The sequence below is a fragment of the Leucobacter insecticola genome, from assembly GCF_011382965.1.
Taxonomy (GTDB): Bacteria; Actinomycetota; Actinomycetes; order Actinomycetales; family Microbacteriaceae; genus Leucobacter; species Leucobacter insecticola.
In genome coordinates this window covers 230685-288355 of sequence record NZ_CP049934.1, presented here as the reverse complement: position 1 = coordinate 288355, position 57671 = coordinate 230685, and the positions used below count along the sequence as shown (strand labels likewise).

Sequence of the window (57671 nt, the reverse complement as noted above, 5' to 3'; positions counted from 1 at the left end):
CCCAGCACGAAGGCGCTGCCACCCGGTTTCTGCTGTTTCAGGAAAGCCGCGGTGGCGAGCGCGCTCGTCCAGATCCGATCCTCTGGCACCTCGATACCCGAAGCTCCGAGACGCGCACTCAGATCCCGGGCCGTGAAGATCGAGTTGTTCGTGAGTACGAGATAGGGCGTCTCCTGTTCGCGCCAGTGTTGGAGTAGTTCAGCGGCACCCGGGATCGCCCGATTCTCGTGGACGAGCACGCCATCCATGTCGGTGAGCCAGCACTCGATTTCAGCGCGGCGTTCCTTCGCTTCCTTCGTTTCCATGCTCCCAGCGTATCCCCGCAGAATGAACGGAAGGTTGCGGACGGCTCACACTTGTCAGTGGTCCCTGGCAGACTGGATGTATGCACCAAAGAGCCGCTCAGCCCGCCCGCGAGGCGGACCTCATTGATATCGACGCGCTGCTTGCGGCCTACACAGACGTAGTTCCGGATCCCGCGGTCCCCGCGCAGCGGGTTGTCTTTGGCACCTCCGGGCACAGGGGGAGTGCCCTGAACGCCTCGTTCAATGAGGCGCACATTGCGGCGATCAGCATTGCGATCGCTGAGTATCGTGCAACGCAGGGGATCGCGGGTCCGCTGTTCATCGGTTCCGACACGCACGCACTTTCGGCTCCGGCAGAGCGCACTGCCCGTGAGGTTCTGCGGGCCCATGGCGTGAATGTGCTCGCGCCCGCCGGCACCGGAGACGAGGCCTTCGTCCCCACACCAGCCCTGAGCCACGCGATCCTCAGCCATAACCGGAATCGGTCCTCGGACGATCCGCATCGCGCTGACGGCATCATTGTGACCCCGAGCCATAATCCGCCAAGCGACGGTGGTTTCAAGTACAACCCCCGCACGGTGGTCCTGCCGATTCTGATGCGACGAACTGGATCGCCGCGCGCGCGAATGCGATCCTCGAAAGCGGCGCGGATGTGCTCGCGGTCCCCGTGGGGGTGAGTCCCGGAGAAGAAGGCCGGTATGACTTCCTGGGCGGCTACGTCGAAGGGCTCGAAAGCGTCATCAATATGCGGGCGATCCGCGACGCCGGAGTCCGCTTTGCGGCGCATCCGCTGGGCGGGGCGAGCGTCGCATACTGGGCGGCGATTCGGGATCGCTATGACCTCGACCTCACCGTGCTTGGCGCGGGCGTCGACCCGCAGTGGGGGTTCATGCACCTCGATTGGGACGGCAAGATCCGCATGGATCCGTCGTCTGCGCATGTAATGGGCACGCTCGATTCTTATCGCGACAGCTATGGGCTCATCACTGGGAACGACGCTGACGCTGATCGTCACGGCATCGTGACCGCGGACGGCCTCATGAATCCGAACCACTACCTCGCAGTAGCGATCGATTACCTGCTCTCTCACCGGCCTGATTGGCCACTCCACGCGAGCATCGGAAAGACGCTCGTGTCTTCGGCGATCATCGACCGTGTGGTGTCGGCGCACGGGCGTGAGCTGCTTGAGGTGCCTGTCGGTTTCAAATGGTTCGTGCCTGGGCTGTCGGACGGCAGCGTCGTGTTTGGCGGGGAAGAGAGCGCGGGCGCCTCTTTTCAGCGCTTTGACGGTTCTGCGTGGAGCACCGATAAAGACGGGATCCTGCTCGCACTGCTCGCTGCCGAGATCCAGGCCGTCACCGGGAAGTCTCCCTCGGAACGTTACCGAGAGCTCGCCGCGGAGCACGGTGAGCCGCACTATGCGCGGATCGATGCGGCAGCCACCCCTGAGCAGAAGGCAAGGCTCGGGGCGCTGCGTCCGGAAGATGTGACCGATACGGAGCTCGCAGGAGATCCGGTGATCGCGATTTTCACCCGGGCATCGGGAAACGACGCCCCCGTCGGCGGTCTCAAAGTGCAAACCGAACACGCGTGGTTCGCGGCGAGACCGTCGGGAACCGAAGACGTCATGAAGATCTATGCCGAGTCGTTCAAGGGCGCGGCCCATCTCGCCGAGGTGCAGGCCGCGGCCGAGAAACTGGTGCAGCGTGTGCTCGCCTCGTCTGTGAGTTGAGCGAAGCGGTAGCCTTAATCCATGCCTGAATCGCGCACCACGACCCGCCGCTACTCGTACCTTGGGCCGGCGGGCACGTTTACCGAGGCTGCGCTGAAGCAGGTCCCGGAGGCCGTGGGACAGGAATGGAACCCGGTCGCAAACCTTGGCGAGGCATTGAGCGATGTGATCTCTGGGTTTAGTGATGCTGCGATGATCGCCATTGAGAATTCGATCGACGGGGGGTCACGGTCGCTCAAGACGCGCTCGCCACGATCCCGGGCCTGCAGATCGTCGGCGAATATTTGGTTCCGGTGAGTTTTGTACTTGTCGCGCGGCCAGGAACCAGGCTTGAAGACATCGCTGTGGTTTCGGGACACCCGGTCGCCTACGGTCAGTGCCGGGCCTGGCTCGACGATCAGGTTCCCCGGCATCGTCACCTGCCTGCAACCTCAAACGTGCAGGCCGCCGCCGATCTCTTCGACGCGGAGAAGGGGATCGACGCAGCGATTGCTCCTCCCGGTATCGAAGCCCACTACGACCTTGAGGTGCTGGCCGAGGGGATCGCGGACAACCCTGACGCGGTCACCCGCTTTGTGCTCGTGAGCCGCAAGGTGCCGGTGGGGGAGCCGACGGGCGCCGACAAGACCTCTCTTGTTGTTGAGCTTCCAGAAGATCGCCCTGGTGCACTGCTTGAACTGCTTGAGCAATTCGCAACCCGCGGCGTCAACCTGACGCTGCTGGCTTCGCGCCCTATCGGGGACCGCCTGGGTCGCTACCGCTTCGTGATCGACGCTGAGGGACATATCACCGAGGAACGCGTGGCCGACGCCTTGCTCGGCGTAAAGCGGTTCAGTCCAGGGGTGGTATTTCTCGGCTCCTACCCGCGCGCAGATCGGGTCGCGGCGACTACCAAGGCCGTGCACGACGACGACACGTTCAGAGACGCACGCGACTGGCTGCGCGGAGTCATCGCGGGCGTTCCCGACTCCCACGCCTAACGCTCAACCCGCGGGCGAGTGCAAAAGATCGGGGTGTCATTCAGTGGTTGAATGACACCCCGATCGGTGTGTTTCCGGCGTAGTGCCGGCGATCGGCTAGCCGCGTGTCTGAGCCGTATAGGCGAGGGACCTGGCTCAGACACGCGCTAGCCGACTGCTAGGCGACCTCCTCTGCGTGCTTGCGTCGACGTGCGGCACCAAGAATGATGCCAGCGCCAAGCAGGAGGATTCCAACAGAGATGGGCAGGACAAGGTCTGCGCCGGTTACCGCGAGGCCCGGTGCCGGAACCGTCTCTGCAGCGACGGCGATGACCTCAAACTCGGCCTTCACCGATCCGCTGGTCGCCCCGGTCAGGGTGACAGAGTGCATACCGATTTCCATGTCGGCGGGAATCGCGAAGCTGAACACGACGTTGCCGTCTGCGTCAGCGATCTGATCCCCGAGCGACACGGGAGTCGAGCGGAGCACCCCGCTCACCTTCTCGCCCGGCAGGAAGCCGTAGCCGTAAGCAACCTGCTTCGAGCCTGCTTCGAGCTGGGCAGATTCGAGCACGATGGCAAGCTCGCCAATGGTTCGTTCAGCCTTGTCTGAGACGTTTCCTGCGCCGTCGGTTGCGTCTACCGTGATCGAGGATCCCGGCTTCTGCGGCGTTTCGAACTCGATGGTGTAGCGGCAGTCGTCTCCAACAACCGCGCTGCCGATGATCTTGCCATCGCCATCACGGACCACCACGGTTGAACCTGCTTCCGCGCAACCCGTCACCTTGTTGCCGTCGACCGTGTCGATCTTCGGCGCATCAGGTGCATGGGTCTTCACCTTCACAGGTGCCTTTGCGAAGTTGCCGGCCGGCGTTGTCACAACGGCCTCCACCTTGTCCTCCTCGGTGAGAGGGGTCGTCGGTGTGAAGGTGAAACGACCGTTTTCATCGATCACGATCGTGCCGGGGACGGTCTTACCGTTCGCGTCAACAAACACCAGGGTGTTTCCTTCTGCGATAGTGCCACCGGTGACGGTCTTGCCGTTCGACAGGTCAATGACCGGTGTATCGGGAAGTGTCTGATCGATCGTGACGGTGGTCTCCTCAGAGGTGTTTCCTGAGGGGTCGGTTGCCGTGATCTTCAGCTCGTCGTCCTGACCGGGCTTCGGGTTCGGGACACATTCGAACTTGCCGTCAGGTCCGGCAACAGCTTCACACAGGACGTTGTCATCCTTGTCTTTGACTGTGACCTTCGAATCGGGCTCGGCTTCGCCGGTGACCTTGGAACCGTTCGACGGGTCGACCACGGGTGCTTCGGGAGCGATCGTATCGATCGTGACCGTGGTCGGATCTGATTCGTTCGATTCCTTGTCGGTTGCGGTGACCTTGATGGTGTCGCCGTTGCCCGGGGCGGGGTTCGGGACACACTCGAAGGTGCCGTCTTCGGCGTCCGCGGTTGCGCGGCACAGCTCGGTTCCGTCGTTGTCTTTCACAATGACGGTTGAGCCGGGCTGGGCGGAACCGGTGACCTTGGATCCGTTGGACGGGTCAACCTGGGGCGCGTTGGGCGCTTTCTGGTTGATCGTGACGGTGGTCTCCTCAGAGGTGTTTCCTGAGGGGTCGGTTGCCGTGATCTTCAGCTCGTCGTCCTGACCGGGCTTCGGGTTCGGGACACACTCGAAGGTGCCATCGGTGGGATCTGCGGTCGTCTTGCACAGGACGTTGTCATCCTTGTCCTTGACGACGACCGTCGAGCCGGGCTCGGCTTCGCCGGTGACCTTGGAACCGTTCGACGGGTCAACCACGGGTGCGTCAGGAGCGATCGTATCGATCGTGACCGTGGTCGGATCTGATTCGTTCGATTCCTTGTCGGTTGCGGTGACCTTGATGGTGTCGCCGTTGCCCGGGGCGGGGTTCGGGACACACTCGAAGGTGCCGTCTTCGGCGTCCGCGGTTGCGCGGCACAGCTCGGTTCCGTCGTTGTCTTTCACAATGACGGTTGAGCCGGGCTGGGCGGAACCGGTGACCTTGGATCCGTTGGACGGGTCAACCTGGGGCGCGTTGGGCGCTTTCTGGTTGATCGTGACGGTGGTCTCCTCAGAGGTGTTTCCTGAGGGGTCGGTTGCCGTGATCTTCAGCTCGTCGTCCTGACCGGGCTTCGGGTTCGGGACACATTCGAACTTGCCGTCAGGTCCGGCAACAGCTTCACACAGGACGTTGTCATCCTTGTCTTTGACTGTGACCTTCGAATCGGGCTCGGCTTCGCCGGTGACCTTGGAACCGTTCGACGGGTCGACCACGGGTGCTTCGGGAGCGATCGTATCGATCGTGACCGTGGTCGGATCTGATTCGTTCGATTCCTTGTCGGTTGCGGTGACCTTGATGGTGTCGCCGTTGCCCGGGGCGGGGTTCGGGACACACTCGAAGGTGCCGTCTTCGGCGTCCGCGGTTGCGCGGCACAGCTCGGTTCCGTCGTTGTCTTTCACAATGACGGTTGAGCCGGGCTGGGCGGAACCGGTGACCTTGGATCCGTTGGACGGGTCAACCTGGGGCGCGTTGGGCGCTTTCTGGTTGATCGTGACGGTGGTCTCCTCAGAGGTGTTTCCTGAGGGGTCGGTTGCCGTGATCTTCAGCTCGTCGTCCTGACCGGGCTTCGGGTTCGGGACACACTCGAAGGTGCCATCGGTGGGATCTGCGGTCGTCTTGCACAGGACGTTGTCATCCTTGTCCTTGACGACGACCGTCGAGCCGGGCTCGGCTTCGCCGGTGACCTTGGAACCGTTCGACGGGTCAACCACGGGTGCGTCAGGAGCGATCGTATCGATCGTGACCGTGGTCTCGTCCGAAGTGTTGCCTGACGGGTCGGTCGCGGTGACCTTGATCGTGTCGCCGTTGCCCGGGGTGGGGTTCGGGACACACTCGAAGGTGCCATCCTCCGGATCCGCGGTTGCGCGGCAGAGCTCGGTTCCGTTGCCGTCTTTCACGACGACGGTTGAGCCGGGCTCGGCTTCGCCGGTGACCTTGGAACCGTTCGACGGGTCGACCACGGGTGCTTCGGGAGCGATCGTATCGATCGTGACCGTGGTCGGATCTGATTCGTTCGATTCCTTGTCGGTTGCGGTGACCTTGATGGTGTCGCCGTTGCCCGGGGCGGGGTTCGGGACACACTCGAAGGTGCCGTCTTCGGCGTCCGCGGTTGCGCGGCACAGCTCGGTTCCGTCGTTGTCTTTCACAATGACGGTTGAGCCGGGCTGGGCGGAACCGGTGACCTTGGATCCGTTGGACGGGTCAACCTGGGGCGCGTTGGGCGCTTTCTGGTTGATCGTGACGGTGGTCTCCTCAGAGGTGTTTCCTGAGGGGTCGGTTGCCGTGATCTTCAGCTCGTCGTCCTGACCGGGCTTCGGGTTCGGGACACACTCGAAGGTGCCATCGGTGGGATCTGCGGTCGTCTTGCACAGGACGTTGTCATCCTTGTCCTTGACGACGACCGTCGAGCCGGGCTCGGCTTCGCCGGTGACCTTGGAACCGTTCGACGGGTCAACCACGGGTGCGTCAGGAGCGATCGTATCGATCGTGACCGTGGTCTCGTCCGAGGTATTGCCTGACGGGTCGGTCGCGGTGACCTTGATCGTGTCGCCGTTGCCCGGGGTGGGGTTCGGGACACACTCGAAGGTGCCATCCTCCGGATCCGCGGTTGCGCGGCAGAGCTCGGTTCCGTTGCCGTCTTTCACGACGACGGTTGAGCCGGGCTCGGCTTCGCCGGTGACCTTGGAACCGTTCGACGGGTCAACCACGGGTGCGTCAGGAGCAATCGCGTCGACCTTCACCAACGTCGGCTCCGAAATGAAGCCGTTGCCGTCCACCGAGGTGACCTTCAGCGTATCCCCGTCGGCTGCCGGGGTCGTCAACGTCACATTGAACTTGCCGTTGGTGCCGACCGTGCCAGAGCCGATGAGGGTGCCCGAGTTGTCACGGACCTCAATCGTCTCCCCGGGGATCCCGGAGCCGACCACTGTTGACGCGTTCGCGTAGTCGACCGTCGGTGACGATACCGTCACAAACTCGACCTCGTCGGTTGCGTCCGCATCAACATTGTTGAGCTTGAACCCGACTGTCGCGGTTCCTTCCTCGTCCGAGGACACCTGGAAGGTGAACGTGCCATCCGGGTTCTGCGTGACAGAACCAGCAACTCCGAGGTTGGTCTTTCCGGTCACGGTGGTGCCAACGGGAACGTTGGTGATCGTGTTGCCCTTGGCGTCCTTCAACGTCACGGTGGCAGTCGCGGACGAAACGCCGTTGGCCTGTACCCGCACGGGGCTCACCACGATCGCGGAGGTGCCCTTCGTTGGCGCGCCAGCGACAAACTGTGCGGACGCGTTCCCGTCAACCGGTTTCAGCGATACGAGCTCTGTGCCGTACAGCACCTTCAACTCGAACGTGTCTGCGACCGTCGAACTGATCGTTGCGGTGTAGATGCCCGGAGTCAGCTCGGTGAATTCGCCGATCTCGCCGTCGCCGATGGCGTCTTGGATCACGGTTGCAGCACTGAGATCTGCCGCGGCGTCGCGAACGGCGTTGCCGTTTGCGTCCTGCAGTCTCACGGTGATGGTGTGCGTTTCAACCCCGTCGGCGAGCTTCGGGCCCGTAGACACGCTGAAGTTCACCGCGTTCGGGTTTGAAACCGCTGCCTCGTCGGCGACGAAGCTTGCGGTTGCCGACTTGTTTTCGGCAACCTCGACGCTGCCGCCACCAATCGTGACAGAAACCGTCTTTACGCCCGCCTGAGTCGAAGCGATTGTGAACTGGTACTTACCGTTCCCGAGATCCTCAAAGTCGGAGAACGATACTCCGGGGGCAGGATCCGCCGTCGGCAAGAATGCACCAGCGGTGAGACCGAGAACGCCGTTTCCACCCGCGTCAGCGACGGAAATCGACAGCGTGTGTGTCTCGCTTCCGGCGACAGCATCACCGGTGGAAACCTCAAAGCTCGTCGCACCATTCGTGACTGCAGGCCCACCGTGCGTGAACGCCGCGATGTCGTTGCCGCGAGCCACAACCGTCTGACCACCCAGCGTCACCGAAACCTGCTTGTCGCCGGTCTTGGTTGAGGTGATCGTCGCAGTGTACTTGCCCGCAGTTGCTGCATCGGCTTCAACTTCGCTCACGGTGACACCCGCAGAGGGCATCGCAACCGCGATCAGTGTTGCCAGCTCATCGGCGGTCAGCGTGACGGGGTTGCCGTACTCGTCGTTCAGCAGGATCGTGGCAGTGTGCGAGCCGTCGTCCGTTGACTGGGGTCCGGTGGTCACCGAGAATCCCGTACCGAGATCGGTGAGGTCAACCTCAGCGGCCTCAAACTTGGCCACGGTGTTTCCACCGCGCGCATTCACCGGTCCCACGCCATTGAGCGCGACGGAGATCGTCATGTCGCCGGCAATGGTCGAAGAGATTGTCGCAGTGTAGGTGCCTGGATCGTCGGTATCTTCGACAAAGGAACCAAATCCGCCGTCACCCAGACTCTTGTCTGACGTGGGGGTCAGCTGAGCATTGCGGATGGGGTTGCCGTCTGCGTCCGCGAGCTGGACGGTCACGGTGTGCGTGCCCGAACCCACTTTCTTAGTGCCCGTGGAAACACTGAACTTCGAGTTCGTGTTCGTTAGATCAGTTGCGCCAGGACCGAACTCGGCGTAGGTGTTTCCATCTACGACGAGAGGAACATCGATCGAGCCGTCAAGCTTGACCGTGACGGTCTTCGTGCCAGACACCGTTGAGGTGACCTTCGCCGCATAAACACCCGGGTTCAGAGTCGCGTTCACGGGGCTAAAGCCCGAGATGGTGCCCTGACCGCGATCAGGCATGAACGCCTCGAGGCGATCTTCCGCTCCCACAATGGGGTTGTTGTATACGTCAAGAAGTGACACGGTAACGGTGTGCTCTGAACGCACCGGCACAGTACCAGTCGACACGGAATAACCGGCAGCATCAGACGTGAAGACAGGAGGACCAGCGTTAAACTGCACTGTCGCTGGCGCAGCACCAGCTGCGCCGTTCAACGTGAAATTCACGGTCGCGAGTCCGGCCGTGGTTGAGGTCAGTGTTGCCGTATACGTTCCGTCAAGGTTGTCAGTAACACCCGAGAGCGTACCGAGGTTCGTGTTCATCGTAACGGTAGCGCCGCCAACCCCAGCGGGTGTGCCGTCTGCCTTCTTCGCGGTCACGGTGATGGTTGAGGTGGTCGCGTCTTTCAACTCGACGGTGGCAGGGTTCGCCGCGATGCTCGACGTGCTGCCGACACCTTGATCGGCGACCGTCACGGTGGTAGCGCCGCCGCACGAGTCATCATCCGTGCAGGGATTCCGGTCAATCGACCCGGTGACCAGGTTCGTGATCGTGGTCGAGTAGCTTCCGGCAGCGGCCGCGCTGGCGGCAATGTTGATCGTCGCCGTCGTGCCAGCCGCAATAGCGGGAACGGTCCACGTGCCGGTAGCCGCATTGTAGGTGCCATCTCCGGAGGGCGTCCCGACTACGGTCATGCCCGCCGGCAGCTTGTAGGTCATGACGTTGTTCGAGGCGTTGTCAGGTCCCTGATTTGTCATTTTCAACGTGTAGGTGGTTTGTCCACCGACACCTACCTGGGCAGGGGAAACGGTTGCTTCCGGCACCAAGTGGGCAAACTCAATGGTGTCAACCATCGCGGTCAGGAAGGAGTGTGTTACGGAACTACTAGCCGGAATTTCTTGACCCCAGAAGACACCCATTGACTGGCCGCCGGATCCTGTGCCACAGGTGCCCTTGGTTGTGTCGGTTACCCAACAGGCATTTGCGTTGTCTGTGCCGACGATGGGTTTGGTTACCAGATTGCGGATAGGGAGATAATTGCCCGCGACGAAGGACACCTCGTTATCGAGTGGAATAAACGAGGTCTCAAAGCCCGTGCCGTAGCACTTCACGAGGCGGCCGGGTTCGATCGTGGACCAAATGCTTCCACCAGGGGATTGGCACTGGCCATAGGAGCCCCACTGCATGTTCTTGGGGGTGAGGCCGTTGTTGGTGATCGTCAGGTCCGTGCGGAAGTACGGCTGGCCGAGCACCACTGTTTGTTTGGCGGTGAGAGTTAGGTTTGAGTACGCGCCTGTAAAGGGGCGGGAGCTCTGAACAAAGTATGGGTCCTTGCCAGTGCCGGTACCACCGTAGCTCTGACCGATGCTGCTTGTCGCGTCCAGGCCCGCCCCGGGAACTGGCACGGAGAGGCCAGTATCGAGGTCTACGACGGTCGTCTTAAATTCACGGTTTCCGCCATTTGCGGCCCAGGCGACGCCCTTCGCGAACTGCGAATTCATTTCGTAGTGGCTGTAGAGCGAGACTAGCCTCACTGGATTGGGGGCATCGATGGTGATGAAGTTCTGCTTCACAGAGGTCACTGCCTCCGCATTTGGAGCTGATGCCTGCGAGAGGCCAGTGAACGCGACTACTGCGGTCGCAAGCATGGCGAGGGGGCGTAGCAAGTTTTGACTGCTCCCCCTCGGACTGCCAGTTATGCGCGATGTTCGCGCGATCTTTATGAGTGACACTGAAACGTTGCCCCCTTCGTTCTTCACACTTTCTTGCTGCGCATGCGCACGGCCAGGAGGCAGCGCGCAGCAAGAAAGTGCTATGAGTTGCTAAGGCAGACATTTGTCGCCTCGGATATTCAGAGTCAATTTGAAGCTGAATCTTACGTAGGAAAATAAGAATTTTGCGACACGCCGCAAAAATACTTCTCACGCGATAAGGTCAACCAAGTTTGCATCTTGATAAGATGTCGTTAAGGATGAACTCGAACTTTGCGTTTTATCGCAAAGGCGCACGGCCAGTTAACGCACCGCATCACATAACTTTACCAGCGCTTTCTGGGAGTTTGTCATAGCGGTATACCGACTCTTGGCTGCAATGTGCGGCAGAATTCGTTGGGGGACGACTGTGGGACTATTCGTAAATACGCATATGTTTCTGGGGCTTGTAGCAGGATCCATGCTGGGTCGATCTGTGAATAGCAACCGTGGGGATCGGAGTCTGTCTGATGAGCACTCTTAGTATGGGAGCGCCTAAAGATCAGGCACGGCAAGAAGAAATCGAGCTTCTCGCACGCGTGCGTGGTGGCGACGATGCTGCGTTTGGGGAGTTGTGGCTGCGGTATCGTCAGGCGGCGCTCAACGCCGCGCGTATGTTTACCACGCAGATGGACCATGAAGACATCGCGGCTGAAGCTTTCGCGCAAGTGTTTCGGCAGATGCGAAACGGGGGAGGTCCAACAACAAACTTTCGTGCCTATCTTGTGAGCACGGTGAGGAATATCGTCACTAAACGAGCGCTTGCTCCCACCGAAGTAAGTATCGATGGTTATGAAGATGCGCCATCGCCACACGATTGGGTTGAGGATTTCTCCGACGCAAGTCTGGAAAAAGTGATGCTGCGGCGGGCCTTTGAATCATTGCCGGAGCGTTGGCAGCACGTGTTGTGGCAGTCGGAAGTCTTTGGGGCCCGCAACGCTGAGCTGAGCGAGGAGATGCACCTGAACCCGAACGCGTTGTCGGCACTGGTGTTTCGAGCGCGAGAGGGTCTCAAACGGGCCTGGATCACCGAGAACCTCGGGGCGACGGGCGGCTCCCTCGACTGTAAGAGGACCATCGAGCGATTGCCCGCCTTCGCCCGAGGCGGGCTGCGCCCGCAAGACGCGAAACAAGTAAAGGCCCATCTGGCAACGTGCTCGACGTGCTCGCGCGCCTCACAAGACGCGAGTGCGCTCGCAAGTCAGCTCAAGTCGGCTTTGATCCCGAGCCTCCTCGCCGGCGGAAGCGTAGCGCCGCTCGCCTTCAAAGCGTTGACTCCCGAGGCTGTGAATGCGGCCGTCGCTGAGCAGATTATCTTGAAGCCGGCGGTGGTGAGCGTCTGGGGGTCAGTAACGACCAAGGTGGTTACCGGGGTGCTTGCGGCGTCCCTATTGACGGCCGGCGTTGTTGCGGTGGGGAACTTCCAGCAGACGCCCGTAGCCGAGACAGAGATCCCCGTATCTCCGCGTTCTGCAACCCCTAACCCAGACACCGCCGGGGATAGAACAACGCCCACGGATCAGGGGGATTTAGGAACGGAGGATGGCCGCTCTGCATCGGACGAGAATGGCTCAGCCGCAGGTGGTTCGGGAATGACGCTCGACGAGTCGGTGTTACTGCCGCCGGCTCCCAAGTTCACGTCCGTCAGCAACAGCGGTGAGAGGTCAACGATTGCCGCAGTCGAGGGTACAGCGCTCGCTGATGCAACAGTAACGCTGTTCCTTTCTGCTGCAACGCCTGAGAACCGTGTCGTAAGTGTCGTGGCGGAGCCCAATGGACACTGGCGTGCAGAGGTAAATGTTGCGAGGCTCGGATCGCACACGCTGCGCGCCTACCAGGTTGACGAGAGCGGACGTCGCTCTTCGGTGAGCAGTACTGAATTTGACTTCCGGTTAACCCAGCCAGAACTCATCCCTGCCATCACCTCGATTGACACGGCGGACGGCACGCTCCCGCCGACCATTAGCGGAACAGGCACCCCCGGGTCTTCGGTCATTGCGCGACTCAATGACACCGTGATGAGCACGCCGGTCGGGCTTGACGGCAGTTGGAAGGCGCAGCTCGATGCCGGTGCCGTCGTCGGCGCAAACACTCTCACGGTATGGGCCAGCGACCGGTTCCTGTTGAGGACATCGCCTACGGTTGAGGAAACATTTGAGCTATTCGCGCCAGAGGGCACGGCAACGGTGACCACCGAGGGTGTATTTGACCTGAGCGTTACAGCGATCCCGGGTCGCGCGATCCTTCTCAGCCAGGGCGAGAGCGGGATCTCCCATTCCATCGAGGTGTCAAAGGCCGTGAATGAGATGAGAATCTTTTTTGTCGGCGAGGCGTTTGATCTCTACCCGGAGAGCAACCACGCCGTCTTGAGCGTGCGATACCAGTCCGCAGACGGCAAACGGCTTGGCCCGGCAAACAAGATCGTGCTGTCCCCCTGAAACGGGAATGAGGCGTGAAGCGGGTGCCAGCGCAGCTACCACTCAGGCAGTACCCGCACAATGAGCGCGCCCGGATCCACCCGTCCGTTTGCGGCCAGCGCGAAACCAAAGTCGTCGCCGTCGAGCTGGATCGGCTCAGGTGTTGGCACCGAGACCGCGTAACTTTTGGCCTGCACATAAGTGACATTGCGGGTGTCGTTCACCAGATCGATAATCTTCCGACCAGCCTTTGATTTCCGTAAGACGCCGTTTTCCCAGCCGATCTTGTTCCAGATCCTGAGCCAAGAAAATGCTCCGAGCGGTTTCAACGCAACAACGTCAAGTAAGCCGTCGTCCATTTTTGCGTCGGGAATGAGCAGCACTCCACCTGGCATCAGCCCGCAGTTGCCGATCATCACTGTGAACACAGAGATGGATTTCATCTCGGCCCCGTCCACCGAGAAGTGGATCTGCAGCGGCTTGTCATTCAGCATCGTGCGTACCCCGGCGTCGACATACGCGAGCCAGCCGAGACGTTTCTTCAGGGTCGCTCGAGTCGCCGAGATAGTGCGAGCGTCGAGGCCCATGCCCGCCAGCACAAGAAACACGTGCTGATCCTCCGATTCGTCCTCCCTCACGATGGTGAGCACACCGAGATCGATCGCTCGGTTTACGCCGGTGAAGGCCGCCTTGATCGCTTCGCTCAATCTGCCGAGCGGAACACCGAGGTTCCGGGCGAGCAGATTGCCGGTGCCCTGCGGAACAACGACGAGCGGGACCCCGGTTCCTCGCAGCGCCTCGGCAACCGCGCGAATAGTGCCGTCGCCACCGCTCGCAATCACCACGCTTGCGCCGTCGGCGAGAGCGCGTCTTGCCGCCCCGAGACCGGCATCCTCTTCTGCGGTCTCATACCAGCGAGTCGCACCCCAGCCCGCAGCGTGTTCCTGAGTGGCAATTTCGGCGCGTAGCTTCGGCAGCTCCGTCTTGAGCGGGTGGTACACGACGGCTGCGCTAGGTTGCTGGCGCGTCGGGGTGCTCGTCATCTCACCAGGGTAGCGGCGAACCGGCCCCAACCGGCCCAGCTTTCAGAGGGTCGCGGGGTAAGCTAGCTCCTGTGATCGATCCAGTAGCGCTCCGCAATGATCCCGAGTCCGTTAAGCGTTCGCAGCGTGTGAGAGGCAATGACGAGGCGCTGGTGGACCACGCGCTTGCGGCAGACGCGTCACGCCGGGCCGCGCTGACCGAGTTCGAGTCGTTGCGCGCAGAGCAGAACGCGTTTGGCAAGCGTGTGAAGACCGCCGCAAAAGAAGAAAAGCCGGCGCTCATCGCCCACGCGCAAGAGCTCGCGGCGTCTGTCAAGGCGGCCGAGGCCAGCGCAAAGCAGGCGGACGCCGAATTTGAGGAGATCGCCGCTCGCATCGAAAACATCGTGATCGACGGTGTGCCGAGCGGCGGCGAGGAGAACTTCGTCACCCTGCGCGAGGTGGGCGAGAAGCCGAGCTTTGATTTTGAGCCGCGTGATCACCTTGAACTCGGCGAGATGCTGGGGGCGATCGACATGGAGCGCGGTGCCAAGGTTTCTGGTGCGCGGTTCTACTTCCTGCGCGGTGTGGGGGCCCGGCTTGAGATCGCGCTCATGAATATGGCGCTGGATCGTGCACTCTCCCACGGCTTTACGCCTCTGATTACGCCAACCCTTGTGAAGCCTGAGATCATGCACGGCACCGGGTTCCTGGGGGAGCACGCCTCGGAGGTGTATCACCTCCCTGAGCAGGATCTGTTCCTCACCGGCACGAGTGAGGTTGCGCTGGCCGGGTACCACGCCGACGAGATCATTGATCTGAGCGGCGGCGCCCTTCGCTACGCCGGGTGGTCGACCTGTTACCGCAGCGAGGCTGGATCTCACGGTAAAGATACGCGCGGCATCCTTCGCGTGCACCAGTTCAACAAGCTTGAGATGTTCGTCTACACCGACCCGGCAGACGCCGAGGCAGAGCACGATCGCCTGGTCTCCTGGCAGGAGGAGATGCTTCGCTCGCTCGGGCTGCACTATCGTGTCATCGACGTTGCCGCGGGGGATCTCGGATCCAGCGCCGCGCGAAAGTTCGATATTGAAGCTTGGGTGCCGACGCAGGGCACCTACCGTGAACTCACTTCGACGAGCAACTGCACGACCTATCAGTCGCGCAGGCTCGCGACCCGGTACCGCACCGAGGGTGGGAAGCCGGCCCCGGTTGCGACACTCAACGGCACTCTCGCCACCACCCGCTGGCTGGTCGCGATCCTCGAGACGCATCAGCAGGCGGATGGCAGCGTCGTTGTCCCGGAGGCACTGCGTCCCTACCTCGGCGGGCTCGAAGTCCTCACGCCCACCGGGCAGAAAGCGTAAGGTACATGCTGGCACGAGTGGCTCCCCAGGACCGACACATCATCGCGCTGGATCTGGACGGCACTGTGCTCAGTCACGGCGCTTTCGGTACGGCGGGCGGCGATCCCGAATCCGGATATATCTCAGCCGGGTTGCAGGCCGCGATCCGTGGACTCCACGAAATGGGTCACGAGGTCGTGATCTCGACGGGGCGGTCGGTCGACGCAACGCTTCCCGTTGTGGAGCGACTCGGGATCCGGCCGGAGTGGGTCATCGCGTGCAATGGAGCGGTCACGCTGAAGCGAGATGCGCTCGCGCCTCGTGCCTACCGGCGTGAATACGTGGAGGCTTTCGACCCGAGCGACGCGCTGCTCAGGATCCGGACCCAGCTGGTGAGTGCGCGCTTCGCCGTTGAACTGGCTGACGGCGGATTTCTGTACACGGAGGAGATCCCGACCGGTACGCTGCCTTCGCAGCAGAAGAAGGTGCCGTTTGAGGAACTGCTTGGTGTGCAGGCATCGCGGGTTGTTGTGGTCTCGCCGGATCACCACCTTGAGGACTTTTTGAGCGTTGTTGAGTCGCTCGGCCTGACCCATGTTTCCTACGCTATTGGTCAGACCTCCTGGCTCGATATCGCGCCGGATGGTGTCACCAAGGCGAGCGCGCTCGAGGTCGTCGCGTCGAAGCTGGATATTGACCGCTCCCGCGTGTTTGCTGCGGGTGACGGGCGGAACGATATCGATATGTTGCGCTGGGCCGCGCGTCACGGCGATTCCGTCGCGATGGGCCAGGCGGTGCCTGAGGTGCAGGCCGCGGCCGCGCGTGTCACTGGATCGGTCGAAGAAGACGGCCTGCTTGTGGCCCTGCGGCAACGCTTTCCTGAACTCTCGCTGGTGTAGCGCGGTCGGATGCTTTGATATGCTCTTTCGCGGAGGGTTGTCCGAGCGGCCGAAGGAGCTTGTCTTGAAAACAAGTGGGCGGAAACGTCTCAAGAGTTCGAATCTCTTACCCTCCGCGTGAAGAAACCCCGGTCAGATGCTGAATCTGAGACCGGGGGTTTCTTGGTTTTGGGAGGCTGATTTCCGGGCCCGGGCTTTATGCCACTCCGTGGGACTTGACCTTGATCGCACTGGGTTTGCGCCAATTGGGCGGCTACACTGGGAGTCATGAGCCCACAGGCCTTGACTCGAGCGGCAGAGTTGAGCTTGCATCTGCACAGCGCAACGCTGCCCTACCTGCGTTCGGACTGGCCCCGAGCTCAATCCATCATCCGAGAAAATCTTGCGCTCCAGCGTGGACTGGTGCGTTCGACGCTTGCTCATGGATGGCTCGACCAGTGGGAGACAGCTGCCGCGGAGGGTGTGGAGGCTGTGGTTCGCGTCGCCATGATGGGGGGCGAGCGTGGGGATGATCTCCGTCAAGTGTCCCCTCTCGCGGGTGTTCTCCCTAACGATGAACGGTTGCGGATCCTCGAGAAGGTTCGCAGTGCGGCTAGCTGATCTCGAACACATTATTCGGGCGTCCTGCCAACACCTCGGTCAAGACCAAATCATTATCATCGGCTCTCAGTCGATCCTGGGAACGTACAACGAATACGAACTGCCTGATGAATCCACCATGTCCGTTGAAGCAGACGTTGTCCCCATCTTTGATGACGCAAACGAATCACAATCCACCTTTCTTGACGGCGGTATCGGTGAGTTCTCGCCGTTCCATCAGCTCCACGGCTACTATGCACAGGGAGTCGGCCGACACACCGCGACACTTCCAGAGAATTAGCTACAGCGCCTTGTCCCGGTTTCTAGCGAAAACACAGGGTACTTCACCGGATGGTGCCTTGACGCGCACGATCTGTGCAGCGCAAAGCTGATCGCGAACCGGGACAAGGATCGGGCGTTCGTTGCTGCTCTGATCGAAAAGGACCTGGTCTCGGTCAGAACACTCAAAGAGCGCGTAAGAACAACGCCGACACCTGAAGCTACCCAAGCTATTGTTCACGACTGGCTGGCGATGTGGGACGAGCATCAACCCAACTATCGGCCCCCTTCGCTTCCGCACGTACCGGAAGATCTTCCCGATCATCCTGCCCGTGTGTTCGTCGCGTCCACGAACAGCGAGACCGACCCGCGGCCAAAGGGTCAGCGGCGGTAGGCTCGCGGCTGGTGCGAACCTGAGTAACGGGTTTCCTACCCTCACTCCACTCGGATCCCGGCGGCGCGAAGCGCCTCCGCCATCGCGGTATTCGCGGGCGGGGTGGCCGCTTTCGCCTTGCGGGCTGAGCCCGCTGGCGCCCGCCGGTCTTCGCGAGTCGACGGCTTAGGGGTGCGAGCACCCTTCTTTTCGCCGCCCACCTCATCGTCAAGCCGCAGGCTCAGTGAGATCCGCTTGCGTGCCACGTCGACGTCCATCACTTTCGCGCGCACCACGTCTCCCGGCTTGACGACGTCACGCGGATTCGTCACAAACTTGTCGCTGAGTGCCGAGATATGCACGAGCCCGTCCTGGTGCACACCGACGTCGACAAAGGCACCAAAGGCTGCGACGTTTGTGACCACCCCCTCCAGGATCATTCCGGGGCGCAGGTCGGAGACGGTGTTGACTCCCGCAGCGAAGGTCGCGGTGGTGAATAACGGACGCGGATCCCGGCCGGGTTTCTCCAGCTCAGCAAGCACATCGGTGACCGTTGGCAGCCCAAAGGAATCGCTCACGAAATCAGCTGCCCGCACCCGCGAGAGAGTCTGCGTGTTGCCGAGCAACTCGGTAACGGGTGTGCCGCTTGCCCGCGCGATCTGGTCGACAAGCGGGTAGCTTTCGGGGTGAACGCCGGAGACGTCGAGGGGGTTCTTGCCACCGCGCACGCGGAGGAACCCGGCGCACAACTCAAACGCTTTCGGCCCGAGCCTGGGGACCTTCTTGAGTGCGGCACGGGAAGCGAACGGTCCATTCGCCTCGCGGTGGCTCACAATGCTTTCTGCGAGACCCGATCCAATGCCCGACACCCGTGTGAGGAGCGGCACCGAAGCGGTGTTCAGATCCACGCCGACACCGTTGACGCAGTCTTCGACCACCGCATCCAGCGCACGAGACAGCGACACGTCGGGGAGATCGTGCTGGTACTGACCCACCCCAATCGACTTCGGGTCGATCTTTACGAGCTCGGCGAGCGGATCCTGCAGCCGGCGCGCAATCGACACGGCGCCGCGGATCGACACGTCAAGCTCCGGAAGCTCCTGCGAGGCGAACGCGGACGCCGAATACACCGACGCCCCGGCCTCGGACACCATCACCTTTGTCAGCTTGCGTTCCGGGCGCAGCGCGACGAGCTCGGCGGCCAACGCATCCGTCTCGCGAGAGGCCGTGCCGTTGCCGATCGCGACCAGATCCACCCCGTGTGCCGCGACGAGCGCATCAAGCCGGGTGAGCGCCTCCTGCCACTTGTTGTGTGGGGCGTGCGGGTAGATCGTGTCGTGTGCGAGCACCTTTCCTGTTGCATCCACCACGGCGACTTTGGTGCCGGTGCGCAGGCCCGGATCGAGCCCGAGGGTGGTGCGCTCGCCCGCGGGGGATGCGAGCAGCAGGTCTCGCAGATTCGAGGCAAACACGGCGATTGCCGCTTCTTCGGCCTGCTCGCGCAGCCGGCCGCGCACATCGAGCTCGAGGCGCAGGAGAATGCGTCCGCGCCAGCTGACCCGCACCGCTTCGAGAAGCCACGCATCGGCGGCCCGGCCCTGTTCGCTGATTCCAAAGTGCGTGGCAATCGCCAACTCGTAGGCGGTCACGGCGCGATCAGCGGGGGAATCTGGGCTGGTGTCGGGTTCGGGATCGATGCCGAGCGTCAGCACGCCTTCTTTTTCGCCGCGAAAGAGCGCCAGGATGCGGTGGGAGGGGAGCTTAGTCAGCGGCTCCGAAAAGTCGAAGTAGTCGGCGAATTTGGCACCCTTCTCCTCGGCGCCTTTCTTCACGCTCGACACCATGCGGCCCTCCCGCCACAGTCGCTCGCGGAGTCGCCCAATGAGGTTAGCATCTTCGCCGAAGCGCTCGGTCAGGATATTGCGGGCGCCGTCGAGCGCACTGCTCGCGTCGGGCACGTCCTTTTCCGAATCAACGTATGACTGCGCCGTGGCGACGGGGTCGAGGCTGGGATCCCCAAGCAGCGCGTCGGCGAGCGGTTCAAGCCCCGCTTCCCGCGCGATCTGGGCGCGCGTGCGACGCTTCGTTTTGTAGGGCAGATAGATGTCTTCAAGCCTCGCCTTGGTATCTGCGAGGTTGATTTGCTCGGTGAGTTCCTGAGTGAGCTTGCCCTGATCCCGAATCGCGTCGAGAATCGCCCCACGGCGCTCGGCCAGTTCGCGCAGGTACCGCAGCCGTTCTTCGAGCGTGCGCAGTTGCGTGTCATCGAGGCCGCCGGTGACCTCTTTGCGGTAGCGGGCGATGAACGGCACGGTCGATCCCGCATCAAGCAGTGCGATCGTGGCCTGCACCTGTTCGTCACGGACGCCGAGTTCTGTGGCGATCTGGTGTGCGATGGGTAGGGACTCTGGTGCTGGGGTGCGAGGCTGAGATGTCACCTCAATATCTTCGCAGGTCTGCGGGATGCGTTCGGCTCTCTCTAGTGCATCGGAGCTGACGTGTCTACAATGGGCATATAGCTAACCAAACTGCTCAGCTGTGGAGGTATGATGAGTGACACGCTTTCGCTCGAGGTTTCTGAGCTCACTTCTGGCTGGGAGTCAAGGGTTGTCGAATTTATTCGGCAGTCGCTTGATCGGGGCGGCAGGGTCGTATTGAGTTCTGAAACGCCGACGCTCACCCCGCAAGAGTTTGCGGAACACCTGCAAATATCGCGATCCACCGTAATGCGGCGAATCGGCGAGGGTGCGATTGCTGCGTCGCGTCGAGGGAATCGGTACCGCATACCAAAGTCCGAGGTCGAGAGATTTCGAGCGCTTTACGTTCGCGAGTTGGCGGCTTCGTTCGCTGAAGATTTCTAATGAGTCGCGTCTATCTCGACGCCAACGTACTTGTCCCGTCCATAGTCCGAGGGCTCTTGGTTATTGGGTAGCAATTCGCTGACTACACAGTTGTCTGGAGCGAACTATCTGAGGAGGAAGCTGAACGACATCAGCACTCAACAGCCGCGCCGATCAGTCAGCTCAGAATAAAGCATGGGTGGCCGGATCCGCTAGCCACCGTCACTGCCGGACACATCTCGGATACGGAAGGGAAGGACGCTCCCCACTTGCTGACCGCTGCCGAGGCGAATGTCGGAATCATCGTGAGTGAGAATATCAAAGACTTTGGGCGAAATGATTTGGAGCAGTACGGAATTACGGTCGTGCGTCCCGATGTGTTCCTTGCCGCGAGGCTTCCGTTTCGGGGGTACACATCGATACTTCAGCTCTTATCTGAGAACCGGGACAGGACGCCAAATTCTGTAGAACAAATACACGCGATCGAAGTTGTCGACAAACTTCCCGCGCTTGCTGAACGGTTCAGCGGTCACTTCAGTGTTCCACTACCTATCGGCAAGAGAATTGCGCCGAAGCTCTTGTTCCGTGGAAGTCGCTGCGTCTTGTGCTCTCGCATTGCGACGAAGGCGCAGTCCCCGGTGAAGGATGTGGGTTCGGTCCGAGCTGTTGGGAGCGAACGATACGGGCGAGCGGCTGAAACTAAGCGAGCGGGTGAGGCACCAGAGGGGTCTCGTCAAAGTCTTCATCTTCTTCGGGCTTGGGATCGCGAGCATCGGCATACGCAAATACGAGAGACGCCCCGGCGAGTGTGAAGGCGACGATGCCGAGCGGGTTGCACAGCGCGATGGACATCTCGGCAGAGAAGCTGGTGCCTGAGGCGAGGCTCAGGATCGACACGAGGTCGCCGTTCACGCTGTTGGGCACGGTCAAGCCGAAGCCGATGGCGCTTGCCCACGAGAGACTCAGGGTGACGATGGTGCTTCGGCCGGTGCGACGCTCCCTTTTGTGGGTGATCCCGATCCTGCGGGCCAGCCAGATGTGCACCGCGGCAAAGGTCACGCCGATGGTGGGGACGTACCACCAGGTGAGCGGGCCGCCGATTCCGAACAACCAGTGGCTTGCCGTCATCCACAGCGCCAGAATTACTCCAACGATTGCCACAATTCGGGGGCTCACGGGTACTCCTTTTTTCTTCGGCGTGGAGGGGGCGGCGCGCAATCGGTGCGCCCTCACTACTAGCCAACCAGATTTCGCAATGAGAAGCGAAAGGTGCTATTCTCGAACGGTTGTCATCGCAGGATGGCTACGCCCTGATAGCTCAGCGGTAGAGCACTTCCATGGTAAGGAAGGGGTCCCGGGTTCAAGTCCCGGTCGGGGCTCTGACTCTCTGGCTCGCACTTGTGCGGGCCAGTTTGGCTGAGTAGCTCAGCTGGTTAGAGCGCACGACTCATAATCGTGAGGTCGCGGGATCGAGCCCCGCCTCAGCTACAGAGAGTCACCAAGAACCCCCGCCCAGCCGGGGGTTTTTGCGTTGGGTAGCTCCGTGGAGCGTAAGGATCAGGCGCGAGGGAACCGTGCCGATGAGTCCCGCGCCAGGCAAGATTATCGGGCACATCCGGTCAGCAGCGCCTACGCCGGGTTGAAGCAGAACGGACCACCCTCGCACGGCGGTTGGCTCGTAATCATCCACCACAGAGCCGCCCAAATAAGAGCGACCGTGGCTAGGAGTATGCCGGCCAAGACGAGTGTGGCGATCGCAAGCCCGCGAGGTTCGCGGCGGATGAGCGACACAACCGCCAGCACGATCCCGCCGAAGTAGCCGAAGTAGCCGATCGGGCCAGACAGGCCCGCCCAGGGTTCGAGTTCGTGAATGCCGCTCTGAGCCAGGACGCCCCCGATGAACAGTACCGCCAGGAAGCAGGTCAGCGCGGCCCGCCCCCAGAACTCAGGGCTGCGCTTGCCGGGCTTCCCATGTTCGGTGCCGAGCGTGGTGGGGGTATCCGAGGACATCTTTCGAGGATAACCCTCAATCCGCCACCGGCGTATCGCGCGGCACATAATGCACGGTATCGGCTGCCCCAGGGCGCTGCGGTGGCTAGGGCCCCTGACGCCAACTCCCAGAACCAGTCTGCGCACGCCTGATACGGTTGAGGAATTGCGAGCGAGTGACCGGTTGAAACTTGGTGTTTTCCCGTCTGCCACGAACGCTCAAAGCACGGTCAGAGAACTCAATTGCTTGTGTAGTTCTGCCTGTCCTGAGAGTCGAAGTGCGCACATTCGCGCGCAACGCCGTGGAGAGAGGCAACTGAGTGATGACGTGCAAGAAGAGGGTAGCAATCATTGGGGCCGGGCCGAGCGGCATGGCACAACTTCGGGCATTCGAGTCGGCGGCTCGGCAGGGGCCGAGATCCCCGAGCTCGTGTGCTTTGAGAAGCAGCAAGACTGGGGTGGCCAGTGGAACTACACCTGGCGCACCGGGCTTGACGAACACGGTGAGCCCGTGCACTCGAGCATGTACCGTAACCTGTGGTCGAACGGGCCCAAGGAAGGGCTCGAGTTCGCCGACTACACCTTTGACGAGCATTTCGGGCGTCCGATCTCCTCGTATCCACCGCGTCCGGTTCTCTGGGACTACATCGCTGGCAGGCTACAACACTCCGATGTGCGCAAGTACGTGCGTTTTGAGACGGTTGTGCGTCTCATTGAGTTCAACGACGAAGACAAGCAATTCACCGTCATCAGTGAGCACCTCCCGAGCGGGGATACAACCGTCGAGGTCTTTGGCCATGTAGTTGTGGCGAGCGGTCACTTCTCCTTCCCGAACACCCCTGAACTGCCCGGCATCGAGACGTTCCCGGGTATGGTTTCGCACGCGCACGACTTCCTTGGCGCCGAGTCCCTCAAGGATCTCGACGTGCTCGTTGTCGGATCAAGCTATTCCGCGGAGGACATCGGCAGCCAGGCATACAAGATGGGCGCCAAATCGGTGACGGCGAGCTATCGCAGCGAGCCCATGGGATACGACTGGCCCGCTGGCTTTGAAGAGCGTCAGGGCATTGAGTGCATCGCAGGCAATACCGTCACGTTCGGTGATGGGACCTCGCGACACATTGATGCAATCGTGTTGTGCACAGGCTATGCGCACAAGTACCCGTTCTTGCCGCACGAGCTCGCGCTCTCGGGTCCGAACACCGTATACCCCGCGGGTCTCTACCGCGGGGTCGTGTGGCAGCAGAATCCCGGACTCTTCTACCTGGGGGCGCAGGACCAGTGGTTCACCTTCAACATGTTCGATGCTCAGGCCTGGTACGTGCGTGACCTGATCATGGGCCGTGCGGATCTCCCCGATGCCGCCGAGCGTGACGCATCAATGGCATCCTGGCATGCGCGATTTGAACGGCTCCAGGGGTCGAGTGACGAGATCCGCTTCCAAGCTGAATACGTGCGAGACCTTATCCAGCAGACCGATTACCCGGAGTTTGATCTTGACGAGGTGGTCAACATCTTCTTGGCCTGGAAACTCGACAAGAAGGACGACATCATGGGCTACCGAGATCGCTGCTACCGCTCGGTGATTACCGGTACGATGGCCGCACCTCATCACACGCCGTGGATTGAAGAACTCGATGACAGTCTCGAACGCTACCTGGCCGCTGCGCGGGCTTGAGCTTCAGGGCTGCTGAGTCAGCGTAGACCGGGAACAAAGGGGTACTGAGATTGCGTGGGATGTCTACGTAGATTGCCGGGACATTTTGCTGAAGAGGAGCCCGGTTCATACTGGTTTTTGGAAGAGGGGTCGAGAATCTCTCACATTGGAGAGAAACTTGAGTTGTATGGTTCCGTGCCGTGCACGCAAGTTGCGCGGTGGAAACAATACAGGGGAAAGTTTGGCCAGTCTCTTGCGAGCTTGGAGGCCTCTTGGGCGTTTCGATGAAGCCACATAGAGGTAATATTGATGTCGTGGCCTACGTCGATGTGGGGAGCGTCGAACTTTAGGCAAAATGTACATGCAAGGCAAAAGGGGAACGGGGGAATCGTCCGCGATGCTACGTGGTGAAGTGTTTTTGACAGCGATTGATATGCTGCAGAGCGGTCACAGCCTCGAGATTCATGGAACGTATGGTTCAGGTCGAACCCATTTGCTCCAGCGTATCCGCGCGCATTTCATGACGCTTGGGTGGCAGGTTATCGAGATTTCTGGCGTCGAGGCTTATCAGCGTTCGCCCTTCGCTGCGATCGCTATGACAGGACTTACTGATCTTGTGGAAAGCCGCCATGCGCCCGTTGCGGCCGCGGTGCGTGGACTGTCAGAACAGGTCAAGCCCGGTCGCACGGTCATGCTCATTGACGACGCCGATTGGGTGGATGAGGCCTCTTGGGGTGCGTTGAGTGCGGTGAGTTCGAAGCTTGGTGTTCCGGTGCTCTTCACACGCTCGGTGCACTGCGCTGAACCTTTTCGCGGGTTCCGTCCCGCAAACGGATTCACCTTTGTCTACTCGCTCGCGCTCCCGGCGATGAGTTACGCAGAGCTCGAAACAACGCTTGAGCACCATCTTGAGGCGAAGATTGAGGCCTCAACGTTGAGCCGCGTCTATGCGAAGTCTGCGGGCAATATCGGCACGGCTTTGAGTATCGTTGATGCGGGTAAGCGTGGTGGAAATATTCTGCTCGAACACGGCACCCTGCGGGCGACGGGAGAGCTTTGGAGCACCTCGCTCAGCGCCCTCGCAAGGATCATTCTGCAGCCGCTCAGCGGGAAAGATATCAGAGCGCTTCGGGCACTCGCCCTCCTGGGCACGGCGGAGCTTGACACGGCTTCTCGCTTGGTGCCCGAGCGGCAGATCTTTGCGCTGGAAGAGAAGTCATACATCACGCTCTTCGATCAGTCTGAACGACGACACCTCGCTTTGCAGCCGCCGCTTCTCGCGGAGTATTTCCGGCATGAGTCCACCCCGGTCAGCGGGCCAAGGTATTGAGACGCATTGGCGGGTCGCTGAAAGAGCCTGCATCTTGGGGAGAGATCTCGGATTCGGCGCCCGAGGATCACGTGATCATGGTCCGCCTATCCCATGAACGTACGCGCCTGCGCACCCTCAGCGCTCGCGAGCGCTGGCGTCAATCCCCAAATCCGGCGACCGCAGCGAAGTTTCTCACAGCCCTCGAGGCAGACGCCTCGCGCTCGGAAGAGGAACTCCAGTCGCTGATCCTGCACGGCGCCGAACTAGACGGTACTGACGAAGAACGCGCGGAGTGGAGTATCGCCTGGGGGCTCCACCTCATCTATCAGAAGGGCAAGCTCGATGATGGCCTTCGTGCGATTGAGCAGGCCGCGGCGCGAATTCCCTCAGAGGCTCCGCGACTCACGGCGCAGGCCGTTCTTATACAGACGGCATTCGGCGAGATCCCCAAAGAGGAGCCGTTCCCGGCTGTCACAGCGGTTTCTGATGTTCCAGTAGAAGTACTGATTGCTCGGATCCAGTGGCTGCTCGTGAGCGGTCGGGTTGCTGCGGCGGACGGACTCTTGGCCAATTGCGATCTGGGGCTTTCAGCTGAGCCCAGGCTTGTCGGGGCCGCAATATTCACCAAACTTACGATGGGGGACTGGCTCGAAGCCGATCGACTGATCGATCAGCACTTTTCCGCCGCTAGAAGCAGCTTTGACGCCCCACGCCTTCGTGTGTTCGCTTTCTTCAAGGCGCTGTCGGCGTTCTACACGCACCGATTCGAGGATGCCGAGCACGCGCTGGTCGATGCAGCTTCCCTCGGCGTGCCCTCCGCGGAGACACCCGTTTCGTTTGTGGGAACCTCGATCCTCAGCGCTTACTTCGCGGTCCAGCGCGGCCAACGGACTCTCATGAAGCAGCACCTGGGTGCGCTTGATGAACTCGGGTACCCAGAAATAAATCTACCTGCCATGCAGCGCGCTGTCGTGACCGGACGACGACTCGTTCTCGACGGAGACCGCAAGAAAGCGGTGCGCACACTGGTTGACGCGGGCAACGCACTCTGGGAGCGCGGAGCTAAGGTTGCCGCTGCGTACCTCTACCTCGATGGTCTGCAACTTGATCCGGACCCCGAGATGTGGACGGATGTCCACTCCCGTCTGAAGCAGATCGACAGTCCCGTCTTTATGCACTGGACAGAGTTTGTGGATCATCTGGTCTCTCGTGATGTCGAAAGTGTGGCTCGCAGTGTGGCCCGGATCCAGTTTAAGCGCGACGGCATTAACGCCCCGCAGCTTGCCCAGCGAGCCCTGGACGCGCTAGGAGCCGACGTCACTGATAGTCCTGCGCTGCGGGAGCTACAGGCGATCGCCTCGGGCAAAACTCAGGCCGCTCCGACAAACCAGGTCGAACTGACGGCACGGGAGCTCGAAGTTGCGGAGCTTATCGCCTCGGGGCTTTCGAACCCGCGGATCGCCGAAGCCCTCGTTGTCAGCACCAGAACAGTTGAGTCTCACGTCAACCGACTGATGAAGAAGCTTGGTGCGCAACAGCGCAGCGACATTCGTACCTATCTGCTCGCTACTGGCCTCTGGAGTTAACAGACTTCCGTTGCGGCGCGCTGAGAGCTAGGCGCGGGGCACGTCGCTGGGCGCCGCGATCCGCACAGATTCAAGCTGCTCCGCTCGCGTGGGAGCCGCGTGCACGGTCACGAGTTCGTCTACATTTGCGAACTTCGCGAAGGCTTCGAGTTCCGAGCGCACCCGCTCCGGCCCGCCGATCGCCGTGTGCTTCAGCATGCCCCGAATCTCCGTGGCCGCGGGAGTATCAAACAGCTGGGAGGCCTCCTCAACGGTCAGATCCTGCTCCCGCCCGCGTGACAGGAAACGGCGAATCCGGTCGAGTTCGGTGCGCCTAAACAGCGCTTCAGCCTCCGCATCGGTGGCGGCCGCGACCACGTTGATCCCGGCACTCACATAGGGAGTTGGGTGTGCCTGGCTCGGCACGTAGTTGCTGCGGTAATAATCAACGGCCGCGCTGAGTGCTTGGGGTGCGAAGTGCGAGGCAAAAGAGTAGGGGAGCCCGAGCTGCGCGGCGAGGCTCGCGCCGAAGAGGCTCGAGCCGAGGATCGTCAGGGGAACCCGTGTGCCGCGCCCCGGATACGCGTTGACGGCGGTGCGAGGGAGCTCGTCAGAGAGATATCGTTGCAGTTCGATGACGTCGTTCGGAAATGCTTCCGCCGCCTGGTGCGTGCGCCGCAGCGCCCGGAACGTTGCTCCATCGGTGCCGGGAGCACGGCCGAGCCCGAGCCCGATCCTGCCAGGATGTAGTTCGGCGAGCATCCCGAACTGCTCGGCAATGACGAGCGGGGAGTGGTTGGGCAGCATCACGCCGCCTGCCCCCAAGCCGATGGTCGAGGTCTTGGTTGCGATGTGCGCGATCAGCACCGCTGTCGCGCTTGAGGCGATCGAGGGCATGTTGTGGTGTTCCGCGTACCAGACGCGCGAGTAGCCGCTCCGCTCCGCAAGCTGTGCGATCTCGACCGAGTGGCGGAAGGCGTCGGCGATGCTCCCACCCGCTTCGACGGTTGCGAGATCCAGGATCGAGAGCGGGGTTGCGGCCATAGTCGGTGCAACCCTGCCCGATCCTGAGATATTCCCCTGGCCGGAAGGTACGCGTTTTGCGCGAGCATACTCACCTGTTTGCCTCGAACAGCCGGGGTATGATCACAGAATGACCAGTTTCGTATTGCCCCGCGGAGTGCGCCAGCCCGTCGAAACCGACCTTCCGGAGATTGCCGGGCTGCTCGCCGCGGCGTTCTTCGACGATCCGGTGTGGGGGCCGACGTTTCCGGATCCCAAGCAGCGCCTCTCGCAGGCGACCGAGTACTGGTCGTTCATGGCGGCGCAGGGTCTCAGGTGTGACGATTCCCTGGTCGCTGTCGGAGACGACGGTGCGATCAGGGCTGTCGCGATCTGGTTTCCGGAGGGCGAAGACGAAGTCGCCCCCGAATCGCACGAGGACTACGCGGAATTGGTGCGACGATTACTGCCGGCGGATGCCGCGCAGATGCTGTTCGATGTAGGCGACCGTTTCGAAGAAGCAAGACCTACCAAGCCGCACGCGTACCTCTCCCTCCTTGCCGTTGCGCCGGAAGCACGGGGCAAGGGTGAAGGAATGGCGCTGCTGCGATTGTCGATCGAGCGCTACGACGCCTTCGGCATCGACACGTATCTCGAATCTTCAAACCCGGCCAACGATGCCCGCTACGAGAAACAGGGGTATCTACCTCGGGGGCATATAGAAATGCCGAGGGGGCGAAGGTGCAGACCTACTGGCGTGATGCCCGCACCCCCGCCGAGGCTTAGTGTCCTGTGTCGCAAATTCGCTTCACATCTCCCGGCACTCCGGCGGCGCATCGCGTCGTTGTCGTCATTCGACGATGCAACGGCATCGCCTCACTCCTCCGCCTCGCGCCGCATCCAGCGGAGCACCGGGATCTGCAAAGTAACTTGCGACACAGGACACTAGCTCCCGACGAAATCCTTTTCGGACTTCCAGTTCGCCCACTGCCCGCTTTTCTCGAACTCGATGCTGAGGGGCACGTCGGTGCGATCGCGCAGCAGTGTCGCCGCAAAAAGCCCAATGAGGGTAATGAACATCAGGTAGACGGTGATTGCCCAGGTCGTACTGTAGGTCTGTAGCAGGACCTGCGCGATAGTCGGTGCGAATGCCCCGCCGATCACCCCACCGAGCGCGTAGCTGATCGAGATACCCGAATAGCGCAGTGACGCTGGGAAGCTCTCCGCAAACCATACGGCTGCCGGGCCGTAGGTCAGGCCGAGGCCGATCGCGAGCAGGCTGGTGCCGAGGAGCACGTGGAAGGCCCCGCCGTGCTCGACGAACTGGAAGAGCGGCACCACACCCACGGCCTGGATCAGCCACGCAAAGGTCATCAGCTTCTTGCGGCCGAAGCGATCCGAGAGCGGCCCGGAGAGGAAGGTAAAAATGCCCCAGACGAGCGCCGCGGTGAGGACGGCGAGCTGAACTTGCACGGGATCGTAACCGAGTCCTCCCTCCGTCTTGGGTCGTGATGCGAGACCCTGTACGTACCCTCCTGTCAGCATGTAGCCGACGCCGTTGTTGCCAGCGAAGAGCAGTGCGCAGAGGACCACGAGTGGTGTGTGGCGCCGAAACACCTGCACGATGGGGGCGGATCCCAGCTGCTTGCTTTCCTTGATCTCACTGAACACGGGAGACTCGTCTACCGTGCGACGGATAACGAAGCCGACAATGATGAGCACAACGGAGATGAGGAAGGGGACACGCCACCCCCACTCTTCGAACGCCTCGCCGGGCGCGAGCACGCGCATGAGCGCGAGGACTCCCGAGGCGAGTAGCATGCCGAGCGGCACCCCCAGCTGGGGGAAGATGCCGAAGAAGCCGCGCTTGCCCTTGGGAGCGTGCTCGACGGTCATGAGCACGGCGCCGCCCCACTCGCCACCCGCGGAGACGCCCTGCAGAATGCGAAGCAAGATGAGCAGGACGGGGCGGTGATCCCGATCGTCTCGTAAGTGGGAAGTAATCCAATACCGACGGTCGCGATGCCCATGAGGAGCAACGTGATGACGAGCATGGGTCGGCGGCCAAGCTTGTCGCCGAAGTGTCCTGCAAGGAACGCGCCGAGTGGGCGGAACAGGAACGACAGGCCAATCGTGATGAGCGACAGGATCTGCATCATTTCCTCACCAGCTGGCACGAAGAACAGCTTTGCCAGCACGAGGTTCGCGGCGAAGGCGTAGATGAAGAAGTCGTACCACTCGATCGTGGTGCCGATGATCGACGCCGCGACAACCTTGCGACGTTCCTTCGCGGAAGTGCTGGTGGTTGCGGGGGGCGGTGTGAGAGTGGACTCTCGGGCGGTGTACGCCATTTGACATCCTTGTCTAATAATTGAATAAAAGAACGAGAATCAACGCTACACTTGTTGTTAATTTTGATCAAACGTTACGCCGGATTCCCATCAAATCCGCAGATTGTCTTGTGCGGAGACGAAGACCGTATCGGGCGTTCCGCCATCCTTCCGCTGGCGCAAGGGTCGTTTGGTCGGCGATACTGAAACGGTGAGCTTCTCAGAGAACTACAGCCTGACCCTGCTCGATCCCGAGAACCGACTGGAGGACGCGCTGCGGCTCGACGCGTGGGCGTTCCCCATGGAGATCCCGTTTGACGATCTCTTGCGACTGCAACACGCGATCCCGTGGGGGCGGTTCTGGGGTGTTGAAGCTCGTGACTCAAGCGCCTCGTCGGAACTCTCTGGCATGTACGGGGCGCACACCCTCCGCGCCTTCCCCGTGCCGGGCGCGGAGGTCGCCTGTGGCTGGCTCACCTGGGTTGCAGTGCACCCAGCGCATCGCCGCCGGGGCCTACTGCGGTCGATGATGATGCACCACTTCAATGATTGCCGGGAACGCGGTGAGGCGGTCTCCGGCCTTGCCGCGGCTGAGGCGGGAATCTATGGCCGCTTCGGCTACGGTGCGGCAACTCCGCAGATGTCGCTCACCGTGCCACGCGGGGCGGCGCTCCGAGTTGTTGCGGGGAGCGAAGCGCTGACACCGGAGATGCATATCTGGGACCCGGCGCTGCACGGTGACGAGATCGCGCGGCTGCACCGGGACGTCGCACGGCTGCCCGAGGGGATCGGTCGGCCCGGCTGGGTGACCTGGGAGACGCCAGAGCTTCGAGAGTCTTGCGACGAAGACGCTCCCGTCAGGCGTCACGGGCTCGAAGCGCTTCGCGTGCTCATCGTGCGCGATGCGAGCGGCGCGGCCCGCGGCTATGCACGCTTCCGCCGAAAGCCCGTGTGGGATCGCGATAACGCCGAGGGTGTTGTGATCCTGCGCGACATCGTTGCGCTTGATCCGGCGGCTACGCACCTGCTGTGGTCGATTCTGTTGGATTTGGATCTCACCTCACGAGTGGATGCCTCGCTCCTCCCCATCGATGACCCGATTCTGTCGTTGCTTGTTGACGCACGCGCCGCGAAGCCCGTCACTCATGATCTGCACTGGCTACGACTCATTGATGTGCCGCGCGCCCTCGCCGAGCGACGATACGCGGCGCCACTTGACGTGGTGGTCGGTGTGCGTGACGAGCTGATCCCAGAGAATGCCGGGCTGTGGCGAGTACGCGTCAATACGGAAGGGGCCGCGGAGGTAACGCCGAGCGATGTGGATCCTGACTTCACCCTCGATGTGCGGGAGCTTGGCGCTGCGCACCTGGGAACGGTCTCGCTCGCGGCCCTTGCGCAGGCGGGCTTGGTCGAAGTGCACAGACCCGCCGCCCTTGCGCGCGCTGCGACCGCGTGGTCGTGGCCGGTTGCGGCCGGGGCGAACTGGATTCTATAGCGGCTCGCTCGGACGGCGCGAAATGACGAATGTCCCCCAAACCGACGAGTGTTCCCCAAACCCACGTTGTGGAAACCGTCGAAATGGGGGACGCTCGTCGGGTTGGGGGACGCTCGTCTTATTGGAGCCCGGCTGCGGGAACTCGGGGCACGCTACTCCGCGTCAACGATCGACAGCAACAGGTGACCGTTGGGCACCGTCTGCCCGACCGGTGCGTCGATGCCATTCACCACACCGTCGCGGTGGGCGTAGATCGACTGTTCCATCTTCATTGCCTCAAGCACCACGACGAGGTCGCCCTCTGCGACGGCCTGGCCGTCTTCAACCGCGACCTTCACTACGGTTGCCTGCATGGGGGCAGAGACTGAGTCGCCCGTTGCGGAGGCGGTCCCGGATCCCTTGGCCCGCTTCGGGGCGGGGCCGCGGGTGACCTCCTGGTCGACGAGGGGCAGCAGCGTTGCGGGCATGGTGACCTCGACGCGACGGCCGGCAACCTCGACCACCACATTCTGGCGCTTCGGATCGGCGCTGAGCTGTTCAACCTCACCCACCCACGGCTCGATGTTGTTCTCGAACTCGTTCTCGATCCAGAGCGTGTAGACGCCAAAGCGGCCGTCGGTGGCGGTGAACGCGGGATCGCGCACGATCTTGCGGTGGAACGGGAGCACGGTGGGAAGCCCGATCACTTCAAACTCGTCGAGGGCGCGGCGGGCGCGCTCGAGCGCTTGCTCGCGGGTGGCACCGGTGACAATGAGCTTGCCGAGCAGCGAATCGAAAGAACCGGAAACGACGTCGCCCGAGGTGACGCCCGTATCGACGCGCACGCCGGGGCCTGACGCCGCCTTGAACAGGGTGACGGGGCCGGGGGCAGGCAGAAAGCCGTTGCCGGGATCCTCACCGTTGAGCCTGAACTCGAATGAGTGCCCGTGGGCGACCGGATCCGCGTAGTCGATAGCCCCGCCCTCGGCGATGCGGAACTGTTCGCGCACCAGATCGATGCCGGTGATCTCTTCGGACACTGGGTGCTCGACCTGCAGGCGGGTGTTCACCTCGAGGAATGAAACGGTGCCATCGAGCGCAACGAGGAACTCGCAGGTACCAGCACCCACGTAACCGACCTCGCGGAGAATTGCCTTCGAAGCGCGGTACAGTTCGGCGTTCTGCTCATCGGTGAGGAACGGCGCGGGCGCCTCCTCCACGAGCTTCTGGTGGCGGCGCTGCAGTGAACAGTCGCGAGTTGAGATGACGACAACGTTTCCATGCTGGTCAGCGAGGCACTGGGTCTCAACGTGGCGCGGCTTCTCTAGGTATTTCTCGACGAAGCACTCGCCACGTCCGAACGCGGTGATCGCCTCACGGGTGGCCGAATCGAAGAGTTCTGCGATCTCGTCACGCTCGTAGGCGACCTTGAGGCCGCGGCCGCCGCCGCCAAACGCGGCCTTGATCGCGACGGGCAGACCGTGCTCGTCAGCAAAGGCGATGACCTCGGATGCGTCCTTAACGGGATCGCTGGTGCCCGGTGCGAGTGGTGCATTGACCTTCTCGGCGACGTGGCGCGCCGACACTTTGTCTCCGAGTCGTTCGATCGCCTCGGCGCTCGGCCCGATCCAGGTGAGTCCTGCCGCAACAACGGCGCGAGCGAAGTCCGCGTTCTCGGCGAGAAAGCCGTAGCCCGGGTGCACGGCATCAGCGCCGGAACGCCTTGCCACGGCCAGGATCTTGTCGATCACCAGGTAGGTTTCGGCGCTGGTGCTACCGCCGAGGGCATAGGCCTCGTCAGCGAGCTGGGCGTGCATGGCATCCCGATCCTGATCCGCGTACACGGCGACGGAGGCAATGCCGCTGTCTGCGGCGGCACGGATAATGCGGACGGCGATCTCACCGCGGTTGGCGACGAGCACTTTACGAATACGCGACATGAGTTCCAGCCTATTCGAGGGAGGGGGGCAAGCCTTGGATATATTGCACAAAGATTCAAGAGAATCATGTGTGGATGTCGCCCGTGGTTCTGGGTCGCGCTGGGCTGACTTATCTCACTGCCGCTATAGCTCAGGTGTCACAGATGTGTAATAGCCAGCGTTTTGGTACACATCCGTGACACCCGAATTCCGCCCCTGAGCGGGAACCCTGCAAAAGTCAATGGGTTGTGCATTCTTTCACTCAGTGTCGCTGTGGGCTTCGCTGAGTTGGCATGGTGTGTTCACTGCTGATCCACTTTCGGGACACCTTTGGGCAAGCCGGGCCGTGGAGACTCTTGAAACGTAGGACCAAATAGCAACTTTCAGGGAGATACTCTTGCGTCGAATGACTGGAACAAAGCGAACAGTTGGTGTGACACTACGTGCCGCAGGTGCCGTGGTTCTTGCAGTGGCACTTCTCGGCACCTCCGCGTGCTCCGACACCGCGGGAGCAGGCGGGGGCAGTGCGAGTGAACTTGGCAATTCCCTCGAAGAAATCACGAAGCTTGCCAAAGAAGAGGGCAAAGTGCACCTCATCGCTTACCCCGAGAGCTGGGCAAACTACGGGGAATCGTTTGAGGGGTTTACGAACAAGTACGGTATTGAGGTCGAGGTCTCGAACCCTGAAGGGTCGAGCGCCGAGGAGCTCGAAGCCGTGCGGACGCTGCAGGGACAGGCGACACAGCCCGACGTGCTCGACATCGGTGCGACGTTCACGAAGCAGGCCATCGACGAAAACCTTCTCGCCACCTACGTGCCCTCGACCGTCGACGAGGTGCCGAAAGCGCTGAAAGACCCGGATGGCAAATGGGTCGCGGCCTACTACGGCGTGATGAGCATCGGCGTTGACGCGAACAAGGTTGATGTTCCGAAGACCTGGGCTGACCTCAAGGATCCCCAGTACAAGGGGCAAATCGCCATGGGTGACCCGCGAAAGGGTGCATCGCAGCTTGCGGCAGTGTTCGCAGCGGGGCTCGCAAACGGCGGCAGCATCGGCGATATCGAAAAGGGGATCGAGTTCTTCGAGGATCTCGCCGCAGATGGCTACTTGGTCTCGGGTGACACTGGCGCGCAAATGCTTGCGACTGGTGAAGCAGCGGTGGTGCTCGATTGGAACTTCAACTTCCCCGGGATCGTCGAAGAGATGAAGGCGTCCGGGGTCGACCTCCAAGTAACGACGCCATCTGATGGTGTCTACGGAACCTACTACGCGCAGCCTCTGACGATCGACAGCCCGCAGCCGAACGCAGGCGCGCTGTGGATTGAGTGGCTGCTCAGCGACGAGGGAGCAGTGTCCTACGCAAAATCGGGCGCGATCCCGGCTCGTTATCAGTCGCTTGTTGAGCGCGACGCGATCCCGGCGAACGTGCTTGACAAGTTGCCGGACGCGGAAATCGTCGAACAGATCGTTTTCCCGAGCGCCGCCGATAACGAGGCGGCGACGACACTCATCACCGAAGAGTGGGGCGACCGCGTCGCAAGCAAGATGGGTTTCTAAGGGCACCGAATGGCTATCGCGGAATTGAACACGCCGACAGCGGTGCTCCCCGTGTACACGGCGCCGCCGAGCCAGCCGAGCCAGGCGAACGGGACAGGCAAGATCGCGCCGGCTGCAGTTCGGCAGAGCCGACGCCGTGATCTGCGGAACCTCCTCGGATCGCTGCCCTACTTCGCCTTCATTGCACTGTTCCTCGCTGTTCCGCTCGTCGTCACGCTCGTGAAAGCGTTCGTGGGAGCGGACGGGCAGCTCACGTTCGAGAATGTGGCCCAGCTTGGCAAACCCCAGTACCTCGCCGCAGTCCAAAACTCCGTGAACCTGTCGCTTTTCACCGCCGGTGTTGGGGGCATCCTTGGCCTGATACTGGGCTGGGCGCTCACCCAAATGGAACGCCCGGCCTGGCTCCACAGAACCGTCACCTCGCTCGCGGCCGTCGCTTCCCAGATGGGTGGGCCGCCACTGGCGTACGCCTTCATCTCACTCATCGGTGCGCAGGGCCTCTTGACGGTGTGGCTGCAACAACTGTTTGGTTTCTCGCTCAACGAGGTACTGCCGGTGGGCTCGTTCTGGGGAATCGCAGTCGCGTACCTCTACTTTCAAATGCCTCTCATGGCGATTCTCGCGATCCCTGCGATTCAGGGGGTCCGTAAGGAATGGGTGGAAAGCGGGCAGAGCCTCGGTGCCGGGGGCGTTCGCGTGCTGTTCTCGATCGTCATGCCGATCCTGGCGCCCTCGCTGGCGGGAGGTTTCTTGCTGCTGTTCGCGAATGCGTTTAGTGGATACGCGGCCGCGTATGCGATGGCTGGTGGAGCAGCAAACCTCTTGCCCATCTCAATTGGGTACTTCTTATCAGGCAATGTGCTGCTGAATCAGGGGCTTGCGTCGGCGCTCATCAGCGTGATGGTTTTGGTCATGCTTCTCGCCATGGGCCTGCGTGGGGTTCTGCTCAAGCGGGCAACGAGGTGGACCGCATGATCCGACGCGTCCTGCCTGTTTCCGTGCTCCTGGGGTTTCTGATCTGCGCAGTCCTCCCGCTGATCGCGGTCGGGGTCTTCGGGTTCAGTTCCGCGACGACCGGCTTCACCCTCGAACCGGTGCTGGAGTTGCTGCTCACCAAACGCGCAATCGAGCCAATTATGAACACTGTGTTCCTCACGCTCCTCACGGTGGTGGTGGGGTATCTTCTGGTCGTGCCGTCACTCGTCTGGATGCACCTGCGTTCGCCCCGATCGCTGCCGTTGGCCGAGACCGCGTCGCTGCTGCCATACGTGATCCCGGCGATTGCGCTGGTCGGCGGTGTCAATCTCGTGCTGCGGCCGCTGTTTCCGGGGTTCTTCGTCAGTCTCTATAGCCTCGTGCCGTTTTATGTGCTGATGACCCTGCCGTTTCTCTACCGAACAGTCGATAGCGGTCTGCGCTCCCTCGAACTGCCGACGCTCTTCGTGGCAGGCGCGAGCTTAGGGGCAAGTCCCATGCGAACGTTCTTCACCGTCGTCTTGCCGAACTTGCGAGCCTCGATGATATCCGGATCGCTCCTGGTCGTGATGATGGCCTCGGGTGAACTCGTGATGGCCTCGCTTCTGCTGCACAACACCTTTCCGACGCTGCTGATCCAGCTCGGGCAATCGCAGGTCCGACTTGCCGCAGCGCTCAGCTTTATCACCATTGTTGGGTCGTGGCTGATTATGGCTGGGATGGTCGTTGCATCGCGCAACAGAACCGCCGGCTCACGAACTGTCCCGTTAGTTCTTTGAAAGGAATCTCATGGTTTGCTCGAATGATGCCCCGAGTGGGCTCTCGCTTTCTGCAGTGTCCAAGAATTTTGGTGAGAAACAAGTGCTTTGCGGGGTTGAGCTTCATGTGCGTCCCGGCGAACTGATCACGCTGCTGGGCCCCTCAGGATGCGGCAAGTCGACGGCGCTGAAGATCATCGGTGGCTTCGAACAGCCCACGAGCGGTCGCGTCAGCATCAACGACGTTGACGTTACTGACACTCCTGCCAGGCGACGCGGTGCCGGAATTGTCTTCCAGCAGTACTCCCTCTTTCCGCACTTGACGGCGGAACAGAACGTCGAGTTTGGGCTCAAGGTGCGGCGGATCCCTCGGCAGGAACGAAAGGAACGAGTCGCGGAACTCCTTGATCTTGTGGGGCTTGTCGAACACTCGCAGAAGTATCCGCATCAGCTCTCGGGTGGTCAACAGCAGCGGATCGCGCTCGCCCGAGCCCTCGTGGTCGCGCCGGCGGTCCTGCTGCTGGACGAACCTCTCTCGGCGCTCGACGCGATTGTGAGAGACAGGCTGCGCGACGAGATCGTGCGGATCCATCGAGAACGCGGCACCACGACCATCATGGTGACGCACGATCAGGAAGAGGCGCTCGCGATGTCTGACCGCGTCGCTGTGATGCACGCGGGGAGGATCGTGCAACTGGGCACCCCGCAGGAGATCTACCGGCGCCCGGAGTCCTCCTTCGTCGCGGACTTCATCGGGACGATGAACCGCGTCACACCTGAGACCATCACCGATACGAGCGTGCGCGTGTTTGGCAACGTGGTTGCGCGAAGCGAGGTGACCATCGACGCTGCGGGCAAGATCCTCATTCGGCCCGAGGATCTGCGGGTCGTCCCGGGTGGTGCGAGCGGAAAGATTGTCGATGTGACACTGCGCGGAGGCTTTACGAGCCTATACCTCGATACGGTTCAGCAGGTCGTGCCGTTGCGGGTGGACATTCCCACCGGTCGCGCGGGAGAGTTCCGCATCGGCGAGTACGTTGGTGTCGGGCTCGAGCGAACCACACGTCCTCACTCCGGCTTCGCGGCGGCGAAAAATGAGGCACCTGCTGCGTCATTGGCGGGGACGATAGCTGGCATCTCTTCTGAGACGGAGGTGTTGGTATGAGCCAGCTTCCCAATACTCGGTCCCGGTTGAGCGGGGATTCTGATGGCCTCGACGGCGCAGCAACACCGGTTGTGAAGCTGATCCTGATCGGCATCGATGGGCTGCGGATCGACCGGGCCTTCGGAACAGGTCTTGCACCCACCCTTAATGCTCTCGTGGAGACAGGCGGTTTTCTCGAATCCCAGGTCGAGGTACCGACAATTTCCGGGCCAGGCTGGGCCTCGATCCTGACCGGATCCACCCATGCCGAGCACGGGATCCGCGACAACGCCATGCGCGGCAATCGTCTCGCGCAATGCCCGGACTTCCTGACGAAGGCGTGGCAACGGGATCCGAGAACCACGACGTACGTCGCTGCCGGGTGGCCCAATATTGCCGACCCCGCTGGCCTCGGACCGATCATTGCGCACCGACCCGAGCAGCTCGCTCTTGGACAGCACCATATCGTCAGCCTCAACGGAGAACTCTACGGGTACCGTGTCATTGACCCCGAGATTGCTCAGCGGGCTCGCGTCGCAATCGAGTATGGCGGGCCTGACGTGAGTTTTGTTTACTTCTGTCATACGGACGATGCTGGCCACTATTTTGGGGTTCAGACGCGCGAGTACGCAGAGGCCGTGGAACTCACTGATGCGCGGGTTTCGCTCCTGCTGAACGCCATCGATGCCCGTGTTGCTGCACACAATGAGATTTGGATTGTTGCAGTCACCACCGATCACGGCCACGTTGATGAGGGAGGGCACGGCGGAGGCAGCGATAACGAGCGACAGACCTTTCTGCTCGCGAATGTGCGCGGAGGGCAACTTCCCGCGGATTTCCCGTCTGCACTCGAGCCGCACCAGTTCACCGAGTATCTCCTTCGGCTGCGCGAGCAACTCGCCGAAGGTGGGCTTGGGTGAGCAAGCTGCCAGAATGGTCCCATGACCATAGAACTGCGACCAGTCACCATCGTCACCGGAGGCACGCGCGGGATCGGCGCCGCAACTGCCCGGAGGCTAGCTCTGGCAGGGCACGATTTGTATCTGGTGTACCGCAATCGCGAAGATGAGGCACAGCGGGTGGCCTCTGAGTGCCGGGACGAGGGATCTCGGGTCGAGCTTTTGCAGATGGACTTGGGGGATCTCGGTGCGGCGGAGAGAGTTGTACCGGATGCCGTCGATCGTTTCGGTCGCATCACTGGGCTGGTGAATAACGCGGGAATCACGGGGCGCATCGGCAGTTTTCTTGATGCGCCCATCGAGGAGACCGAGCTCGTGTTTCGACTCAATGTGCTCGCGCCCATTGTGCTGACGAGAGCCGCGATCAGGCACATGTCGACGGAGCTTGGCGGATCCGGCGGCTCGATCGTGAATGTCTCCTCGGGTGCTGCGACCAGCGGAGCACCACATACCTACGTTCCCTACTCCATGAGCAAAGCGGCGATCAACATGCTGAGCCTCGGCACCGCGCGCGAGTTCGCGGCCGCCGGGGTGCGGGTGAACACGGTGTCGCCGGGAACGACGCACACCGAGATCCACGCGGATGCCGGCCGCCCCAATGCTCCCGAGGAGCGTGCGAGCAGGATCCCGATGGGTCGCGCCGCCCACCCGGAAGAAATCGCCGGTGCGGTGCTATACCTCCTTGGGCCTGAGTCGAGCTACACGAGCGGAGCGGATATCAGGATCACGGGAGCAAACTAACGCTGCAGTGAGTGAATGTGGCTTCGAGGATCAGTCTGCTGTTCGCATAGAATCGGCGCATGCGTCTGTATCTTGCCTCGACCTCACCCGCCAGGCTTTCCGTGTTGCGCGGTGCGGGGATCGAGCCGATCTGTTTTGCACCCGAGGTTGATGAGGATGCGGCTGTCGCGGCGCGTGAGGCCGAGCTGGGACGCGCGCTTTCAGCGCCGGAGCTGACCGAGTATCTGGGGCGACTCAAAGCCGAAGATGTGGTGCGCAGGCATGGCGTCGCGGGCACGGGTGAAATCGATGGGCTCGTGCTTGGCGGCGATTCGATGTTTCTGCTCGACGGCGAGATCCTGGGCAAGCCCCACCTGCCCGAGGTTGCTCTGAGCCGCGCCCAGCAGCACCGCGGGCAAACAGGAGTGCTGCACTCCGGGCACTGGCTCATTGACCACACCGGCGGCGCGGTACGTGGCGCTGTCGGAGGAGTTGATACAGCGAAAGTGACGCTGTCGGCGGATCTCACCGATGCCGAGCTCGAATCTTACGTCGCAACCGGCGAACCACTCGAGCTCGCAGGTGGTTTCGCGATCGACGGCCTGGCGGGCGCATTCATCGAACGGATCGAGGGATCCCCGAGCTGCGTGATCGGCCTATCGCTGCCGGAGCTGCGCCGTCTCGTGCGCGAGCTTGGTCACGAGTACCCGGCGCTGTGGGGCCCGGCACCCGAGTGAGGTGTGTGCGCATCTCTGTTGATACGCTCCGTCGCGACGAAGCGCTGTTCGTGTAGCGCTGATTGTCTACCCGGCCAGATGCCGTCGCACCACCGCAGTGAGCATTGCGTGGCTGGAATCAGTGCCCCTCCGCCCGGAAGGATCGATGCCGCCAGGTTTGTCAGTACGGCGGTCGAATTGACCACAATGAGGATCTCGTAGAGGAGACTTGTTGCGGCCTCTCGGTCCAGCGAGGGGGCCGCCGCCATCAGCGCATCAACTTTGGTGAGGCACTGGCGCCGGCGGGCTTCCAAGGCGACGGGCTGGGGGAGTTCGAGTGCCTCCCAGTGCAGCAGGCGAGCGAGTGTCTGATCCTGCGCGTGTGACTGCGCGAGCGCGAAGGCGTAGTTGAGAATGGCGGGCTCGCCGACTCCGATCGGCGTATTCGCGCCGGTAACTTCAGCGAGACGCGCCTCCAGGACCGCGGTAAAGAGCCCGGTTTTATTGCCGAAGTACTGGTAGATGCGCTCCTTGTTGACCCCGGCGGCTGCCGCGATACGATCAACCCGTGACCCCGCAAGCCCGTGCGCGGAAAACTCCTGTGCCGCGGTGTCCAGGAGGCGCTGGCGCGTCAGATCGGGGTTTCTTGCCACGAGCAAATTCTACCAACTATTTAGTTGCTAAAAGCGGGTATGGTGGCATACAGTTACCAACTGTACAGTTGGTAACGATTGGAGCACTGATGAAGCCTGGCCTGCCCCCGAGATGGCTGCGTGCACTTGCGACGTGGATCGTCATTTTCCCTCTCGTCGCGTTGGGGCAGTGGCTGATGATCGGTCTGCCGGAGACGGTTCCTCTCGTTCTGCGAGCGTTCATGCTGACCGCGGTCGTTGTGCCAGTCGCGGTCTACGCCGGAGTGCCGCTCGTCTTGAAAGTGCTGTTGCGGCTGAGGCCAAAGCGGACGGAATTGAGCTGAGCGGGTCGGGCATATGGGCCGGGCTCGTTGGTGTGGGACGTGTTGATCGCAATGAGTAGCGTGTCGGCGCGGCCCTCCGCATCGCAATCGAGGTTTACCCGTGACTCTCCGTTCTGCGTCTCGATGACGCCCGGTTCGGTCCTCCCAGCGACGGAGAGGTAGGCGGCATCCGCTTCCGACCCGTAGCAAGGGACATGGCCTCTTGGTCGGAAGCTACCCGCTCCAAATTGCTGGAGAGGTATCTGAAGCGCGGCGTGAATTGACTGCCCATTCACCGCTGGACCCCATAGTTACCCGCTTCGCCGCGTGAGTAACAGGTCCCACGGTCAATGGGCGGTCCTTTGACGATCCGGCGATAGCGCGCGGGGTCGGCGCGCGGCGCGTTGAGCGATTCCTGCGGCGGGATCAGGACCGGCCAGGATCCCGCGCCAGAAGCGCGACAGTGAGGGTTGCGATCGTGTTGCCGTCAGCCAGGTCGACCTCGAGTAGATCCTCGATGAGCGCGATGCGCTGATAGAACACCGATCGTGACAGCCTGGCTTGCTGCGCCGCGAGGGAGCGGTTCGTCGGGTGCGCGAGGTACGCACCGAGCACTCGCAGCAGGTCGCCGCTGTGCCCCGGTCCGGCCCCCGCGTCGTGGGCAAGGAGTGGCCCGAGCGCGTCAGCCGCAAACTCCTGCACGGCCGGAGTCGCCGCCAGACCCCGCATCAGATACGCGAGCGGTTGCCGTTCAGCCTGCTGCACTGCCACGCGGCCAATGGTGGCGGTCGTCGGCAGTGATCCCGCAGCCCGCACCCGCTCAAGCGACGTAATCAGCTCGCCCACCCGCTTCCCGGGCACCCCCAGGCTGAGCCGCGCCCGCCAGGCCGCCGGGGTCGTGTCGGGCAGCAGCATGCTGAGTTCGTGGGCGAGGCGCTGGGCAAGTGCGGGGCCGCGCTCTTTCTCGGTCGGATCGTGCCCGGCGCGCGGGTCGCCCGGGGGAAGGAAAGCAGCGCGAGGAGCGTGCCCTCTTGCCGGGAGCCGGCTTCTGCTGCCGTGCCACCGGATTCCTCGGTGTCGGGGGTCAGGATCGCGGAACCCTCGGGCGCAACGGCCCGCCGCAGCGCCGTCTCGAGAACCGCCCGTTCCAGGCTCGCGTGTGCGCCAAAATCACCGGACCCGCGAAGCGTTGCCCCCACGAGGCTCCGCCCCTCGACCGGCAGCCCTGCGGCCGCGAGCTGCACCGCAAGCTCCGTGTCGCTGCGAAAACGCCCGCCGAGCAGCCTGGCGAACAGTTGCTTCGAGCTGAGTTCCAGCCACTGGTCGGTGTCGCTGTCGGCGAGCCGACCGAGGGCGAGCGCGAATGCCCCCAGCTCAAGCACGGTCTGGCGTCCGGCAGGGTGCGGTTCGCCCGGTAGCGCTGTCAAATACCCCCACTTCGTGCCCCGCGCCTCAACCGGGACTCTCGCTGAGCCGGGCGGAAGTACTGGAGCCTCGTGAGTGCCCTCCGTGAGACTCTGTTTCGCTACCCAGTGCTGCAGCACCTCGACGGCATCGCTCGGCTGCGCGCCCGCTGCCCGCTGCGTTCCCTGCGTTCCCTGGGCCCAAGCGACCACCCGCCCAGCCGAGTCTTCAAGCACGACCGGTGCACCAAGCGTCGCCGCGAGCCGCTCAATCACATAGTCGACGGGGCTGCGGTTGAGCCCCAACTCGGTGAGCATCGCGTGGACCTCGGTGCGGGCCTGCAATGCCTCGGTCTGAGCGGCGAGAATGTGCTGGTGGATCTGCTGCGTGATCTGCACAAACCGTACCGGCTTACGGAGGGTGACGAGGGGATCTGACGCGCCTCACAGCCCGTGATGAGCCGCTCTGGAGCTGCCGCGAAGTGCGCGCCGAGTTCCAAGATCACGGCTGCGGGGCCCGCGCTCGTGAGTGTATCGACGAGCTCGGCGAGACGATCGTCGTCACTTGGCCACCCGGCCCCGGTGGTGAGTAGCAGCTCATCGCCGTCGAGGAACGCCGCCGCGTCGGCCCCGGCGACCACGTGCGCCCAGCGCACAGGCCGTGCGGTGTGGGCGGCCCCGGCGATCAGTTCGGGATCGCCAGCCGCCACCTCGGGAAGTGTGAGGACTGCCGCGACGGTGAGCATGGTGTTGTGCATGGGTGCCTTCCCAACGCCGGTTGAGCGAGCGCTAGCGAGTCGAAACCACGTGTTGACGTGACGTTCTCATACAAAGTGTATGGCACTCGGGCAGATTGGGGACTGTTTGGTGGGGGTGTGATCCTGAACCCAATGGCAGACTTGGTGCATGCGGGTATTTCGATCCCGAACATTATGACCGAAGTGAAGAAAGAAGGCGAGCGAATGGCGCGCATCCCCCACGTTATCGGCGGCGAGAAGATCGATGCTGGCGAGCGGTATCAGCCGGTGTACAACCCCGCGACCGGTGAGCAGCAGCACGAGCTGGGTATCGCCTCGGCCGCAACAGTTGAGCAGGCCATCGCTGCCGCGGCCAAGGCCCTGCCGATGTGGCGCAAGACGAGCCTCACCAAGCGTGCGGATGTGTTCTTCAACCTCCGTCAACTGTTGAAGCAGCGCACCCCCGAGCTCGCGGCGATCGTGACGAGCGAACACGGCAAGGTGCTCTCTGACGCTGCGGGCGAGATCGCGCGTGGGCTTGAAAACGTTGAGTTCGCATCGGGCCTCCTTCACCTGCTGAAGGGCGAGCGCGACGAGCAGGTCTCGACCGGCGTTGACGTGCACTCGGTGAAGCAGCCCGTCGGTGTCGTTGCGGCGATCACGCCGTTCAACTTCCCGGTGATGGTGCCGCTGTGGATGATCGCGAGCGCGATTGCCTGCGGCAACACCGTGGTCTTGAAGCCGTCGGAGCGCGATCCCTCGGCCTCCATTTTCATCGCTGATCTGTTCCGCGAGGCGGGGCTTCCCGACGGCGTGCTCAACGTCGTGAACGGCGACAAGGTTGCCGTTGACACGCTGCTCGACAGCCCGACCGTAAAGGCCGTCAGCTTCGTCGGCTCCACCCCGATCGCGAAGTACATCTACGAGCGCGCGGCAGCCAACGGCAAGCGCGTGCAGGCGCTCGGCGGCGCGAAGAACCACATGATCGTGATGCCCGATGCGGATCTCAACATGGCCGCAGACGCCGCGGTGTCAGCGGCCTACGGCTCGGCAGGCGAGCGCTGCATGGCCGTGTCCGTTGTGGTGGCTGTTGGTGGCGTGGGCGACGAACTCGTCGGCAAGATCGCTGATCGCATGAAGGACCTGAAGATCGGCGACGGCACGGATCCCGCATCCGAGATGGGCCCGCTCATCACCAAGGAGGCGCGCGATCGCGTCGAGTCCTACGTCGCGGGTGCCGAAGCTGAGGGCGGCGTCGTTGTTGTTGACGGCCGCAAGACCCAGTTCGAGGGCAACGGGTTCTTCACGGGCGTCTCGCTCATCGATCACGTCAAGACCGACAGCAAGGTGTACCGCGAAGAGATCTTCGGGCCGGTGCTCGCGATCGTGCGCGTCGACACTTACGAGGAGGGCGTGACCCTCATCAACAACCACCAGTTCGGCAACGGCACCGCGATCTTCACCCGCGACGGCGGCCTCGCACGCCAGTTCGAATTCGAGGTTGAGGCCGGCATGGTTGGCATCAACGTGCCGATCCCCGTGCCCGTTGGATCCTTCTCCTTCGGTGGCTGGAAGGATTCGCTCTTCGGCGATTCACACATCTACGGCCCCGAATCGGTTCACTTCTACACCCGCAGCAAGGTCATCACGACCCGCTGGCCGAACCCCGACCAGTCGAAGGTTGACCTCGGCTTCCCGAGCAACAGCTAACTATTTGAACCGAGAGTGATCGCCGGTTGAGTGAGCGAAGCGAATCGAAACCCCAGGGTGAGCCTTGATTTCGACTCGCGGTCTCGCTCAACCGGCGGATCTGTTCCCAGCTATAGAAAGTAAGGGTAAATATGTCTGACTACACAGATCTCAACGGCACCGCACAGGCGTTCGGCGACACCGACGCGCAGCGCGAGGTCCGCGCAAACGACCGGCAGTACGTCTTCCACTCGTGGTCGGCGCAGGGCCAGATCAACCCGCTACCCATCGCGAAGGGTGAAGGGGCACGGTTCTGGGATTACGACGGTACCGAGTACCTCGATTTCTCGTCGCAGCTCGTCAACTTGAACCTCGGACACCAGCATCCGGGGCTCGTGAAGGCGATCCAGGATCAGGCCGGCCGCATGGCCACGATCCAGCCCGCGATGGCCAACGACGTGCGCGGCGAGCTCGCCAAGCGCATCGTTGAGCACTCCTTCGAGGGCGCCCGCTCGGTGTTCTTCACCAACGGCGGCGCCGAAGCGATCGAGTACGCCGTGCGCCTCGCCCGCCAGTCGAGCGGCAAGCGTAAGATCCTCTCGCGCTACCGTTCGTACCACGGCTCGACCGCGACCGCGATCACCATGACGGGCGAACCCCGCCGCTGGGCGAACGACGTCATCGACGGCGAGGTGGTGCACTTCTTTGGCCCCTACGCTTACCGCAGTGCGTTCTGGGCGTCGACGCCTGAAGAGGAAGCCGAGCGGGCGCTCGCGCACCTCGAGCAGCAGATCCAGCTCGAGGGTGCCAGCACCATTGCCGCGATTGTGCTTGAGACCGTTACCGGCACCAATGGTGTGCTCGTGCCGCCGCCCGGCTACCTGCCCGGCGTCCGTGCACTGTGCGACAAGTACGGCATCCTCATGATCTGCGATGAGGTCATGGTCGGCTTTGGCCGCACCGGTGAGTGGTTCGCGTATCAGGGCTTTGGCGTGACACCCGACCTCGTGACCTTTGCGAAGGGCGTCAACTCGGGCTACGTGCCACTGGGTGGCGTGGTGATCTCCGAGAAGATCCACGACGCGTTTGCCGACCGCGTGTTCCCCGGCGGACTGACCTACTCGGGGCACCCGCTCGCGTGCGCCGCGGGTGTTGCGACGTTCGACATTTTCGAAGAAGAGGGCATCATTGAGCGGGTGCGGGATCTCGGCTCGCGGGTCGTTGAGCCGCGCCTGCGCGAGATGGCCGCGAAGCACCCCTCGGTGGGGGAGTACCGCGGCAAGGGCCTGTTCTGGGCGCTTGAATTGGTGCTGGATCGCGAGACCCGTGAACCGCTCGTGCCGTTCAACGCGGCGGGCGAGGCTGCGGCCCCGTTCAACGCGGTCGTGGCGGCGTGCAAGGCCGCGGGTCTGTGGCCGTTCGCTGCGGGCAACCGCCTGCAGATCGCGCCGCCGCTGATCATCTCGGAAGAGGATCTGGTGAAGGGCCTCGACATCATCGACGCCGCGCTCGACGTCGCTGACGGGTACACGCGCTGATCTTCTTGGTGCGTTGACGGCTACGTCACGAAGACACGAGGGGCGCGGATCACGATGGTGATCCGCGCCCTTCGTGTCTGTACTGTAAGCCTGTTAGCCGGCGCGGGTCCCCGTGAGGGGATCGAGAGGTCTGAAGCCTACGAGCTGTTGTCAAGTGTGCACCAAACCGGATGGGTCAGTTGCGCAGGGAGAAATCTGCGGTCTCGAGGCGCTGTTTCATGTGTGTCAAGAATCTGGCCGCATCCGCGCCGTCGACGAGTCGATGGTCATAGCTCAGAGAAAGATACATCATGTCTCGAATGACGATCGTTTCGCCAAGTTGTGGATCGTTTGCGACGATGGGGCGCCTCACGAGTGCGCCGGTGCCGAGAATTGCCACTTGAGGTTGATTGACTATTGGCGTATCCATGAGGGTGCCAACGGATCCGTAGTTAGTGATCGTGAAGGATCCACCAGAGAGATCTGCAGCGGTGATTTTGCCGCTCTGCGCACGTGCGGCGACATCCCCAATGCTCAGAGCTAGCTCGGTGATGCTCTGAACGCCAGCATTTGGGATCACTGGAACGAGTAAACCGCGAGGTGTATCGACCGCTATGCCTATGTTCTCCGCCTCGGGATAGTTGATTAGGCCTGCCTCCAGATCAAGCGTTGCGTTCAGTTTTGGGAATTGCTGCAGTGCTTCGGTCGCTGCTTTGGTGATGAAAGGGAGATAGCTAAGGCCCGCGCCTTCGCGCGCCTTAAATGCAGCCTTCTCGGCATTGCGTATCTCCGAGATTCCCGAGAGATCTACTTCAACTGTGGCGGTGAGTTGAGCTGAAACCCGCAGTGATTCCAACATTCGCCTCGCGATTGTGGCGCGAATACGGGACACCTTTTCGGTTGTCCCGTAAGTGTGGCTAGCTGGATTCTTGTCTTCGGTAGGTCCGCGGCTAGGGGTGGAATTGTTCACGGATACGTCCTCATTGATGTTGGCGCGTGAGCTGTTGGAAGGGTTGCGGGATCGAGCTACTCTGGTCCAACCAGGGTAGCATTCCGTGAACGGCGTGTGTTGTGATTGGGCTCAACGGGTGGAGGAGGCGAGGCATTGGGTGACGTGTTTTTGACTATTGCGCCCCTCTTCATCTTGTTCAGTGTGGGAATAGTTGCTGGATTTGTGAAGCGCTTTCAAGGCGCCTACACAGGGCTCAGTGTTTTTGTTTACTATTTTTCGCTGCCTGCCTACATTTTTAGGCTGTTGCGAATGCCCCGATGTCCAGTGGTATTCCTGCCGCATTTGTGTGGCTCTCGCTCGGATCCTCATCGGGGGTGTTCCTGATCGTCTACCTTGTTGCCAGGCAGAAGCGAGTGAGGCCGCGGTCCCTGGCGAGGAATCCACTTCCTGGGCCGCTCGCCGTCGCTTCCACCTATGGAAATGTCGGGTACCTTGGCATCCCGGTTGCGGTAAGCATCTTCGGCGCCGAGGCTGCACTGGCTGCCTCAATTGGCCAGTTGATTCATAATCTTCTTTTCATGGTGGGATACCCACTGTTGAGCTCAGTTGAAAACCGCAGTTCGTCATTTCAAGGTAACTACCGTGATCTGGGCCGCACGACCTGGCGGGTCTTGAAACGTTCCTTGGTGCTGAACCCGATTGTGCTGAGTGTTGCAGCGGGCCTAGTTGTTGGCCGCCTCGGGGTTCAGGCGCCGGAGGTGTTCAGTATGACCATCGGAATGTTCGGGAATGCCGCCGTGCCGGTGGCAATGTTCGCAGTGGGGCTGACAGTGAAATCGGCGCTCAATGCCATTCGGTCTGGCGGAATCCCAATCGTCGCGGTGGGTGTTGCCTCAGCTGTGAAACTCCTGGTTCTGCCGCTTGCGACGCTGGGGCTTGCTGCGGTGATTAGCGGGGATCTCGGCCCAATGTGGGTGGCCGTGGCTGTGGTTATGGCCGCGATGCCAGTGTCCTCATCTGCTAGCATCCTTGCTTTTGAACATGACGGTGACGCGCGCCTTGTCTCAGCGGTGACAGTGGTGACCAGTCTTTGTGCTGTCTTCACGATTCCGCTGATGATCGCGATCCTTCGCTAGTTCATGTTTCACCAGGACCCAGCCACAACCGGATTGTCACGGTTCTATAACGGAACATGTGTGTGTGAAAATCCCGAGAAATTGGCCGTTTGCTCGTGTCCCCTGATCGAAAGCGAAGGGAAATATGGCGTCAAAGCGTTCTTGAAGTTTGCCTGGTTCTACCAGAGCATGCATAATGATCAGACGCGCTATACGAATAACAGTTAAGACTCGCCTCGGAGGAAATCCCTTCGATGTGAGGAAGGCCCGAGTCAGAGCAGCCACCGACTCGGATGTTGTATCTCAAGGAGGAGATCGGTTTGAAAAAGATCACGTTCGCAGCGGTCATCGCTGCTTCTGCCCTGGTGCTCACCGCATGCTCGAGCGGGGGTGCAGCAACGGGTTCAGGTGATGAAACCTATAACTGGGATATGACGATCACGGTATCCGAGACCTCTACCTGGTGGGCCGGAGCTGAGAAGTTTGGTGAGCTCCTCGACGAAAAGTCAGACGGACGGATGACACTCAACATCTTCGCCAATGAGCAGCTCTCTGGTGGAGACCCAGCAGCCGGTGTTGAGATGCTCACCAATGGAGATAAGACCTTTTCGTACAACTCCCCCATCATTTACTCCGGTATAGACCCCAGGTTCTCGGCGATCACCGCTCCGTTCTTGTATGCCGACTACGAGGAAGCTGACGCTGCTATTGCGGATGGCGGTGCTGCGGCCTACGAAAAGCTCACCGAGGATCTGAATATCAAGATGCTTGGCTTCGGGGAGTCCGGTTTCCGCCAGGTGACAAATAGCAAGAAAGAAATCACTACCCCGTCCGATATTGCTGGGCTGAAACTTCGTGTCGCTGGATCAGAGCTCTTTCTGAACATCTATCAAGAGCTGGGCGCGGATCCGGTGACCATGAACTTCTCTGAGGTCTTCACTTCTCTGCAGAACGGCACGATTGACGGGCAAGAAAACCCTTTCGACGTGATCTCTTCAAACGGCCTGATGGAGGTGCAAGGCTACCTTTCAGTTTGGAACTATGTCTATGATCCGCTCATCCTCGGCATGAACCTCGACCAGTACAACGCGCTGAGTGACGCGGACAAAGCGATCGTTGATGAGGCTGCAGCAGAAGCCAACGAGTTCCAGATCAAGCTCAGCCGTGATGCTGAGGCAACTCAGCTCGCAGAGATGAAAGAACAGATGAAGGTTACTGAACTCTCGCCGGCCCAGCTTGTAGCGTTCCGTGAAGCACTCCAACCGGTATACGACCGCTACGAATCCAAGTGGACCGCTGAAGTCCTCGAAGCGGTCCAGCCCAAGTAGTTCCTCTTAGAGTGGAATTGGGCTGCACGCCATGTTTCTGCTCTGGAATTAGGCATCATATGTTTGATCTCATCCTTCGCAGGTTTGAAAACACGATCATTGCCATCACTTTTTTGTTCATCACCCTTTTGGCTTTTGCCAATGTGGTGGCAAGATACGTGTTCCATGCCTCCTTTTCGTTCACTAGCGAGCTGCTCGTTAACCTCGCTGTGCTGCTAACTATGGTGGGTGCCGCCGCTGCCACGCGTCTTGGTACTCACCCCAGTTTTAGCCTGCTTCGCGACTCGACCCGCGGAGCCCTTCACAAGACCATAATCGTGATCGTCTGCCTGGGCATGCTGGTCTTTTTCGGAATGCTGCTGTGGCTCGGTATTGGGACGGCTCTGAACCAATTGAACTCAGGTCGCCTGACCCCAGCGCTCCAGATCCCGCAGGGGATATTCTCTCTGGGCCTACCGATCGGAGCTCTGCTGTGCGGAATTCGTACTGTCCAGGTTGCAGTGATTGAGCTTCGCGGTGGCGAGGCATTTAGGGGAGAAGACACCGAAGTGATCGAGCTTGCTGCGGAGGTCGAGGCTAGGTCGCTTGAGGCTGAAGGAATCCGTAGCCAGAAGGAAGGTGGGCGAAAGTGATCGAACTCGTGCTTTTCGGAACCTTTTTAGTCTGTCTTTTCGTTGGTGTGCCAGTCTCTGTCGCGATGGGTCTTTCCGCATTTGCCACCATCACGTTCACCGGCGGAGTCAAAGCGCTTGCTCCAGCATCGAGCATCCTGTACGCCGGTCTTGCCTCGGAGACGCTGCTCGCTATCCCATTCTTCATTCTCGCTGGTGTGATTATGGAGCTCACGGGAATCTCGCGTCGATTGATCGAGTTTGCTGACGCCTGTTTCGGTCACCTAAAGAACGGAATTGCACTCACCGCGATTCTAACTGCACTGCTGTTCTCCTCGATTTCCGGATCGGGGCCCGCAACTGTGGCCGCGATTGGCGGGATCTTGATACCGGCGCTCGTAAAGCACGGCTACTCGAAACGGCATTCGGCCGCGCTTGTAGCTACCTCGGGCGAGTTGGGTATTATTTTGCCGCCGAGTATCGCTTACATCGTGTTCGCGGTGGTAGCGGCTGATTATGCCGGACCTGGTGTCGACCGCGTCACGATTGGACGCTTGTTTATGGCGGGTGTGGTACCGGGCCTCATCCTTGTCGTCGTGCTGTACTTTATTGCGCTCTTCCTGCCTCGTGATCTTGCGACCGCGAAAGCGAGCGCCGCGAAGCATCTAGATAAGGCGCTCGGCAAGAGCAACAACCTTGCTCAGTTCGCAACCGCGAATGGCGCAGCGAAGAGCGCCAAGCCCGAAGGCTCGGTGCTGACAGCGGCCCCCAGAGACGACGCCTCAGGGTAGTCCTGGTGACCTCGGTATGCGGGCGGAGAGGGCATCGGGAGATGTGGTTTTCAAGGCCTTCCTTCGTGCTGCACCCGGTCTGCTGGTTCCTGTCATCATTCTCGGGGGCATCTACGGGGGAATATTTACTCCTACAGAGTCAGCGGCCGTCGCGTCTGTTTACGCCCTGGTCGTCGGGCTATTCATCACCCGTGATCTGAAAATCAAGGAAGTCTTCTCGATCTTCACTTCTGCTGGCGTTATGTCGGGCAGAATCATGTTGATCATTGCAGCGGCAACACTATTTGCGTACGTCATCACGAGAAATCACATTGCAAAGGTAGTGGCTGCATGGATGCTCGACCTTACCGACAGCATGGTCCTGCTGGTGCTCCTAATTACTCTGGCACTACTTGTCGCTGGCATGTTCCTTGACGCAATTTCGGCCTTCTATCTTTTCATTCCGCTGTTTGTTCCGGTCCTATTGGAACTCGGGATGGATCTCACGACCATCGGCGTAATGATGACCATGAATCTCGCAATCGGTTTGATTACACCGCCGGTTGGAATCGACCTATTTGTCGCCGCTGGTATCGCGAAAATTCCGTTCACAGAAGCAGTGAAAGGCATCATGCCATTCGTTGTGTCGGGGATCGCCGTATTGATGATCGTGACATTCATTCCAGCATTGAGTAATTGGCTGCCAGATTTGCTCGGCTTATAGCCGCGCCTTGAAGTAAGGGAACTCCAATGGTAAAAGATCTCACAGGTAAGGTGAGCGTTGTCACTGGCGCAGCTAGCGGTATCGGCCAGGCGGTGGCAATTGAACTGGCCTCGCTGGGTTCCGACGTGCTGATCCTCGACGTACTCGACGGAGGCAAGACCGTCTCAGCGATCCAGGACCTGACCGGTGGCACGGTTCGCGCTCGCAGCGAAATTGTTGACATCAGAAACCGCGATGCCGTGAGCGCATGCCTCGACGAGATGGTCGCCGCCTGGGGATCGCTCGATATTTTGGTGAACAATGCTGGCACGGTCGGGCGTCTCAGTCTTGAGGACATGACCGATGAGGTTTGGGATCGGGATATTGAGACAAATCTCAAGGGAACGTTTCTCCTGACACAGTGCGCTGTATATCCCCACATGAAGAACGCCGGATCCGGTGCGATTGTAAATGTGAGTTCCATTTCAGGCATCATGGGTGGTGCGAATTCGGGAGGCGATGGCACCTCTGTGCGATCCGGCCCCGCGTACGCCGCATCAAAGGGCGGAGTCATTGCGTTTACTCGGTGGGTAGCGAAGGAAGTGGGCCCACTTGGAATTACCTGCAACTCGGTCGCACCTGGCCCTGTTGAGACCCCCATGACGCAGGGAGTTCCCTACCCAGTAGACGCGCAGCCAATCAAACGAATTGGTCTGCCCCGGGACATCGCCGCCGCGGTCGCCTTCCTGGCGTCGCCGAATGCGACCTACATCACGGGCGAAACTCTCAAGGTGTGCGGAGGTACCGCCATCGGCTGAATAATCTAGACGGCCCCTTATGCCCGCTGCGCGCAACACCCTAGGGTGCAGCGGTCGGGCCCAGACACAAGGCTCTTAAGGCTGAACCGTACGTCTTTCTTATGCCACAAGCAGGAAGGAGACCACGATGCAACCATTGGTTCATCCCGGCCCCAAAACAGTACCAAGGATCATCGCCGTTCCCGTGCGAACGCAACGTCTCGCGTGTTCATTGCACGTTGGAAAGCCGATCGTTGAACAGCTTCATGACGTACTCGCCTCGCTCGGTGCGGAGAGTGGATTTGCTGAACTGCAGGGTGGTGGATACGCGCCACTCAGCTACTGCGTGCCTGATGTTGCGACCTCGGAGAAGGCGCTGAGTTTCTCTGAAACGAGAACCCATAGCCGCGCCCCGTTGATATACGGTTCGGTAACGCTTGGCGTGCGAGATGGGTCTCCTTACATGCACAGTCACTGCTTTTGGCAGTCACCGGACGGCGTCCTCGAAGGCGGGCACGTCTGGCTAGAGACTGCAGCCGGGGATCCGCCTCCCGTTGCGATAGTCACAGCAGTTTTTGGTGCGCTATGGCGGAGCACTATAGACCCCGAGACAAAGATGCCGGTGTTCACACCGGAGAAGCGAGGAACGGACATGATGCAAGAAACTGATACGGTCATTGCCCGCGTGCTTCCCAACGTGGATATCACCGAAGCTCTGCTGAAGGTCTGTCATGAGGCTGGGTACGAACACGCCTCAGTGCGGGCAGGGCTCGGAAGCTTCGTCGGCGCAGTTTTCGTTGACCGCAGCAGCGGAGAACAGATCCGCGTTGACGGCCCCGCAACGGAAGTCGTTGCCCTCATCGGGGACGTGCACACTGTTGACGGACAGACGCGGGCCAGGCTCAGCTGCACCCTGGTCGATCGACACGGAACGATCCACGCTGGTGAACTCGTGCCAGGCGAGAATCTCGTTGCCGCAACTTTCGAGCTCACCGTGCAACGACTTGATGCAGTTGCTCACACCGTCAACTAACTACCTCAACACCCACATCACTATCTACGACGATTACAGGGAGTAAATCATGGATGTCAACCTCACCAAAGAGCTTCTCGGAGAAGACCTGGAAGCTGATCTTGCAGAATGGGCGGTCGAAGACGGGTCTACCGTTGCGGAGGGGCAGGTCATTGCTTCGCTCGAGACCTCGAAGCTGGTCAACGAGCTCCTTGCCCCGACGGCGGGAGTCATCACTTTCAAGAAGGCAGCGGGAGACCTCGTCGAGCTTGACGAGACTATCGCGACCATCGATTAGGGAGAGGCATGACTCGTTATCAAGCGCACGAACAGGGACTGACTGGCCTCAAACTCATGGCAAAAATCCGTGAGTTTGAGCGTCGCATGCCGTTGCTCTCAGAGGAGGGCCTCATCCGTGGCTCAACCCACCCCTCGCTCGGGATGGAGGCTATCGCCGTTGGCGTCTCGCTCGCCTTGACCGATGGCGATGCCATTGCGAGTACACACCGCGGTCACGCCCACACGCTCGCAAAGGGCGCTGATTTTGGGCGGACCATGGCCGAGATCCTTGGGCGGTCAGACGGGTACTGTGGCGGCAAGGGCGGCTCTATGCATATCGGCGTCAAAGAGATCGGCGTGCTGGGCACCAATGGCATTGTCGGGGCAGGGATCGGGATTGCAACTGGCGCAGCGCTCGCATCAAAACAGAAGGGTGACCGTACCGTTGCGGTCTCCTACTTCGGCGACGGGGCTTCAAACCAGGGAGTGCTGGCGGAAGCTTTCAATCTCGCAGCAATATGGAAACTTCCCGTACTTTTTGTGCTTGAGAATAACCACTACGCGCAGTCAGCTTCCGTTGAGGATATGGTCGCTCAGCCTGATCTCAGCCGGAGGGGCGAGGCCTACGGCGTGCCGTCCTTCAACGGTGATGGGATGAACCTTCCAGAGGTGTTTGCGCTCACAGACGCCGCAGTTTCTCGTGCTCGTGCGGGAGAGGGGCCGACACTGTTGGTATTCGACACCTACCGTTACTTGGGTCATATGGCTGGTGACACCGAGATCTATCGCAGTGCCGATGAAGTCGAGACGGCAAAGAAGAATGATCCGATCGCGAACTTGCTTGAGCAACTCATCAATGCAGGTGTCGTTACTCAGGAGGAATGGGAGACCATGACCAAGCAAATCTTTGAGGAGGTTGAGGCTGCAGAGCAGTTTGCGCGTAACTCACCTTTCCCCGGTGTCAGCGAGGCGTTCGCTGACGTGTACGCGAAGGGGTCGAGCGAATGAATGCAGAAATGAAAGAAATGGTGACATGGCGTGCCCTCAACGCTTCACTGCACCAGATCCTTGAAGACCACCCGGAAGCTTTTGTCCTGGGCGAGGACATTACGACCTGGGGCACAGGCGGAGGAACCTACGGTGTCACGCGGGGGCTGCTCAAGAAGTATGGTCGTGAGCGCGTGTTGGACACGCCGATCAGCGAAGAGGTGTTGCTCTCCGCGGTAGCTGCTGCTGCTGCTCGGGGGACTCGTCCGATCCTTGAGATCATGTACTCCGACTTCGCGTTTCTCGGCTTTGACGGCATCATCAACCAGGCAGCTAAAGCGCGGTACATGTTCGGAGGTCAGTTCGATACTCCCGTCGTCATTCGCACGAATGGGGGCTCAGGCATCGGCAAAGCCGCCCAACACTCCCAATCACTTGAAACGCTGTTTGCTCATATTCCCGGGCTCGAAGTTGTGGTTCCTGGGACACCGGGCGATGCGTATGGCCTGCTGCGAACTGCGGCCGCCTCGGACAATCCCACGATTTTCCTCGAACACAAGAATCAGTATTACGATCGTGGCCCGGTTGGTACTGATCCGATCCCATTCGGGCAGGCACGTGTCGCTCGCGAGGGGGCGCATGCCACAGTGGTCGCCACTCAGCAGATCCTCGCTTACTCTCTGCAAGCTGCGGAAGAGCTTGCAGCTGAGGGAATCGAAATCGAGGTTATTGACCCGCGTACTTTATATCCGTTTGACATGGACGCAGTTTACGCATCAGTAGGTAAGACTCGTCACTTGGTGGTCGGGCACGAAGCTGTACGTGATTACGGCTGGGGTGCTGAGTTTGTTGCCCAGGCCGTCGAAGCGGCCTGGGACAAGCTTGATGCAGCGCCTGTTCGCGTTGGTGGCGCAAGAGTGCCGATCCCCTATTCGCAGGTGCTTGAAGAAGCCGTAATCCCGTCAAAGGATGACATTATCAGTGCCGTGAAACGCACACTCTGTTAAGACGCAGGGGAGGGATGGATTTTCACCCCTCCCCTCGCTCACCTTTTAACCGCGAAGGAATCAGCCAGTGAATCGCTTGAATGGAAAGACCTGTCTCGTTTTTGGGGGAGGGTCCGTCGGAGGTGAAATCAATAATGGGCTTGCTGCGGCAATTACCTATGCGCGTGAAGGTGCGCGGGTGGTGATCGTAGATCACCAAGAGGAAGCCGTCACCGAAGGAATCAAGAGAGTTCAGGCAGAGTGTGAGTTAGCCGGAATTGAACCGATGGCCGTTGGACTGGTTGGTGATGTGACCAGTGATACCTCGGTGCGCACAGTTGTCGAGCGCACCATCGCTGAATCTGGTCGCATTGATGTGCTGCACAACAACGTGGGAATCGCGCTCATGGGCGGGCCTATCGAACAGACGCTCGAGGAGTGGGATTTGACTCTTAACGTCAATCTCACCAGTATGTTCCTCACCTGCAAGTATGTGCTCCCGCACATGCTCGCACAAGGGTCCGGGAGCATCATCAACATCGGGTCTGTCGGCGGTATGCGTTACATCGGCTACAACTATCCGAGCTATTCCGCAACCAAGGGCGCTGTGACGCAGTTCACCCAGAATATCGCCCTTGAGTATGCGTCCAGAGGTATTCGGGCGAACACAGTTGCGCCAGGATACATCAACACACCAATGATCTACAGGCAGATTAATTCCTTGTACGACTCTGTTGACGACATGATCGCCGCACGCGATGCGCTCTCGCCCACAGGTCGGATGGGGAACTCGTTTGATGTGGCGAACGCCGCACTCTTTCTCGCTTCTGACGAATCACGCTACGTTAACGGCGTCTGCATTCCAGTTGACGGCGGTCTTGTGCAAAGTTCGGCCCCTCCAGTCCAGGGGCACACCCAGGGCGCGCGACTCTATTCTTGACGCGTATCCTCGGCCTCGTGCTCGCTGGCGCGGAGCTCGTGGAGCCAAGCAAAATGAGCATCGATAGCGTCGCTCGCTGCACGAGTGTCACGAGCCTTTACCGCGGCCAGGATCTGCGTGTGCACGTCACGCATCGTCTCAAAGTCCTTTTCGAGAGTGAGGTGTCGTAGTGTTCCTTGCAGCGTCGAATGCAGCATTTGTGAAAAGAAAAGGAGGGACGGCGAGGCCGAAGCCGCGAAAAGTGCACGGTGAAAAGAACCATCGGCATCGAGTAGCTCTTCGCCGTTCTCGGTTTGATTCATCGCTTGGACACTGATTTCCAGGGCCTTGAGCCCTTCTCCTGTTGCATTCGCGCATGCTTCAATGGCGGCCTGTCGTTCAAGCGCATGGCGCACCGAGATGAGTGACTCGAGTGTCATTTGGTGAAACATTAGGCTGAGCATTAACACATCGCTCGTTTGTTCTGCCTGTAC

The 57671-nt window shown here is 61.1% G+C and carries 46 protein-coding genes, 3 tRNA genes and 2 pseudogenes (2 of these 51 cut by a window edge); 36 read left to right on the top strand and 15 right to left on the bottom strand.

The genetic code is table 11. From position 1 onward, the window contains the following. Positions 1-305, bottom strand: partial view of an HAD-IIA family hydrolase gene (locus G7067_RS01270; protein ID WP_166321394.1) — the start only. The gene continues 484 nt to the left of window position 1, outside the view; 305 of the gene's 789 nt are visible here — the first part of the coding sequence; its start codon is at positions 303-305; the stop codon falls past the left edge of the window. Positions 306-385: 80 nt separating this feature from the next. Here G7067_RS01270 and G7067_RS01265 point away from each other — a divergent pair. Together G7067_RS01265 and pheA are read left to right on the top strand one after the other, a co-directional pair. Beyond that, positions 386-2037 (top strand): annotated as a pseudogene (locus G7067_RS01265) (phosphoglucomutase, alpha-D-glucose phosphate-specific). 21 nt (positions 2038-2058) lie between these two features. Beyond that, positions 2059-3017: pseudogene (gene pheA, locus G7067_RS01260) on the top strand (prephenate dehydratase). A gap of 157 nt (positions 3018-3174) precedes the next feature. Here the strand turns inward: pheA and G7067_RS01255 are convergent. Next, entirely contained in the window at positions 3175-10500 is a 7326-nt protein-coding gene (locus tag G7067_RS01255; RefSeq protein ID WP_166321393.1) for an Ig-like domain-containing protein, read from the bottom strand. A gap of 554 nt (positions 10501-11054) precedes the next feature. Between G7067_RS01255 and G7067_RS01250 the strand changes: the two genes are divergently transcribed. Next, on the top strand, positions 11055-13022 hold the full coding sequence (locus G7067_RS01250) for a sigma-70 family RNA polymerase sigma factor (RefSeq protein ID WP_166321392.1): 1968 nt from the start codon (positions 11055-11057) through the stop codon (positions 13020-13022). A gap of 35 nt (positions 13023-13057) precedes the next feature. Here the strand turns inward: G7067_RS01250 and G7067_RS01245 are convergent, their stop codons facing one another. After that, complete coding sequence (locus tag G7067_RS01245; protein WP_166321391.1) at positions 13058-14044, bottom strand: diacylglycerol/lipid kinase family protein; 987 nt, start codon at positions 14042-14044, stop codon at positions 13058-13060. 71 nt (positions 14045-14115) lie between these two features. Here G7067_RS01245 and serS point away from each other — a divergent pair, with 71 nt between their 5' ends. From serS to G7067_RS01225, 4 genes are all read left to right on the top strand, one after another. After that, positions 14116-15390 carry a serine--tRNA ligase gene (serS, locus tag G7067_RS01240; RefSeq protein ID WP_166321390.1) on the top strand — a complete coding sequence of 425 codons (1275 nt, stop codon included), beginning with the start codon at positions 14116-14118 and terminating at the stop codon, positions 15388-15390. Between the two features lie 5 nt (positions 15391-15395). Continuing rightward, positions 15396-16268 carry an HAD family hydrolase gene (locus G7067_RS01235; RefSeq protein WP_166321389.1) on the top strand — a complete coding sequence of 291 codons (873 nt, stop codon included), beginning with the start codon at positions 15396-15398 and terminating at the stop codon, positions 16266-16268. 31 nt (positions 16269-16299) lie between these two features. Beyond that, positions 16300-16384, top strand: a tRNA-Ser gene (locus G7067_RS01230). A gap of 470 nt (positions 16385-16854) precedes the next feature. Continuing rightward, positions 16855-17148 (top strand): hypothetical protein, encoded by a 294-nt coding sequence (locus G7067_RS01225; protein ID WP_166321388.1) that lies wholly within the window; start codon positions 16855-16857, stop codon positions 17146-17148. Between the two features lie 413 nt (positions 17149-17561). Here G7067_RS01225 and G7067_RS01220 read toward each other — a convergent pair whose 3' ends face one another. Continuing rightward, entirely contained in the window at positions 17562-19937 is a 2376-nt protein-coding gene (locus G7067_RS01220) for a Tex family protein (RefSeq protein WP_244301171.1), read from the bottom strand. A 108-nt stretch (positions 19938-20045) separates the two neighbouring features. On the opposite strand from G7067_RS01220, the gene G7067_RS15075 reads away from it, so the two are divergent. Then, positions 20046-20360 carry a helix-turn-helix domain-containing protein gene (locus G7067_RS15075; RefSeq protein ID WP_425280688.1) on the top strand — a complete coding sequence of 105 codons (315 nt, stop codon included), beginning with the start codon at positions 20046-20048 and terminating at the stop codon, positions 20358-20360. Positions 20361-21038: 678 nt separating this feature from the next. On the opposite strand, the gene G7067_RS01210 is transcribed toward G7067_RS15075, so the two are convergent. Beyond that, positions 21039-21515, bottom strand: coding sequence for a hypothetical protein (locus tag G7067_RS01210; protein WP_244301170.1), 477 nt, complete (start codon positions 21513-21515; stop codon positions 21039-21041). Between the two features lie 131 nt (positions 21516-21646). Here G7067_RS01210 and G7067_RS01205 point away from each other — a divergent pair. Beyond that, positions 21647-21718: transfer RNA gene (locus tag G7067_RS01205), tRNA-Thr, on the top strand. Positions 21719-21753: 35 nt separating this feature from the next. Beyond that, positions 21754-21827: transfer RNA gene (locus tag G7067_RS01200), tRNA-Met, on the top strand. Positions 21828-21968: 141 nt separating this feature from the next. On the opposite strand, the gene G7067_RS01195 is transcribed toward G7067_RS01200, so the two are convergent. Beyond that, complete coding sequence (locus tag G7067_RS01195) at positions 21969-22349, bottom strand: hypothetical protein (protein WP_166321386.1); 381 nt, start codon at positions 22347-22349, stop codon at positions 21969-21971. A 307-nt stretch (positions 22350-22656) separates the two neighbouring features. Here G7067_RS01195 and G7067_RS01190 point away from each other — a divergent pair, with 307 nt between their 5' ends. From G7067_RS01190 to G7067_RS13735, 3 genes are all read left to right on the top strand, one after another. Beyond that, complete coding sequence (locus tag G7067_RS01190) at positions 22657-24006, top strand: NAD(P)-binding domain-containing protein (RefSeq protein ID WP_341872848.1); 1350 nt, start codon at positions 22657-22659, stop codon at positions 24004-24006. 499 nt (positions 24007-24505) lie between these two features. Beyond that, positions 24506-25315, top strand: coding sequence for a hypothetical protein (locus G7067_RS01185; RefSeq protein WP_166321385.1), 810 nt, complete (start codon positions 24506-24508; stop codon positions 25313-25315). Between the two features lie 77 nt (positions 25316-25392). Continuing rightward, positions 25393-26883, top strand: coding sequence for a helix-turn-helix transcriptional regulator (locus G7067_RS13735; RefSeq protein WP_205881172.1), 1491 nt, complete (start codon positions 25393-25395; stop codon positions 26881-26883). A gap of 27 nt (positions 26884-26910) precedes the next feature. Here the strand turns inward: G7067_RS13735 and G7067_RS01175 are convergent, their stop codons facing one another. Further along, positions 26911-27906: an LLM class flavin-dependent oxidoreductase gene (locus tag G7067_RS01175; protein WP_166321384.1), complete on the bottom strand. Its 996-nt coding sequence runs from the start codon at positions 27904-27906 to the stop codon at positions 26911-26913. A gap of 109 nt (positions 27907-28015) precedes the next feature. Between G7067_RS01175 and G7067_RS01170 the strand changes: the two genes are divergently transcribed. Then, on the top strand, positions 28016-28813 hold the full coding sequence (locus G7067_RS01170; protein ID WP_166321383.1) for a GNAT family N-acetyltransferase: 798 nt from the start codon (positions 28016-28018) through the stop codon (positions 28811-28813). Here G7067_RS01170 and G7067_RS01165 read toward each other — a convergent pair. Further along, positions 28810-29817 (bottom strand): MFS transporter, encoded by a 1008-nt coding sequence (locus G7067_RS01165; protein ID WP_341872847.1) that lies wholly within the window; start codon positions 29815-29817, stop codon positions 28810-28812. The two genes, G7067_RS01170 and G7067_RS01165, sit on opposite strands and share 4 nt — an antisense overlap. Continuing rightward, positions 29757-30215 (bottom strand): MFS transporter, encoded by a 459-nt coding sequence (locus G7067_RS14775; RefSeq protein WP_341872846.1) that lies wholly within the window; start codon positions 30213-30215, stop codon positions 29757-29759. Before G7067_RS14775 ends, G7067_RS01165 begins: the two co-directional genes overlap by 61 nt. Before the next feature lie 190 nt (positions 30216-30405). Between G7067_RS14775 and G7067_RS01160 the strand changes: the two genes are divergently transcribed. Then, positions 30406-31689 (top strand): GNAT family N-acetyltransferase, encoded by a 1284-nt coding sequence (locus G7067_RS01160; RefSeq protein ID WP_166321382.1) that lies wholly within the window; start codon positions 30406-30408, stop codon positions 31687-31689. Between the two features lie 152 nt (positions 31690-31841). On the opposite strand, the gene G7067_RS01155 is transcribed toward G7067_RS01160, so the two are convergent. Further along, positions 31842-33608 (bottom strand): acetyl/propionyl/methylcrotonyl-CoA carboxylase subunit alpha, encoded by a 1767-nt coding sequence (locus G7067_RS01155; RefSeq protein ID WP_166321381.1) that lies wholly within the window; start codon positions 33606-33608, stop codon positions 31842-31844. Between the two features lie 385 nt (positions 33609-33993). Between G7067_RS01155 and G7067_RS01150 the strand changes: the two genes are divergently transcribed. Genes G7067_RS01150 through G7067_RS01120 form a run of 7 tightly spaced genes read left to right on the top strand, consistent with a single transcriptional unit; the run spans position 33994 to position 40438 of the window. After that, a complete protein-coding gene (locus G7067_RS01150; RefSeq protein ID WP_166321380.1) occupies positions 33994-35145 on the top strand; it encodes an ABC transporter substrate-binding protein in 1152 nt (383 codons plus the stop codon). A 9-nt stretch (positions 35146-35154) separates the two neighbouring features. Continuing rightward, entirely contained in the window at positions 35155-36120 is a 966-nt protein-coding gene (locus G7067_RS01145) for an ABC transporter permease (RefSeq protein ID WP_166321379.1), read from the top strand. Then, positions 36117-36899: an ABC transporter permease gene (locus G7067_RS01140; protein WP_166321378.1), complete on the top strand. Its 783-nt coding sequence runs from the start codon at positions 36117-36119 to the stop codon at positions 36897-36899. The genes G7067_RS01145 and G7067_RS01140 overlap by 4 nt, the downstream gene beginning before the upstream one ends. Positions 36900-36909: 10 nt before the next feature. Next, positions 36910-38043 (top strand): ABC transporter ATP-binding protein, encoded by a 1134-nt coding sequence (locus G7067_RS01135; RefSeq protein ID WP_166321377.1) that lies wholly within the window; start codon positions 36910-36912, stop codon positions 38041-38043. Then, on the top strand, positions 38040-38942 hold the full coding sequence (locus G7067_RS01130; RefSeq protein WP_166321376.1) for an alkaline phosphatase family protein: 903 nt from the start codon (positions 38040-38042) through the stop codon (positions 38940-38942). Before G7067_RS01135 ends, G7067_RS01130 begins: the two co-directional genes overlap by 4 nt. 21 nt (positions 38943-38963) lie before the next feature. Next, on the top strand, positions 38964-39722 hold the full coding sequence (locus G7067_RS01125) for an SDR family NAD(P)-dependent oxidoreductase (protein WP_205881171.1): 759 nt from the start codon (positions 38964-38966) through the stop codon (positions 39720-39722). 59 nt (positions 39723-39781) lie between these two features. Beyond that, positions 39782-40438, top strand: coding sequence for a Maf family protein (locus tag G7067_RS01120; RefSeq protein ID WP_166321375.1), 657 nt, complete (start codon positions 39782-39784; stop codon positions 40436-40438). Here the strand turns inward: G7067_RS01120 and G7067_RS01115 are convergent. Further along, positions 40399-41070 (bottom strand): TetR/AcrR family transcriptional regulator, encoded by a 672-nt coding sequence (locus G7067_RS01115; protein ID WP_166321374.1) that lies wholly within the window; start codon positions 41068-41070, stop codon positions 40399-40401. The two genes, G7067_RS01120 and G7067_RS01115, sit on opposite strands and share 40 nt — an antisense overlap. A 68-nt stretch (positions 41071-41138) precedes the next feature. Here G7067_RS01115 and G7067_RS01110 point away from each other — a divergent pair, with 68 nt between their 5' ends. After that, complete coding sequence (locus G7067_RS01110) at positions 41139-41393, top strand: putative antibiotic biosynthesis monooxygenase (RefSeq protein ID WP_166321373.1); 255 nt, start codon at positions 41139-41141, stop codon at positions 41391-41393. A gap of 405 nt (positions 41394-41798) precedes the next feature. On the opposite strand, the gene G7067_RS13930 is transcribed toward G7067_RS01110, so the two are convergent. Both G7067_RS13930 and G7067_RS13925 read right to left on the bottom strand, forming a co-directional pair. Then, positions 41799-42287, bottom strand: coding sequence for a helix-turn-helix domain-containing protein (locus tag G7067_RS13930; protein WP_244301169.1), 489 nt, complete (start codon positions 42285-42287; stop codon positions 41799-41801). Between the two features lie 760 nt (positions 42288-43047). Beyond that, the gene (locus G7067_RS13925; protein ID WP_244301168.1) at positions 43048-43533 is read right to left on the bottom strand and encodes a PucR family transcriptional regulator ligand-binding domain-containing protein; all 486 of its coding nucleotides are present in this window, start codon (positions 43531-43533) and stop codon (positions 43048-43050) included. 204 nt (positions 43534-43737) lie between these two features. Here G7067_RS13925 and G7067_RS01100 point away from each other — a divergent pair, with 204 nt between their 5' ends. Next, the gene (locus tag G7067_RS01100) at positions 43738-45222 is read left to right on the top strand and encodes a CoA-acylating methylmalonate-semialdehyde dehydrogenase (RefSeq protein ID WP_166325564.1); all 1485 of its coding nucleotides are present in this window, start codon (positions 43738-43740) and stop codon (positions 45220-45222) included. 131 nt (positions 45223-45353) lie between these two features. Next, positions 45354-46739, top strand: a complete 1386-nt coding sequence (locus G7067_RS01095) for an aspartate aminotransferase family protein (RefSeq protein ID WP_166321372.1) — start codon at positions 45354-45356, stop codon at positions 46737-46739. A gap of 175 nt (positions 46740-46914) precedes the next feature. On the opposite strand, the gene G7067_RS01090 is transcribed toward G7067_RS01095, so the two are convergent. Beyond that, positions 46915-47577 carry a 2-oxo acid dehydrogenase subunit E2 gene (locus tag G7067_RS01090; protein ID WP_205881170.1) on the bottom strand — a complete coding sequence of 221 codons (663 nt, stop codon included), beginning with the start codon at positions 47575-47577 and terminating at the stop codon, positions 46915-46917. Between the two features lie 410 nt (positions 47578-47987). Between G7067_RS01090 and G7067_RS01085 the strand changes: the two genes are divergently transcribed. The 11 genes from G7067_RS01085 to G7067_RS01035 all read left to right on the top strand — a co-directional run bounded on the left by G7067_RS01085 (position 47988) and on the right by G7067_RS01035 (position 57198). Further along, positions 47988-48806, top strand: coding sequence for an AEC family transporter (locus G7067_RS01085; RefSeq protein WP_166321371.1), 819 nt, complete (start codon positions 47988-47990; stop codon positions 48804-48806). Positions 48807-49105: 299 nt separating this feature from the next. Further along, positions 49106-50113: a DctP family TRAP transporter solute-binding subunit gene (locus G7067_RS01080; RefSeq protein ID WP_205881169.1), complete on the top strand. Its 1008-nt coding sequence runs from the start codon at positions 49106-49108 to the stop codon at positions 50111-50113. Between the two features lie 59 nt (positions 50114-50172). Beyond that, entirely contained in the window at positions 50173-50745 is a 573-nt protein-coding gene (locus tag G7067_RS01075; protein WP_166321369.1) for a TRAP transporter small permease, read from the top strand. Beyond that, the gene (locus G7067_RS01070) at positions 50742-51515 is read left to right on the top strand and encodes a TRAP transporter large permease subunit (RefSeq protein ID WP_166321368.1); all 774 of its coding nucleotides are present in this window, start codon (positions 50742-50744) and stop codon (positions 51513-51515) included. Before G7067_RS01075 ends, G7067_RS01070 begins: the two co-directional genes overlap by 4 nt. Before the next feature lie 43 nt (positions 51516-51558). Beyond that, complete coding sequence (locus G7067_RS01065) at positions 51559-52218, top strand: TRAP transporter large permease subunit (RefSeq protein WP_205881168.1); 660 nt, start codon at positions 51559-51561, stop codon at positions 52216-52218. A 26-nt stretch (positions 52219-52244) separates the two neighbouring features. Next, complete coding sequence (locus G7067_RS01060; protein ID WP_166321366.1) at positions 52245-53015, top strand: SDR family NAD(P)-dependent oxidoreductase; 771 nt, start codon at positions 52245-52247, stop codon at positions 53013-53015. 631 nt (positions 53016-53646) lie between these two features. Continuing rightward, positions 53647-54027, top strand: coding sequence for a PCC domain-containing protein (locus tag G7067_RS01055; protein ID WP_166321365.1), 381 nt, complete (start codon positions 53647-53649; stop codon positions 54025-54027). 49 nt (positions 54028-54076) lie between these two features. Next, positions 54077-54304 carry a biotin/lipoyl-containing protein gene (locus tag G7067_RS01050; protein ID WP_166321364.1) on the top strand — a complete coding sequence of 76 codons (228 nt, stop codon included), beginning with the start codon at positions 54077-54079 and terminating at the stop codon, positions 54302-54304. 8 nt (positions 54305-54312) lie between these two features. Beyond that, positions 54313-55293 carry a thiamine pyrophosphate-dependent dehydrogenase E1 component subunit alpha gene (locus G7067_RS01045; RefSeq protein WP_205881167.1) on the top strand — a complete coding sequence of 327 codons (981 nt, stop codon included), beginning with the start codon at positions 54313-54315 and terminating at the stop codon, positions 55291-55293. Then, entirely contained in the window at positions 55290-56279 is a 990-nt protein-coding gene (locus G7067_RS01040; protein ID WP_205881166.1) for an alpha-ketoacid dehydrogenase subunit beta, read from the top strand. Before G7067_RS01045 ends, G7067_RS01040 begins: the two co-directional genes overlap by 4 nt. A 76-nt stretch (positions 56280-56355) precedes the next feature. Then, a complete protein-coding gene (locus tag G7067_RS01035) occupies positions 56356-57198 on the top strand; it encodes an SDR family NAD(P)-dependent oxidoreductase (RefSeq protein ID WP_205881165.1) in 843 nt (280 codons plus the stop codon). Here G7067_RS01035 and G7067_RS01030 read toward each other — a convergent pair. Then, positions 57189-57671 carry the 3' portion of a FadR/GntR family transcriptional regulator gene (locus G7067_RS01030; RefSeq protein WP_166321362.1) on the bottom strand. Its footprint extends 192 nt past the window's final position, so the window shows 483 of its 675 coding nt (coding positions 193-675); its start codon lies off the right edge, out of view; it ends in the stop codon at positions 57189-57191. The two genes, G7067_RS01035 and G7067_RS01030, sit on opposite strands and share 10 nt — an antisense overlap.

Bases quoted from the DNA above. Each gene is read 5' to 3' on its own strand.
- G7067_RS01095 (WP_166321372.1), top strand. From the start codon at position 45,354: ATGTCTGACTACACAGATCTCAACGGCACCGCACAGGCGTTCGGCGAC.
- G7067_RS01040 (WP_205881166.1), top strand. From the start codon at position 55,290: ATGAATGCAGAAATGAAAGAAATGGTGACATGGCGTGCCCTCAACGCT.
- G7067_RS01085 (WP_166321371.1), top strand. From the start codon at position 47,988: ATGTCCAGTGGTATTCCTGCCGCATTTGTGTGGCTCTCGCTCGGATCC.
- G7067_RS01060 (WP_166321366.1), top strand. From the start codon at position 52,245: ATGGTAAAAGATCTCACAGGTAAGGTGAGCGTTGTCACTGGCGCAGCT.
- G7067_RS01135 (WP_166321377.1), top strand. From the start codon at position 36,910: ATGGTTTGCTCGAATGATGCCCCGAGTGGGCTCTCGCTTTCTGCAGTG.
- G7067_RS01175 (WP_166321384.1), bottom strand. From the start codon at position 27,906: ATGGCCGCAACCCCGCTCTCGATCCTGGATCTCGCAACCGTCGAAGCG.
- G7067_RS14775 (WP_341872846.1), bottom strand. From the start codon at position 30,215: ATGGCGTACACCGCCCGAGAGTCCACTCTCACACCGCCCCCCGCAACC.
- G7067_RS01170 (WP_166321383.1), top strand. From the start codon at position 28,016: ATGACCAGTTTCGTATTGCCCCGCGGAGTGCGCCAGCCCGTCGAAACC.
- G7067_RS01050 (WP_166321364.1), top strand. From the start codon at position 54,077: ATGGATGTCAACCTCACCAAAGAGCTTCTCGGAGAAGACCTGGAAGCT.
- G7067_RS01075 (WP_166321369.1), top strand. From the start codon at position 50,173: ATGTTTGATCTCATCCTTCGCAGGTTTGAAAACACGATCATTGCCATC.
- G7067_RS01145 (WP_166321379.1), top strand. From the start codon at position 35,155: ATGGCTATCGCGGAATTGAACACGCCGACAGCGGTGCTCCCCGTGTAC.
- G7067_RS01125 (WP_205881171.1), top strand. From the start codon at position 38,964: ATGACCATAGAACTGCGACCAGTCACCATCGTCACCGGAGGCACGCGC.
- G7067_RS01195 (WP_166321386.1), bottom strand. From the start codon at position 22,349: ATGTCCTCGGATACCCCCACCACGCTCGGCACCGAACATGGGAAGCCC.
- G7067_RS01100 (WP_166325564.1), top strand. From the start codon at position 43,738: ATGGCGCGCATCCCCCACGTTATCGGCGGCGAGAAGATCGATGCTGGC.
- G7067_RS13930 (WP_244301169.1), bottom strand. From the start codon at position 42,287: ATGCTGCTGCCCGACACGACCCCGGCGGCCTGGCGGGCGCGGCTCAGC.
- G7067_RS01140 (WP_166321378.1), top strand. From the start codon at position 36,117: ATGATCCGACGCGTCCTGCCTGTTTCCGTGCTCCTGGGGTTTCTGATC.
- G7067_RS01045 (WP_205881167.1), top strand. From the start codon at position 54,313: ATGACTCGTTATCAAGCGCACGAACAGGGACTGACTGGCCTCAAACTC.
- G7067_RS13735 (WP_205881172.1), top strand. From the start codon at position 25,393: ATGGTCCGCCTATCCCATGAACGTACGCGCCTGCGCACCCTCAGCGCT.
- G7067_RS15075 (WP_425280688.1), top strand. From the start codon at position 20,046: ATGATGAGTGACACGCTTTCGCTCGAGGTTTCTGAGCTCACTTCTGGC.
- G7067_RS01150 (WP_166321380.1), top strand. From the start codon at position 33,994: ATGACTGGAACAAAGCGAACAGTTGGTGTGACACTACGTGCCGCAGGT.
- G7067_RS01245 (WP_166321391.1), bottom strand. From the start codon at position 14,044: ATGACGAGCACCCCGACGCGCCAGCAACCTAGCGCAGCCGTCGTGTAC.
- G7067_RS01120 (WP_166321375.1), top strand. From the start codon at position 39,782: ATGCGTCTGTATCTTGCCTCGACCTCACCCGCCAGGCTTTCCGTGTTG.
- G7067_RS01130 (WP_166321376.1), top strand. From the start codon at position 38,040: ATGAGCCAGCTTCCCAATACTCGGTCCCGGTTGAGCGGGGATTCTGAT.
- G7067_RS01185 (WP_166321385.1), top strand. From the start codon at position 24,506: ATGACGCTTGGGTGGCAGGTTATCGAGATTTCTGGCGTCGAGGCTTAT.
- G7067_RS01250 (WP_166321392.1), top strand. From the start codon at position 11,055: ATGAGCACTCTTAGTATGGGAGCGCCTAAAGATCAGGCACGGCAAGAA.
- G7067_RS01155 (WP_166321381.1), bottom strand. From the start codon at position 33,608: ATGTCGCGTATTCGTAAAGTGCTCGTCGCCAACCGCGGTGAGATCGCC.
- G7067_RS13925 (WP_244301168.1), bottom strand. From the start codon at position 43,533: ATGCACAACACCATGCTCACCGTCGCGGCAGTCCTCACACTTCCCGAG.
- G7067_RS01090 (WP_205881170.1), bottom strand. From the start codon at position 47,577: ATGTTGGAATCACTGCGGGTTTCAGCTCAACTCACCGCCACAGTTGAA.
- G7067_RS01055 (WP_166321365.1), top strand. From the start codon at position 53,647: ATGATGCAAGAAACTGATACGGTCATTGCCCGCGTGCTTCCCAACGTG.
- G7067_RS01235 (WP_166321389.1), top strand. From the start codon at position 15,396: ATGCTGGCACGAGTGGCTCCCCAGGACCGACACATCATCGCGCTGGAT.